We start from the raw sequence: 55734 nt of genomic DNA on the forward strand, positions 1-55734 counted from the left end.
GTATTTGTGGCGCCAAGTGCCGGGTGCCACCACGCAAGAGGGCACGGCGCCGTAAATATACGGCCCCGCACCGCAGCCGGAACCGCAGCCCGCGCACCCCGGTCAAGCCCGCCGGTAGCTGTCCGTGGGGCCGCCCCAGCCGCCCTCGGGGCCGTCGTAGTCGATGTACAGGGCCGAGCCGTCGGGCTTCACCTGCAGGTGGCCGGGGCCGCGGTTGCCGTCCTTGCCGCCCTCGCAGGTGAGGGTCACGTTCGCCGTCTCCCGGCCGTTCTTCTCGGGCCCCGGCGCGACCGTGCCCGTACAGGACAGCTTCGCGCCCTTGGCGGTGAGTTTGTCGCCGGTGACGGTGAGGGTGTCCAGCGTGTCGTCCCCGGGGGTGCCGATCGACTTCCAGGAGCCGGCGGCCCGCGCAACGAGCGAGCCCTTCGCCGGAGCATCCTTCGCCGGAACGTCCTTCGCCGGAGCGCTCTTCGCCGGTGCCTCGGCAGGCTTCGCCTTCTCCGCCTTCGAACCCCCGTCCCCGCCACACCCGGCGACCAGAACGACGGCGGCGGCCGCAGCCGAAGTCACAGCCGTCATCCACGCTGCCTTACGCACGACATTCCCTTCCGCACTTCACCATGAGCACGCCAACGTAACAGGCGGCCCCACACACACGGCCGCCCCCGTCAACCCCCTGGCCAGCGCCCCGCAACCCGGTACCGTAAACAGAATGACCACACCGCGGGAGACAGGCAGGAGCGGCAGCGACGCACGCAGCGACGCGAACGGCGCCGCACGCGGCGGGCCGCGGACGCTGGCCGAGGAGCTGCGGACGCGGCCCGACGAGGCGCTCGCCCGCCTGCTGCGCGCCCGGCCCGATCTGCTGCACCCCGTCCCCGGCGACCTCACCCTCCTCGCGACCCGCGCCGGCACCCGCGCCTCCGTCCTGCGCGCCCTGGAGCGCCTGGACCGCTTCGCGCAGCAGACGGCGGAGGCCCTCGCCGTAGCCCCGGACCCCTGCCCGTACAGCACGCTCAGCGCCCTCATGACGGGCGACGCCCCCGGCGACCCCCGCGTCGCGGAAGCCCTGCCCGGCGCCGTCGCCACGCTCCGCGACCAGGCCCTCGTGTGGGGCACCGAGGACCGGCTGCGCCTGGTCCGTACCGCCCGCGAGCTGCTCGCGCCGAGCGCCGCGCACCCCTCCCCCACCGGCCTCGGCCCGACCGTCGCGGAGGCCACGGCCGGCATGTCGCCGGGCCGCCTGCAGCAGATCATCACCGCGGCGGGCCTGCCGGGCACGCACGACCCGGTGTCGGCGGTCGCGGCGCTGACCGCCCTCTTCGAGGACCGCGTCCGCATGGCGGAGCTGCTGGCGCAGGCGCCCCGGGAGGCCACCGCCGTCCTCGACCGCCTCCTGTGGGGCCCGCCGTACGGCACGGTCACCGCCGACCCCGCCCCGCACCTGCGCTGGCTCCTCGACCGCGGTCTGCTGCTGCCCGCCGCGACCGGCAGCGTCGTGCTCCCCCGCGAGGTCGCCCTGCACCTGCGCGCCGGCCGCGCGCACCGCGCCCCCGAGCCCACCGCGCCCGAGCTCGCCCCGGCCACCCCGCACTCCGCGCACACCGTGGACGCGACCGCCGCCGGGCAGGCCTTCGCCGCCCTGTCCGCCGTGGAGGAGCTGCTGACGTCCTGGGAGTCGGACGGCCCGCTCGTGCTGCGCGCGGGCGGCCTGAGCGCCCGCGACCTCAAGCGCGCCGCGGCTCTCCTCGACACCACGGAGGCCGCGGCCGCGTTCTGGATCGAGCTGGCGTACGCGGCGGGGCTGCTCGCCTCCGACGGCGAGGTCGACGAGCGGTACGCGCCCACCCCCGCGTACGACGACTGGCTGCACCTGCCCGCCGAGCAGCGCTGGGCCCGCCTGGCCGGAGCCTGGCTCGCCGCCACCCGCACCGCGGGCCTGGCCGGCGGCCGGGACGCGAAGTCGCGCCTGCTCAACGCCCTCGGCCCGGACCTGGACCGCGCCCCGGCCCCCGAGGTCCGCCACCGCGTCCTCACTCTCCTGGCCTCGCTCCCGCCCGGCACGTCGGTGGCGCCGGAGACCCTGCTGGCCCGCCTGCACTGGGAGCGGCCGCCGCGCACGCCGGCCGAGCCGGGCACGGAGGACCTGCGCACCCGCCTGGCCCGCTGGGCGCTCGCCGAGGCCGAGCTGCTCGGCGTCACCAACCGCGGCGCGCTGTCGGGCCCGGGCCGGGCCCTCCTGGGCAGCCCGGAAGAAGATGCGGCCAGCGGCCCTGCCGGGACCCCTACCGGGGCCGCGCCCCACCGCCCCCTCACCGACGCCGAAGCCGGCGCCCGCACCGTCCGCGCGGCCGCCGCTCTCGCCCCTCTCCTGCCCGAGCCGCTCGACCACATCCTGCTGCAGGCCGACCTGACGGCCGTCGCCCCCGGCCCGCTGAAGCGGCCTCTCGCCCGGATGCTGTCGGTCCTCGCGGACGTCGAGTCCAAGGGCGGCGCCACGGTCTACCGCTTCACGCCCGCCTCCGTGCGCCGCGCGCTGGACGCCGGGCAGACCGCGGCCGACCTCAAGGCGTTCCTCACCGAGCACTCCCGTACGCCCGTGCCCCAGCCGCTGGCCTACCTGGTGGACGACGTGGCCCGCCGCCACGGCCACCTGCGGGTCGGCGCGGCCTCCTCGTACCTGCGCTGCGACGACGAGGCGGTGCTCGCGGAGATCCTCGCCGACCGCCGTTCCGCCCCGCTGCGCCTGCGCCGTCTCGCCCCCACCGTGCTGGCCGCGCAGGTCGCGCCGGACGCCCTCCTGGAGGGCCTGCGGGACATGGGGTACGCCCCGGCGGCCGAGTCCGCGGAGGGCGACGTCGTCGTCACGCGCGCCGACGCGCGCCGCACTCCGCCGCGCACCGCACCCGCCCCCGTCCCGGAGGGCCCGCCGGCCCCCGACGAGACGCTGCTCGGCGCCGCCGTACGGGCGATCCGGGCCGGTGACATGGCCGCGACGGCCGAGCGCAAGCCGCCCGCCGCCACCGCCGCGCCCGCCCCGGCCGAGGGCGGCCTGCCCCGTACGACGTCCGCGGAGACCCTCGCCACGATGCAGGCCGCGGTCCTCACGGGGTCGGCCGTGTGGATCGGCTACGTGAACGCTGAAGGCGCGGCGAGCCAGCGCGTGATCGCGCCGGTACGGGTCGAGGGCGGTTTCGTGACCGGCTACGACCACACGGCGGACGAGGTGCGCACGTACCCGCTGCACCGGATCACGGGCGTGGCGGAACTGGCGGACGAACACGTCTGAGCAGGGCGGCCGGGCCTCAGCCCGGTCCGGCTCCCGCTCCGCGCACCCCCTCCGCCCCCGCCCACCCGGTAAACTAAGGAGTTTCGCGCGAAGGGCCGGCCGGGCCCGGTCGTGCGACCGGCCCGGTAGTGGAGGTACGAGTGTCCTGCTTGATCGTCCAGAGCGACAAGACGCTGCTCCTGGAGGTGGACCACGAGCAGGCGGACGCCTGCCGCCGCGCCATCGCCCCCTTCGCCGAGCTGGAGCGGGCCCCGGAGCACATCCACACCTACCGGGTGACGCCGCTGGGCCTGTGGAACGCCCGGGCGGCGGGCCACGACGCCGAGCAGGTCGTCGACGCGCTCGTCACGTACTCCCGCTATCCCGTGCCGCACGCCCTCCTCGTCGACATCGCCGAGACGATGGACCGCTACGGGCGGCTGAAGCTGGTCAAGCACCCGACGCACGGGCTGGTCCTGGAGTCCACGGACCGCCCCGTCCTGGAGGAGATCCTCCGGTCGAAGAAGATCCAGCCGCTCGTCGGCGCCCGGATCGACCCCGACACGGTCGCCGTGCACCCCTCCGAGCGCGGGCAGATCAAGCAGACGCTGCTCAAGCTGGGCTGGCCGGCGGAGGACCTCGCGGGCTACGTGGACGGCGAGGCCCACCCGATCGAGCTGCGGGAGGACGGCTGGGCGCTGCGGCCGTACCAGCAGCAGGCCGTCGACGGCTTCTGGCACGGCGGGTCGGGCGTGGTCGTGCTGCCGTGCGGCGCGGGCAAGACGCTCGTCGGCGCGGGGGCGATGGCCAAGGCCAAGGCGACGACGCTGATCCTCGTCACGAACACCGTCTCGGCCCGCCAGTGGAAGCACGAGCTGGTCAAGCGCACGTCGCTGACCGAGGACGAGATCGGCGAGTACAGCGGCACGAAGAAGGAGATCCGGCCGGTCACCATCGCCACGTACCAGGTCCTCACGACCAAGCGGAAGGGCATCTACCCGCACCTGGAGCTGTTCGACTCCCGCGACTGGGGCCTGGTCGTCTACGACGAGGTGCACCTGCTGCCGGCGCCGGTCTTCAAGTTCACGGCGGACCTGCAGGCGCGCCGCCGCCTGGGCCTGACGGCGACGCTCGTGCGCGAGGACGGCCGGGAGTCGGACGTCTTCTCGCTCATCGGGCCGAAGCGCTTCGACGCGCCGTGGAAGGAGATCGAGGCGCAGGGCTACATCGCGCCCGCGGACTGCGTGGAGGTGCGCGTCAACCTCACCGACTCCGAGCGGCTCGCCTACGCGACGGCCGAGGCGGAGGAGAAGTACCGCTTCTGCGCGACGACCGCGACCAAGCGGCGCGTCACCGAGGCGCTCGTCGCCCGGCACAAGGGCGAGCAGACGCTGGTCATCGGGCAGTACATCGACCAGCTCGACGAGCTGGGCGAGCACCTCGACGCGCCCGTGATCAAGGGCGAGACGAGCAACGCCCAGCGCGAGAAGCTCTTCGACGCCTTCCGCGAGGGCGAGTTGTCCGTCCTCGTCGTCTCGAAGGTCGCGAACTTCTCCATCGACCTTCCGGAGGCGACGGTCGCCATCCAGGTCTCGGGCACCTTCGGCTCCCGGCAGGAGGAGGCGCAGCGCCTCGGCCGGGTGCTGCGCCCGAAGGCGGACGGGCACGAGGCGCGCTTCTATTCGGTGGTCGCCCGGGACACCATCGACCAGGACTTCGCGGCGCACCGGCAGCGGTTCCTGGCGGAGCAGGGGTACGCGTACCGGATCGTGGACGCGGACGCGCTGCTCGCGGAGGAGGAGGCGTAAGCCGTACGGGCTCAGGCCTTACAGGCTCACGCCGTACGGGCTCAGGCCTTACAGGCTCACGCCTTGCGGGCGTCGGCGTACTGGCCGAGGACAACGACGCTGACGGCCGCGCCGGCGAAGGCCTTGATCGCGCGCAGGGCGTGGGCGAAGGGGGTTTCGGTCGTGGCGGCGGAGTCCGGGTTCCCGGTTGCGGTGTTCATGTCTCCATGATGGTTTCCCGGACCGCCCCGGACATCGGCCTGCCGGTGTAAAAGCGCAGGTCCGCGCGTACGACTCGAGAATCATGGCGTCCCCTACGGGAGAAGGACGCCGACCCTGACAACGGCCCGGGGGGCGCGGGAAAATCACTCGCGCGCCCCCGGGCCGCTGGCTACACTCTCCCCTTCCCGCCCGCCTCCCGCAGCGTTCACCGCCGTCCGGGAGCGCGGCCGCCGACCGGACGGAAACCGGCGGCTTCCGATCGTTTCGTTCCGCCGTACGTCTGGAGGCTCTTCCGTGTCCGCGCCCGTAACGCCCGTGAACGACGACGACCCGCTGGCGCGGGAGCGCGCCCATCTCGCCTCCTCCCGCGCCGCCCTGCGCGCCATGCGGGAGGACGTCCAGGCGCTCGACATCAAGGACGTGACGGCGAACTGGGTCAACGCCGCCGTCCTGCAGCGCCAGATCGAGGACCGCATCACGGCGCTGGCCGACCTCGCGCACACGCCGCTGTTCTTCGGGCGGCTGGACTACGCGCACGCGCCGGGGGCGGATCAGGCCGAAGGGGCCGAGGGCGAGCGTTTCTACATCGGCCGGCGGCACGTCCACGACGCCGACGGCGACCCGATGGTGATCGACTGGCGTGCGCCCGTCTCGCAGCCGTTCTACCGCGCGTCCAAGAAGGAGCCGATGGACGTGCGGACGCGCCGCCGCTTCGGCTACACCGGCGGCGACCTCACCGCGTACGAGGACGAGGACCTGACCGACACGGCGGGCGCCGATCAGGCGAGCAAGCTGCTGCAGGCGGAGATCGAGCGCCCGCGCGTGGGCCCGATGCGGGACATCGTGGCGACGATCCAGCCCGAGCAGGACGAGATCGTGCGCGCCGGCATCGGCGGCACGGTGTGCGTGCAGGGCGCTCCCGGTACGGGGAAGACGGCGGTGGGCCTGCACCGTGTGGCGTACCTGCTCTACGCCCACCGCGAGCGGCTCGCGCGTACGGGCACGCTCGTCATCGGCCCGAACCGGTCCTTCCTGCACTACATCGAGCAAGTGCTGCCCGCGCTGGGCGAGTTGAACGTGGCGCAGGCGACGGTGGACGACCTGGTCGCGCACGTGGAGGTGCGGGGCACCGATTCCGCGACCGCCGCGCGGATCAAGGGCGACGCCCGCATGGCGGAGGTGCTGCGGCGCGCGGTGCGCTCGGGGGTGACGATGCCCCAGGAGGCCGTGGTCGTGGTGCGCGGCTCGCGGCGCTGGCGGGTGCCGGCGTACGAGGTCGAGGAGATCGTCCGCGAGCTGCTGGAGCGCGACATCCGTTACGGCGCCGCGCGCGAGGCCCTGCCGCAGCGGATCGCGCACGCCGTGCTGGTGCGCATGGAGCAGGCCGGGGAGGCGCCGGACGACCGGGTGCAGGACGCGGTCGCGCGGAACGCCGCCGTGAAGGCGGCGGTCAAGGCCGTCTGGCCCGCGGTCGACCCGGTGAAGCTGGTGCTGCGGCTGCTGTCCGACGCGGAGTTCCTGGCGGAGCACGCGGACGGCGTGCTGACGGCGGAGGAGCAGGCGGAGATCCTCTGGGCGAAGCCGGCGCGCGGCGTGAAGTCGGCGAAGTGGTCGGCGGCGGACGCCGTGCTGATCGACGAGGCGGCGGACCTGGTGGCGCGCACGCCGTCGCTCGGCCACGTCGTGCTCGACGAGGCGCAGGACCTCTCGCCCATGCAGTACCGCGCGGTCGGCCGCCGCTGCACGACCGGCTCGGCGACGATCCTGGGCGACCTCGCGCAGGGCACGACGCCGTGGGCGACGGCGAGCTGGGAGGAGGCGCTCGCGCACCTCGGCAAGCCGGAGGCGGCCGTCGAGGAGCTCACGCAGGGCTTCCGCGTGCCGCGCGAGGTGATCGCCTACGCGTCCCGGCTGCTGCCCGCCATCGCGCCGGGCCTGGCCGAGGCCACGTCGGTCCGCGAGGCGGCCGGCGACTTCTCCGTGCGCGCGGTGGCGGCCGGGGAGCTGGACGCGGCGGTCGTGGCGGCGTGCCGGGAGTCGCTGACGCGCGAGGGCTCGACCGGCCTGATCGCGGCGGACGCGCGGATCGGCGCGCTGGGCGCGCTGCTGACGGAGGCGGGCCTGCCGTACCTGGCGCCGGGCGAGGAGACGACGGCGGAGGCCCGGCTGACCCTCGTGCCGGCGTCCCTGGCGAAGGGCCTGGAGTACGACTACGTGGTGCTGGACGAGCCGGCGGCGGTCGTGGCCGGCGAGCCGGACGAGCGGACGGGGCTGCGGCGGCTGTACGTGGCGCTGACGCGAGCGGTGTCGGGGCTGACGGTGCTGCACGCGGAGCCGCTGCCGGGGCAGCTGGGGTAGCTGGGGTAGCCGCCCCGGGAGCGGTCAGCTTCCTTCCCGGAGCCCCTTGAGCAGGGCGTCCAGCAGCCCGGGGAAGCGCTGGTCGAGGTCGGCCCGCCGCAGCCGCACGAAGCGGTTGCGGCCGGCGACGCGCGTCGCGGTCACGCCCGCCTCGCGCAGCACCTTCATGTGGTGCGACACCGTGGACTTGTGCAGGTGGTCGAGGCCGAGCCCCTCCAGGGCGCAGCTGACCTCCCGGCCCTCCATGTAGATCGACAACAGCTGCAGGCGCACCGGGTCGCCGAGCGCGTGCAGCACCTTCACCAGCTGGATGTCCTCGGTCGCGGGCTGCGGCAACCACTCGTCCGGCATCGCTCTTCCCTCCTCACCCCCCACGGCAACTGTTTGACAATTATCCACCCATCCCCAATTGTTTGACGAGCATCCAACGATGCGGATCGAAGGGGGAACCTGTGCGTCTGCGACTGCTCCTACTCGCCCTCGGCACCTTCGCCGTGGGCACCGACACCATGGTCATGGCCGGCATCCTCGGCCGCGTCGCCGACGACCTCGGCGTCTCCGTCCTCGCGGCCGGGCAGGTGGTGACGGTCTTCGCGCTCTCGTACGCGCTGCTGGCCCCGCTCCTCGCCGCCGTGACCGCCCGCTGGCCGCGCCGCCGCCTGCTGCTCACGGCACTCGCCGTCTTCACCGCCGCGAACGCCCTGAGCGCGCTCGCCCCGGACTATCCGACGCTTCTCGCGACCCGGGTCCTGGCCGCCGCGGGAGCCGCGCTCTACAGCCCGAACGCCAGCGCGGCCGCCACCACCCTCGTCCCGCCGGAGCGGCGCGGCCGGGCCATCGCGACCGTCCTCGGCGGAATGACCGTGGCCACGGCGCTGGGCGTGCCGCTCGGCACCTACGTGGGCCGGGCCGACTGGCGGCTGACCATGTGGCTGGTCACCGCGCTGGGCGCCGCGGCCCTGCTGGGCCTCGCCGCCTTCCTCCGCGAACTGCCCGGCCCGGCCCGGGCGGTGAGCCTGCGGGAGCGGCTGGTGCCGCTGCGCGACAAGCGGGTGCTGGGGGCCGTCGCGACGACCTTCGCGTTCTTCGTGGCCTTCCAGTCCGTCTACATCTACCTCGGCACGGCCGTCCGCCCGGCGACCGGCGGCGACGCGGACCGGCTCAGCACGGTCCTGCTGGCGACCGGCATCGCCTCCGTCGCGGGCAGCTGGCTCGGCGGCCACGTCGTGGACCGCTGGGGCGTGCGCAAGGTCCTGCTGACCGGCAGCGTGGTCTCGGTCGTGTTCTTCGCGGCGCTGCCGTGGCTGGGCCGGACGATGACGGGGGCGCTCGTCTACGCGGCGGCGGTGCCGCTCGCGGGCTGGGCGATCTCGGTGGCCCAGCCCCACCGCCTGGCCACCCTGCGCCCCGCGGACGCCCCGCTGCTGCTCTCCCTCAACAGCAGCGCGCTGTACCTGGGCATGGCCGCGGGCGGCGGAACGGGCAGCCTGCTGATGGCGCTCCTGGGCGAGCGCTGGTTCCCGCTGGGGGCGTCGGCGCTGGGACTGGTGGCGATGGCACTGGCGGCGGGCACGACCCGCCCCGCGGCGACGGTCCGGACCGGCAGCGGGCTGCCGGACGGGACGGCATCGCCGGCCCCGGAGCCGGTCAGGAGCGAGGCCGGGTGAACCAGTCCGCCGCCTCCTTCTTCAGGCACCCCACCAGCACGAGGGCTCCCATGGCCAGCCCGGGCCCGCCCGTGAGCTGCCCCGTCGCCAGGGCCAGCAGGGCGTTGAGCAGGACGAGCCCGCCGACGACCGCTCCGGTGATCCGTACGCCGTTGCCGCCGCTGCGGAACTTCGCCGCGACGACGAACGCGACCACGCTGAGCACGAGGCCGACCGAGCCGGTGGCGACCAGCTGGGCCGCGGACGCCCCTCCGGCCCCGGCGGCCCCGCTGCCGGCCACGCCCAGCATGAGCACCCCGCCCAGCACGTTCAGCCCGCCGAGGACGTAGAGCCCGATGCGCGCCGTCCTGACCCCGCGGGGCATCTCCATCGCCACGGGGGCCTGCGGGTACGGGTACGGCGCGTACGGCTGCTGCGGCCGGGCGTACGGATTGCTGGATTCCGGCATGGTCACGGTGCGTCTCCCCGAGGGTCGTGCGATGTCACGCAGAGACCGAGCCCGGCCCTGAACGGCCGCACCCGCCCCCGCGAGAGCAGCATGACCCGCGAAAGCCCCCACAGACATTGCCGGACCCCGGCAATCTTTACACCCTCTTGACGCAGCGGATGGTTGCCCATGAGAGCGATCGGCCGGGCGTCCGCAGACGGGGTACGGCGGACTCCACCCCGGAGCCCGCACCCCGGCGGGACCGCGCGTGCCGTACGTCCGGACGGCGGAGCCGGCTACGCGTCCAGGGCTGAGCGCCACGTTCTGACCGACCCCGCGTCCACCGGGCCCGACCAGCCGTCCGGGCGGGCCGCGCCGCCGATGTGGAAGGCGGAGATGCCGCCGCCGCGCAGCACCGGCAGGTGCTTGAGCTGGAGGCCGCCGCCGACCATGATCTGCGGCTCGTAGCCGGGCTCGTCCGAGCGGCCCGCCTCCGCGAGGAGCGTCGCGAGGCCGTCGTCGACGCCGGACGGGGAGCCCGCCGTCAGGAAGGTGTCCAGGCCGGGCAGGTCGGCGAGCTGCTTGCGCAGGGCGTCCCGGTCCGCGGCCCGGTCGATGGCGCGGTGGAAGGTCCAGCGCGCCCGCGGGCCGATCGCGTCGGCGAGCGCGGCGACGGCCGTGAGGTCGGCCCGGCCGTCGTCGGTGAGGAAGCCGAGGACGAACTCGGAGGCGCCCTCCGCGACCAGCGCCCGGGCGGTGTCGCACAGGGCGGCCAGCGCGGCCGCGTCACCCGCGGAGAAGCCGTCGGTGGCGCGCAGCATGACCCGTACGGGGATGGTGACGGCGTCCCGGACGGCGGTGAAGGTCTCCAGCGGCGGCGTGAGCCCGTCCGCGGCCATGTCGGCGACCAGTTCGAGGCGGTCCGCTCCGCCGTCCTGCGCCGCCTTCGCGTCCCGCGAGTCGAGCGCGATCACCTCAAGAATTGGTCTAGACATATTGCACAGCCTGCCATACCCGCGCCCCGCCCCGAAAGCCGTGTTCCACAATTGGCCTATGACAGCCCCGAGCGAGCACCCGTCCGGCCCCGCCCTCCGCGCCCGCTGGCAGGAGACCGTCGGCCGCGCCCGCCACGCCGGCGCGGCGGAGGACGCCCCGGACCCGGGACCGTACGCCGACGACCTGCTGCGCCGCTGGGCGGAGCCGCAGCGCCGCTACCACACGGTCGACCACCTCGTGGCGGTCCTGGACCGGGTCGACGAGCTCGCCGCGCACGCCGACGACGCCGACGCCGTCCGCCTCGCGGCCTGGTTCCACGACGCCGTCTACCGCCCGGACCGCTCCGAGAACGAGGAGCGCAGCGCGCACCTCGCCGAGCGCGCCCTGCCCGAGCTGGGCGTCGGCGCCGCCCGTACGGCCGAGGTCGCCCGGCTGGTACGGCTCACCGTCGGCCACAACCCGGCGGCCGGTGACCGCGACGGCGAAGTGCTCTCCGACGCGGACCTGGCCGTGCTGGCGGGCACCCCCGAGGAGTACGCCGCCTACGCCGCCGCGATCCGGGAGGAGTACGGCTTCGTGCCGGACGCGGCCTTCCGCGAGGGCCGCTCGGCGGTGCTGCGGCAGCTCCTGGAGCTCCCGCGCCTCTTCCGCACGCCGCTCGGCTACGACCGCTGGGAAGCGGTGGCGCGCCGCAACGTCACCACCGAGCTCGGCCTGCTGACCGGCTGAGAACCGGCTGAGGACCAAAGCCCCGCCCCCTACGGCCGCTCGTGCTTAGGCCGCCGCAGCCCCGCGCCCACCAGCAGCCGCACCAGCTCCTTGCTGCTCGCCTCCACCGCACCGAGCCGCACGGCCTCCCCGTAGGACGTCGACGGCACGTCGTAGTGATCGCGGTCGAACGCGCGCGCGGGCGCGCCGAGCCGCGCCGCGAAGGCGTGCAGCTCCGCGAAGGACACGTCACTGATCAGGTGGGACCACATGCGGCCGTGCCCGGGCCAGACGGGCGGGTCGATGTACAGCGTCATCCGCGGCGCCTCACCGGAGCGCGTCGCCGAGCGAACCGACCGGGGCGACCAGGACCGTCTGCTTGGTGCACGCCCAGTGCGGATCGGGGCCCAGCTCCGGCTCGACCTCCAGCGCGTGCAGGTCACCGCCGTCGGAGCAGACCGGGCACAGCGGCCAGCGGCCGTGCCGCTCCAGCAGGGCGTCCTGCACGTCCTGGGCTATGAGCCCGACCACGAACCCCGCGCCCTCCGGCCACTGCTCGACCCACCACCGCCGCTGCGCCACCGCGTCCTCGACGAGCGAGACGACGTCGGCCTCCGCCACGTCACCCGCGACGAGGTCGGCGAGGATCAGGGCACGCGCCGTGTGCAGCGCTTGTTCGAGCTCCATACGGTCCATTGTCCCGGACGGTGACGGTTGACGGCTCACCACCCTGAAAATACCTTTCAAAAGGTGAGCAGCAAAGTGAAAGAAACTACCGGAGCCGGTGGTGCGGGCGGTACGGGCCGCGCCACGGGTGGCGAGCGGCCCGTCCCCGCTCCGGCGGGACCGTCGGCGGGACCGCCCACCGCGCCTCCCGCCCCCGGCGCCCTCGCCGCCAAGGTCCGCACCCTCGCCCCCTCCATGACCCGCTCGATGCAGCGCGTCGCCGAAGCCGTCGCCGGGGACCCCGCGGGCTCCGCCGCGCTCACGGTCACCGGCCTGGCCGAGCGGACGGGCACCAGCGAGGCCACCGTCGTGGGCACCGCCCGCCTGCTCGGCTACCCCGGCTACCGCGACCTGCGGCTCGCCCTCGCCGCGCTCGCCGCCGAGCAGGCGCCCGGCCGCGCGCCCGCCGTCACCGCCGACATCGCGGTCGACGACCCGCTGCCCGCCGTCGTCGCCAAGCTCGCCCAGGAGGAGGCCCAGTGCCTGGCGGACACGGCCGCCGCCCTCGACACCGCCCAGCTGGAGGCCGCCGTCGCCGCGCTCGCCGGCGCCCGGCGCATCGACGTCTACGGCATCGGCGCGTCCCACCTGGTCAGCCAGGACCTCGTCCAGAAGCTGCTGCGCATCGGCCTGATCGCCCACGCGCCCGCCGACCCCCACCTCGCCGTCACCAACGCCGTCCAGCTGCGCGCGGGCGACGTCGCCGTCGCCATCACCCACTCGGGCCGGACCACCGACGTCATCGAGCCGCTGCGGGTCGCCTTCGAGCACGGCGCGACGACGCTCGCGATCACCGGCCGCCCGGAGGGCGAGATCGCCCAGTACGCGGACCACGTGCTCACCACCGCCTCCGCCCGGGAGAGCGAGCTGCGCCCGGCGGCCATGTCGAGCCGCACCAGCCAGCTCCTCGTCGTGGACTGCCTGTTCATAGGCGTCGCCCAGCGGACGTACGAGACCGCGGCGCCGGCCCTGTCGGCCTCGTACGAAGCGCTCGCCCACCGACACGCCCCGCGCTCCCCGCGCTGACCGAAGCCGGCCCGCCCGGCCCGCACGGAAAGAGCCGTCCGCCCATGGCCCCTTCAGCGTCGTCATCCGCATCAGCCGCGCCGTCCGGCCCCTCCAGCCCCTCCGCCCCCTCCGGCGCACCGCAAGCACCCCGCGCCCTCCGCGACGAACTCGCCGCGCTCACCACCGAGGCGTTCCGGCCCGAGCTCGCCGACATCGACCGGCTGCCCACCCTCGACATCGCGCGGATCATGAACGGCGAGGACGCCGGCGTGGCCGCCGCCGTCGCCGGGCGGCTGCCCGAGATCGCCGCGGCCGTCGACGCGACGGCCGCCCGGATGGCCCGCGGCGGGCGGCTCGTCTACGCGGGCGCGGGCACCGCCGGCCGCCTCGGAGTGCTCGACGCGAGCGAGTGCCCGCCCACCTTCAACACCGACCCCTCGCAGGTCACGGGCGTGATCGCGGGCGGCGCCGCGGCGCTCGTCACCGCCGTCGAGGGTGCCGAGGACAGCAGGGAGCTGGCCGCGGGCGATCTGGCCGCACTCGGCATCGGCCCGGCCGACACCGTCGTCGGCGTCTCCGCCTCCGGCCGCACCCCGTACGCCGTCGGGGCCGTCGAACACGCCCGCGCGGCCGGGGCGCTGACCATCGGCCTGGCCTGCAACGCCGGTTCGGAGCTGGGCCGGGCCGCCGAGCACGCCATCGAGGTCGTCACCGGGCCCGAGCTGCTCACGGGCTCCACCCGGCTGAAGGCCGGCACCGCCCAGAAGCTCGTCCTCAACATGCTCTCGACGATCACCATGATCCGGCTCGGCAAGACGTACGGGAACCTGATGGTGGACGTGCGGGCCTCCAACGACAAGCTGCGCGCCCGCTCCCGGCACATCGTCGCCCTCGCCACCGGCGCCTCGGAGCGGGAGATAGAGGACGCCCTGACGGAGACCGGCGGCGAGGTGAAGAACGCGATCCTCGTGGTCCTGGGCGGCGTCGACGGCCGCACGGCCACCCGTCTGCTCACCGAGTCCGGCGGCCACCTGCGCACGGCGCTCCGCGCGGCGGGGGGCTAGCGCCGTGGCCCCGGTCGACGACCCGCCGGGGGCGCGGGAGGGGGGCCGCGACACCACCGCGGCCGCCCTCCTCCCCCTCCTCGGCGGCGCCGGCAACCTCACGTCCGTCACGAACTGCATGACGCGCCTGCGCGTAACCGTCCTGGACCCCTCGGCCGTCCGCCGCACCGAACTGCGCGCCCTGCCGGGGGTCCTGGGCGTGGTGGAGGACGGCCCGGCGCTGCAGATCGTCCTCGGTCCGGGCGCGGTGGCCAAGGTCGCGCCGGAGCTCGCGCGGCACCTGGAGCCCGTCACCGCACAGGCGCTGGCCGAGCGCGGCGCGGCCATCCGGGCCGGGCACAGGGCCCGCAACGCGACGCCGGTGAAGCGGTTCCTGCGCCGGATCGCGCAGATCTTCGTGCCGCTGATCCCGGCCCTGATCGGCTGCGGCGTCGTGGCGGGCCTGGCCGGCCTGCTCGCCAACCTGCACCGGCTGCCCGCGCTCGCCGCCGCCCTGGCGGCCTGCGCGTCGGGCTTCATGTCGCTCATCGCCGTCTTCGTCGGCTACAACACGGCCAAGGAGTTCGGCGGCACCCCGGTCCTGGGCGGGGCCGTCGCGGCGGTCATCGTCTTCCCGGGCGTGGAGCGGGTGAGCGCGTTCGGCGAGCGGCTCCACCCCGGCCAGGGCGGGGTGCTCGGGGCGCTGGCCGCGGCCCTGCTCGCCGCGCACGTCGAACGCTGGTGCCGGGCCCGGGTCCCCGAGGCCCTGGACGTGCTGCTCACCCCGGCGGTGACGGTCCTGGTGGCGGGCCTGGCCACGCTCTACGGGCTGATGTACGCGGCGGGCGCGGCCGCCGGCGCCGTCGGCGGCTTCACCGACCGGCTGCTGGCGAACGGCGGCGCGGCGGCCGGTTTCGTCCTGGGCGGCCTGTTCCTGCCCCTGGTGATGCTGGGCCTGCACCAGGCCCTCATCCCCGTCCACGCGACGCTCATCGAGCAGCAGGGCCACACGGTCCTCCTGCCGATCCTCGCGATGGCGGGCGCGGGCCAGGTGGGCGCGGCCCTCGCGGTCTACGCGCGGCTGCCGCGCAACGGCTCGGTGCGCAGGACGGTCCGCTCCGCCCTCCCGGCCGCCCTCCTGGGCATCGGCGAGCCCCTGATCTACGGCGTCTCGCTCCCCCTGGGCCGTCCGTTCGTCACGGCGTGTGCGGGCGGGGCGTTCGGCGGGGGCTTCGTGGGGCTGCTGGGCCAGCTCGGCGACCCGGTCGGCTCGACCGCGATCGGCCCGTCGGGCTGGGCCCTCTTCCCGCTGCTGAGCGGCAGCCACGGCCTCGTCCGGGCGGTGGCCGTCTACGGGGCGGGGCTGCTGACCGGCTACGCGGCGGGGTTCGTGCTGACGTACGCGTTCGGGCTGAGCCGTGCGTCGCTGCGCGAGCTGAACGCCGAACGGGGCGCCCCGGGCGCCTGAAACGGCCCGAGGGCGGCACCCCCTCTTCAGGGGGCGCCGCCCTCGGACACGTACTGCTCGGTGCTGCTCAGTGCTGGTGGTCAATACCACTCAGCACTGCTCAGGACAGCTGATCCGGTGCGGATCAGAAGTCCATGTCACCGCCCGGCATGCCGCCCGGAGCGGCCGCGGCGGCCTTCTCCGGCTTGTCGGCGATGACGGCCTCGGTGGTCAGGAACAGCGCGGCGATGGACGCGGCGTTCTGCAGCGCGGAGCGCGTGACCTTGGCCGGGTCGATGATGCCCTCGGCGATCATGTCGACGTACTCGCCGGTCGCGGCGTTCAGACCGTGGCCCGGGGTCAGGTTGCGCACCTTCTCCACGATGACGCCGCCCTCGAGGCCGGCGTTGACCGAGATCTGCTTGAGCGGGGCCTCCAGGGCCAGCTTGACGGCGGCGGCACCGGTGGCCTCGTCGCCCTCGAGCTCCAGCTTCTCGAAGACCGCGGAGGCCTGCAGCAGGGCCACGCCACCACCGGCGACGATGCCCTCCTCGACGGCGGCCTTGGCGTTGCGGACGGCGTCCTCGATGCGGTGCTTGCGCTCCTTGAGCTCCACCTCGGTGGCGGCACCGGCCTTGATGACGGCCACGCCGCCGGCCAGCTTCGCCAGACGCTCCTGCAGCTTCTCGCGGTCGTAGTCGGAGTCGCTGTTCTCGATCTCGGCGCGGATCTGGTTGACGCGGCCCTGGACCTGCTCGCTGTCACCGGCACCGTCGACGATGGTCGTCTCGTCCTTGGTGATGACGACCTTGCGGGCGCGGCCGAGCAGGTCGAGACCGGCGTTCTCCAGCTTGAGGCCGACCTCCTCGGAGATGACCGTGCCGCCCGTGAGGATGGCGATGTCGCCGAGCATGGCCTTGCGGCGGTCGCCGAAGCCCGGGGCCTTGACGGCGACGGACTTGAAGGTGCCGCGGATCTTGTTGACGACCAGGGTCGACAGGGCCTCGCCCTCGACGTCCTCGGCGATGATCAGCAGCGGCTTGCCGGACTGCATGACCTTCTCGAGGAGCGGCAGCAGGTCCTTGACCGAGCCGACCTTCGAGTTGACGATCAGGATGTACGGGTCCTCGAGGGAGGCCTCCATACGCTCCATGTCGGTGGCGAAGTACGCCGAGATGTAGCCCTTGTCGAAGCGCATACCCTCGGTGAGCTCCAGCTCCAGACCGAAGGTCTGGGACTCCTCGACGGTGATGACGCCTTCCTTGCCGACCTTGTCCATGGCCTCGGCGATGAGCTCGCCGATCTGGGTGTCGGCGGCGGAGATGGAGGCGGTGGAGGCGATCTGCTCCTTGGTCTCCACGTCCTTGGCCTGCTCGAGCAGGGCGGCGGAGACGGCCTCGACGGCCTTCTCGATGCCGCGCTTCAGGGCCATCGGGTTGGCGCCGGCGGCCACGTTGCGCAGACCCTCGCGGACGAGCGCCTGGGCGAGGACGGTCGCGGTCGTCGTGCCGTCACCGGCGACGTCGTCCGTCTTCTTCGCGACCTCCTTGACCAGCTCGGCGCCGATCTTCTCGTACGGGTCCTCGAGCTCGATCTCCTTGGCGATGGAGACACCATCGTTGGTGATCGTGGGGGCGCCCCACTTCTTCTCGAGGACGACGTTCCGGCCCTTGGGGCCGAGGGTGACCTTGACGGCGTCGGCGAGCTGGTTCATCCCGCGCTCGAGACCGCGCCGTGCCTCCTCGTCGAACGCGATGATCTTGGCCATGTGAAGTGGTCCTCCCAGGACGGGGTGGAGACTGCTCCGGACCGCGCTGGCGCCCGCGACGGACGGCCTGCGTGCCCGGGCGGTTCCTTGCCCCGCCCGGACCGCCGACCTCACCGACGGTCCAAATCTGTCACTCTCACTCGGAGAGTGCTAAGCCCAATGATTAGCACTCGACCAGGGAGAGTGCAAGCGCCTCGGGGAGACGGTCACGCCCACGGGGACCGGGAAGCCGGGAAACCGCGGCGGCAGGGAGCCCCGGGCAGCAGCCGTACCCACTCCGCCCGCCCCGCACACGCGCGAGGGGCCCGCACCTCGATGAGGTGCGGACCCCTCCGCAAACCGAGCGAGCCGGTGGTCGATGCGCCGCGTCAGACCGCCTGCAGCTTCACCATGTCCGCCTGCGGCCCCTTCTGGCCCTGCGAGATCTCGAACTCGACCCGCTGACCCTCCTCGAGGGTGCGGTAGCCGTCCATCTGAATCGCGCTGTAGTGGACGAACACATCCGCACCACCGTCGACCGCGATGAAGCCGTAGCCCTTCTCCGCGTTGAACCACTTGACGGTGCCCTGAGCCATGCCTAACTCCCCTATTACTGGCCCTTGCACAGGACCGCACTTCGCGGACCCGGGTCAGACCTCACCCCTGGCAGCCCAGTGGGTGTGCGCCGGAACGCGTCGACCGCGGCTGAATGTATCTGCACGGATGCCGTCTGCAACAGGTCACTCGGACGAGAATTCCGGGCGTGGCCGATCGAGAAAATCGCCCGAACTCCGGGTATTTCGGGGCAAGTCGGGCCGGGAAAAACACAACCAACCCGGCATTTCGTGCACACACTTCGCGCACAACTTGACGGGTTCTCATATGCGTTCGGCACTGACGCCGGGCGGGGATCGCCCCAACTGTATCGCGCTCAACAGCCGGAATCGCCCCGTCCGCTACTGCGGCCGGGGCGATTCCGGGAAGGAGGTGCGGCAATAACGGAGGAACCCTGTGAAACCTCAGCCGCCGGCGACGGCCGGGATCACGGAGACGGAGGAGCCGTCGGGGGTGGGCGTCTGCAGCCCCTGTTCGAAGCGGACGTCGTCGTCGTTGACGTAGACGTTCACGAACCGGCGCAGCTTGCCGTTGTCGTCGAGGACGCGGGCGGCGATGCCGGTGTGGCGGCCCTCAAGATCAGCGATGACCTCGGAGAGGGTCGCACCCTGGGCGGACACTTCGGCCTTACCGCCGGTGTAGGTGCGCAGGATGGTAGGAATACGAACGGTAACGCTCACGGGAAAGCCTCCAGAGAGTTGTGGGCAGTCGTGCCGCTGGGGCGGCACGGGTGGGCACAACCGGCCCGCAGATGTCAGACGGCAGCAAGCCCCGCGGCGCGGAACGCCTCCAACGACGGCCGGATCGTCGCGGTCGGCCCCGCCGCAACGGCGTCGAGCGTCTTGAGCCCGTCTCCGGTGTTGAGCACGACGGTCGTGAGCGACGGATCGAGCAGACCGCTCTCGATCAGCTTCCGCGTCACCCCGACCGTCACCCCACCCGCCGTCTCCGCGAAGATCCCCTCCGTCCGCGCGAGCAACCGGATCGCCTCGACGATCTCCTCGTCCGTGACGTCCTCCACCGCCCCGCCCGTCCGCCGCGCGATGTCCAGCACGTACGGCCCGTCCGCCGGGTTGCCGATGGCGAGCGACTTGGCGATCGTGTCCGGCTTTACCGGCCGCACCACGTCGTGCCCCTCCTTGTACGCGCGGGAGACCGGCGAGCACCCTTCCGCCTGCGCCCCGAAGATCTTGTACGGCCGGTCCTCGACCAGCCCGAGGGCGATGAGCTCCTTCAGCCCCTTGTCGATCTTCGTGAGCTGGGAGCCGGAGGCGATCGGCACCACGATCTGGTCCGGCAGCCGCCACCCGAGCTGCTCGCAGATCTCGTAGGCGAGCGTCTTGGAGCCCTCGCCGTAGTACGGCCGGAGGTTGACGTTGACGAAGCCCCAGCCCTCGCCCAGCGGATCGCCGATCAGCTCGCTGCAGAAGCGGTTGACGTCGTCGTACGTGCCTTCGATGCCGACGAGGTCGCCGCCGTACACCGCGGCCATGACGACCTTCCCGGCCTCCAGGTCGTGCGGGATGAACACGCAGGACTTGAAGCCGGCCCGGGCGGCCGCGGCCCCGACGGCCCCGGCGAGGTTGCCGGTCGACGAGCAGGACAGCGTCGTGAAGCCGAAGGCGCGGGCGGCCTCGACGGCGATCGCGACCACCCGGTCCTTGAAGGAGTGCGTCGGGTTGCCGGAGTCGTCCTTGACGTACAGGCCGCCGGTCACGCCGAGTCCGCGGGCGAGGTTGTCCGCCTGGACGAGCTTGGTGAAGCCGGGGTTGAGATTCGGCTTGGCGGCGACGCCGGCGGGTACGGGCAGCAGCGGGGCGTACCGCCAGATGTTCGCGGGGCCGGCCTCGATCCGCTGCCGCAGGGCCTCGGGGTCGCCTGCCGGCAGGTCGTAGGCGACTTCGAGCGGGCCGAAGCACAGGGCGCAGGCGAAGACGGGTCCGAGGGGGAAGCGCTCCCCGCACTCGCGGCAGGACAGCGCGGCGGCGGGTCCGAGGTCCACAGAAGTGGTAGAGGGTTCAACAGACTGCACAGCCATGGAGGCGAGGCCCTTTCTCCTCATCTTCCTCGCGGCGGACGTCGCCGCGAGACGGAATTGGCACCTTCCCCGCCGGGAGCCTCGCGTCGGATGACCGAGACCGGCTGGAGGGTTGCCGGGGCTTCAACGGGCCGTGTCCCTCTGCCCCTCTGGATGAGCGGTATGGCGCTGGGCGGGGCCCAGGCGTTTGTGGCACGCGGCGACCCCGACATACGACGGCGGTCCGCGTTGTTCAAGACTGTAACGGAAGCGACGGTCCGTTGAGAGGGCCGTCCGCACCGCGAGATGCGTCACAACGAGGAGTCGTACACGTGCTGGAAGAGGTGGAGCGCTGGCTGGCCGAGCGGTCCTGGTCCGCTGCTGATCGTCCGCTCGACGTGCTTCTGGCTGCCAAACGGGAATCCGGTACCACGGTGAGCGTCGTCCTCCCCGCGCTGAACGAGGAGGCGACGGTGGGCGCGATCGTGGCGGTGATCCGCCGCGAGCTGATGTCGGACGCGGTGCCGCTGGTGGACGAGCTGGTGGTCGTGGACTCCGGCTCCACCGACCGCACGTCCGAGGTGGCCGCGGCGGCCGGGGCCCGGGTGGTGCACCGCGACGAGCTGCTGCCCGCCCTGCCCGCCCTGCCCGGCAAGGGCGAGGTCCTCTGGCGCTCGCTGCTGGCGACGACCGGCGACATCGTGTGCTTCGTGGACGCCGACCTGCGCGAGTTCTCGGCGGGCTTCGTCTCGGGGATCGTGGGCCCGCTGCTGACCGATCCGGGCGTGCAGTTCGTCAAGGCGATGTACGACCGGCCGCTGGGCGCCGAGTTCGACGTGCCCGGCTCCGCCGGGACCGCCGGGCAGGGCGGCCGGGTCACCGAGCTCGTGGCCCGGCCCCTGCTGAACCTGCACTGGCCGCAGCTGGCCGGCTTCGTCCAGCCGCTGGGCGGCGAGTACGCGGCCCGCCGGTCGCTGCTCGAACAACTGCCGTTCCCCGTCGGCTACGGCGTGGAACTGGGCCTTCTGGTGGACGCGCTGCACACGGTGGGGCTGGACGCCCTGGCCCAGGTGGACGTGGGCGTGCGCAAGCACCGCCACCAGGACGGGCAGGCGCTCGGCCGGATGGCCGCCGCGATCTACCGCACCGCCCAGCTCCGGCTGGCCCGCGGGCACCTGGTGCGGCCTGCGCTCACGCAGTTCGAACGGACCCCGGAAGGCTTCGCTCCGAGGACGTACGCGGTGGACACGGAGGAGCGGCCGCCGATGGCCGGAATACCCGAGTACGCGAAGCGGCACGCCGCGTAAGCGTACGTTTGAGCGGTTCCCCCCGGGGCAAGGCTGGCCACATGGTCGCTGAGCACGTGCCCCCCACATCGATCGCCGACACATCGATCACCGACGCATCGATCACCGGCGCTCCGGCCGCCGGCGCTCCGATCGTGGTCGCCTCCAACCGCGGCCCGGTCTCGTACCGGCGCGGACCGGACGGCGGCCTCGTGGCCGGGCGGGGCGGCGGCGGGCTGGTCTCCGGGCTCAGCTCGATAGAGCGCGGGGCCGGGGCCGTGTGGGTGTGCGCGGCGCTCGGCGAGGGCGACCGCGAGGCGGCCCGCGCCGCCGGCCGCAGACTCGACCCGGGCGACACCGGCGGGCACCGCGTGCGGATGCTGGACATCCCGGCCGGGACGTTCGCCGACGCGTACAACGGCATCGCCAATTCGGTGCTGTGGTTCCTGCACCACATGCTCTACCAGACGCCCCTGGAGCCCGTGTTCGACAAGGCGTTCCGGGAGCAGTGGACCGCCTACGAGGCGTACAACTCCGCCTTCGCCGACGCCGTCGCCGAGGAGGCCGCGGAGGGCGCCGCGGTGCTCGTGCAGGACTACCACCTCTCGCTCGTGCCGGGCCTGCTCCGGGCGCGCCGCCCCGACCTGCGCATCGGCCACTTCTCGCACACCCCGTGGGCCCCGCCGGACTACTTCCGGGTGCTGCCGGACGACGTGGCCGGGCAGCTGCTGCGCGGCCTGCTCGGGGGCGACCGGGCCGCCTTCCTGACCCCGCGCTGGGCGGAGGCCTTCGCCGCGTGCTGCGCGGACGTGCTGGGCGCGGAGGTCGCCCGGGACGGCGAGGGGCGGGCGGCGGAGGTGCGGTTCGAGGGCCGGGTGACGCGGCTGGGCGTGCACGGCCTCGGCGCCGACGGGGACTTCCTGCGCGAGCGGGCGCACCGGCCGGACGTCGAGGAGCGCATGGCGGCGCTGCGGGCGCAGATCGGCCCGGAGCGCAGGGCGATCGTGCGCGTGGACCGCACGGAGCTGTCGAAGAACATCGTGCGGGGCCTGCACGCCTACCGGCGGCTGCTGGAGGACCGCCCGCAGTGGCGCGGCAGGGTGGTGCACGTCGCGTTCGCCTATCCGTCGCGGCAGGACCTCGCGGTCTACCGCGACTACACCGCCGAAGTGGAGCGGGTCGCCCGCGAGATCAACTCCGCGTTCGGCACGGAGGGCTGGGAGCCGGTCGCCCTGCACGTGAAGGACGATTTCGCGCGCTCGCTGGCCGCGTACCGGCTCGCGGACGTGGCCCTGGTGAACCCGATCCGCGACGGGATGAACCTGGTGGCCAAGGAGGTGCCGGTGGTCTCCGACCACGGCTGCGCGCTGGTGCTGTCGCGGGAGGCGGGCGCGGCGGCCGAGCTGGGCGACGAGGCGATCCTGGTCAACCCCTACGACGTGGAGGCCACGGCCCGCGCGCTGCACCTGGCGCTGCTGATGGATCCCGGGGAGCGGGCGGAGCGCACGAAGCGGCTGGCCGCGGCGGCCACGGCACTGCCGCCGGCGCGGTGGTTCACGGACCAACTGCGGGCGCTGTAGTGCTGTGGGGACGTAGGGCTGTCGTGCCGTAGCGCTGCAGGGCCCTAGCGCTGCAGCCTCCCCGGGCCTCCCGGCTTTTGCGCACCGGCCCCCCGGTTTCCGCGCCGGAGCCCGGAGCGCGCTCCCCCGGCCGCGGTCCGAGCGGCCGGCGCTTCGGCGCCCCGGGCTGCCCGCATCCGGGCATGGGTAGCCACGATCCATGTCAAATGTCCCGCGCTGGGCCGTACTTGCCGCGGCGTGCGCCGCTGTCGTGGCCGCGGTCGGCGGCTGCTCCTCGGACTCCTCCAAGACCACCGACGCCAAGAAGCCGGCATCCTCCACCCCGCCGGGAGGCGCCTCGTCGCCCGGGGGCGGGCCCTCCGGCGCGTCCTCGGGCGGGCCCTCCGGCAGCCCTTCCGGCGACTCTTCCGGTGCACCGGCGGGCAAACCGTCCGGTACGCCGCCGGGCAAGCCCTCCGGTACGGCGCCTGCCGGTACGCCGTCCGGCACGCCGCCCTCCGGCTCTCCCGCTCCCGCGGACGGCTCGATACCCGTCGGCCCCGGGCCGCAGCCGTCCTACACCGTCCAGAAGCAGCCCGCCGCCGGCAGCTGCCACTACCGCTTCACCCCGGCCAAGGAGCCCCTCCCCGATCCCGCGTGCACGCCCGGCGCGACCAACCCGAAGGTCACCCAGGCCACGCTCAAGACGACGATCTGCCGCAGCGGCTACACCGCCGGCATCCGCCCGCCCACGAACATCACCAGCCGCGAGAAGACCGCCAACGCCGCCTCGTACGGCTACACCGGGTCGCTGCGCGACGCCGAGTACGACCACCTGATCAGCCTGCAGCTGGGCGGCGATCCCAACGACGCGCGCAACCTGTGGGTGGAGCCGCCCTCGCCCGGCCACAAGGAGGGCAAGGGGCCCAACAACCCCAAGGACGTGGTGGAGACCAAGCTGAAGAACGCCATCTGCAACGGCAGGACCGAGCTGGTCAAGGCGCAGCGGGCCATCGTGCGCGACTGGACGACGGCGCTGGACGCCGTCGGCGTCACGGACAAGGGGGCGAAGGGCGAGACGGCGAGCGACCCGGACGACAACGCCTGACCGGCGCGGGCGGCACGAGCACCAGAAGGGGTCAGGCGCCGCCGAGGTGCCCGGCCAGGGCGGTCAGCAGCTCCACGACGCCCTCCGGCCCGTCGACCACGAGGTCCGCGCGGTCGGCGAGCTCGGTGACCTCGGCGCTCCCGCTGCACACCAGCAACCCCGGCAGCCCCTCGGAGCGCAGTTTCTCCACTGCGGCGAAGGCCGCGAGGTCGCCGAGGTCGTCACCCGCATAGAGGACCGAGCGCGCGCCGCTCTCGCGCACGTACGAGGCGAGGGCGGCGCCCTTGTCGACGCCCGGCGGGCGCAGCTCCAGGACCAGCCGGCCGGGCTCGACGATCAGCCCGTGCCGCGCGGCGAGCTCCTCCAGGGGCTCCCGCAGGGCGTCGAACGCGTCCTGCGGGTGGGGTGCCCGCCGGGTGTGCACGGCGACGGCCCGGCCCTTGTCCTCGATCCAGGTGCCCCGGCCGGCGCCCGAGCCGGCCAGGATCCCCGGCAGCTCGGCGCGGGCGGCCGCGACACCCGGGGGCGGGGCGTCGGCGGTCACGGCGCCGGTCGCGGCGTCCCAGCGCTCGGCGCCGTAGTGGCCGAGGACCACGAGCCGCTCCAGGCCCGCGGCCCCGGCGAAGCCGCCGTGGCGGACGGCGACGGCGGCCGGGCGGCCGGTGATCACGGCGACGGAGCCGAGCCGCGGGGCGAGCCGCGCCAGCGCGGGCACGGCGCCGGGGTGCGCCCGGGCCTGCTCGGGGTCGGGCACGATCGCGGCGAGCGTGCCGTCGAAGTCGAGCGCGACGAGCGCGCGTTGCGGCGCGGCCAGCAGGGCGGCGAGTCCGTCGCGGCCGGCGGCGGTGGAGGGAACGGGAAGGGGTTGGCTGCCCATGGGGTCAACCTACTGGGCGGGGCCCGTCCGCTACCGGCGTTCGCGCCGGGCGTCCCGGATGCGTCGCAGCCGGTTGACGGTGACGGGGTCGTGGGCGAGGGCGCGCGGGTCGTCCAGGAGGGCGCCCAGCAGCTGGTAGTAGCGGGTCGGGGTCATTCCGAGCCGCTCGCGCACGGCCCGCTCCTTGGCGCCGGGCCCGGAGAAGGCCCGGCGCTCCAGGGCGAGCACGGCGAGGTCGAGCTCGGAGAGGCCCCGCTCGGGGGCCCCCTCCTCGGAGGTCGTCTCCTCCTCGGAGGTCGTCCCCTCCTCGGAGGTCTCCTTCCCGGAGGTCTCCTCTTCGGAGGTCTCCTTCCCGGAAGGCCCGCCGTGCTGTTCGTCGCTCACGCCGTCAGCCTACTTAGCGGTGCCGGCCAGCTCCATGGCGTCGGCCTCGCGCTTGATCTCGCCCAGGACGCTCGCCGGGTCGCCGCCCTTGAGGACGACCGAGCCGATCTTCTCCTTGAGCGCCTTGCTGACCTTCGCCCACGAGGTCTTGTCGACCGGGTAGAAGACGGCGTTGTCGATCTGCTCCAGGAACGGCTTCAGGTGTTCCTTGCTGTTGTCCGAGCGCATCTTCTCGGAGGCGCTGGTGGTCACCGGCAGCAGGTCGTACTGGCCGGTGAAGGTCAGGACGTTCTTGGTGCTGTAGACGAAGTCGAGGAAGCGGCCGGCCTCCTCGCGGTGGCCGCCCGCCTTGAACGCCATGATCCAGTCGGCGACGCCCATGGTCGCCTTGGCCTTGCCGGACTTGCCCGGCAGCGGGGCCAGCCCGTACTTGATGCCCTTGGCCTCGGCCTGCTTCATCAGCGTCGGGTGGCCGTTGAGCATGCCGACCTGGCCGTTGCAGAACGCGTCGAAGACGTCCTGGCGGTTGGTGCGGGAGGGGTCGCCGGAGCCGGCGAGGCCCTTGCCGACGAGCTCGTCGCGCAGCCAGGTGAAGGTGGCGATGTTCTCGTCGGAGTTGATCGTGTACGTGCCGTCGTGGTCCGTGTAGCCGCTGCCGCCGCTGAGCATCCACAGCAGGGTCTCGGCGGGCGCCTCCTCGGGGCCGAGCGGCAGCCCGTAGGGGATCTTGACCCCGGCGGACTGCAGCTTCTTGGCCGCGGCCTGCAGCTCGTCCCAGCTCTCGGGGGCCTTGGCTATGCCGGCCTTGGCGAAGAGGGTCTTGTTGTAGAAGAGCATGCGGGTGCTGGAGACGAACGGCAGGCCGTACTGCACGCGGCCCACCTCGCCCGCGCGGGCGATCGAGGCGATGATGTCGGCCTGGGTGGGGATCGTCAGCAGCTGGTCGGCGCTGTAGAGCTTGCCGGCGGCGGCGAAGTCGGCGTAGGCGCCGATCTGCGCGACGTCCGGGGCCTTGCCCGCGGCGACCATCTCGGCGACCTTCTTGTCGACCTCGGTCCAGCTGAGGACCGTGGCCTCGACCTTGACGCCCTTGTTCTTCTCCTCGAAGGCGCGGGCGAGGGCGTCCCAGTACTTCTGGGAGCTGTTCGCCGCCTTGTCGCCGTAGTCGGCCGCGACGACGCGCAGCGTCTTGCTGCCCGAACCGCCGTCGCTGCCGCACGCCGTCAGTGCGGGCGCCAACGCCGCCGTGGCGGCACCCGCCGCCGTCAGACCCAAGAACCGCCGCCGCTGCACTACTGCTTCCCACCTTCGGGGTTTGTGTTGGAGACCGTGAGTTTCCCCCGCGGGCCACCATACGTTCCAGCCGGTTCCGGTTTCGCTTCGGTATCGCTCTTCCCGCGGCGGACTGCGGCTGCTATGCACGGAGATCACCGGTGGAAGGAGACGAACGCGCATGTCCGAGCCCTCTCTCACCTCTCTCACCTCTCTGGAGATCACTGCGCAGCCGGAGTGCTGGCGGCGGGCGGCGGAGGCCGCGGGGGCCGCGGCGGGGCTTCCGCGGCCCGGGGAACGGGTGGCCGTGACCGGCTGCGGCACGTCCTGGTTCATGGCGCAGGCGTACGCGGCGCTGCGGGAGGCGTCCGGGCAGGGCGAGACGGACGCGTTCCCCGCGTCGGAGTTCCCGGTGTCGCGTACGTACGACCGGCTCGTGGTGATCACGCGGTCGGGGACGACGACGGAGGTCCTCGGCCTGATCGCGGAGGTGCGCGAGCGGTGGGAGGTGCTCGCGCTGACGGCCGACCCGGCGTCGCCGGTGGTGGCGGCGGCCGGCGAGGCGGTCGTGCTGAACTGGGCGGACGAGGAGTCGGTCGTACAGACGCGGTTCGCGACGACGGCGCTGGCGTTCCTGCGGGCGGGGCTGGAGGCGGGCGGGCGGCTGCCGGAGGGCGTGCGGGGGGTCGCGGACGCGGCGGCGGGCGCGGAGACGGCGCTGAGCGAGCCGCTGCCGCGGGCGGTGCTGGAGGCGGAGCAGTGGACGTTCCTGGGCGCGGGGTGGGCGTACGGGCTCGCGCAGGAGGCGGCGCTGAAGATGCGCGAGGCGGCGGGGGCGTGGACGGAGGCGTACCCGGCCATGGAGTACCGCCACGGCCCGGTGGCGATCACCGGGCCGGGCCGGGCGGCGTGGATCCTGGGCCCCGCGCCGGCGGGCCTGGAGGCGGACGTCTCCCGCACGGGGGGCGTCCTCGTGTCGGACGGCGGCCGCCTGGACCCGATGGCGGACCTGATCCGCGCGCAACGGCTGGCGGTCGCGGTCGCGGAGTCCCGCGGCCTGAACCCGGACAGGCCGAGGGGTCTGACGCGCAGCGTGATCTTGAAGGGGTGACCCGGCCACCCCACCGCGCAGGGCGCGCCCTCCCGCCGCGGCGGATTCACGGGGGCGCCCCCGTACGCCTGACGTGCCGCTGCCGTACCCAACCAGCCCGAGGCAGGCACGGCACCGCCGGACACGGCCGTGGGGGCTGAGCACCGCCGCGGCGGATTCATGGGTGCGGACACCCATCCCCCCGCAGCCCGCCGCCACGGCGCGCAACCACCGGCAAGGCACCCGGCGGTGCCCCAACCGGCCGCGCCCCCCGCGCCCGCGGGTCCCCGCAGGGAAACACCCACCCACGGGTGAGTGGACTAGACCTTTCGGCGCCGGACACGCGACACTGTTCCCGTGAGACACGTCATCGCGCTCGACGTCGGCGGCACCGCCATCAAGGCCGCCCTGATCGGCCCGGACCACGAGCTGCTGCACGAAGCCCGCCGCCCCACGGGCCGCGAGCAGGGCCCCGAGGCCGTGGTCGCCGGCATCCTGGACTTCGCCGCCGAGCTCGCGGCCACCGGCGAGGCCGCCTGCGGCGAGCCCGCGGCCGCGGCCGGCATCGCCGTGCCCGGCATCGTGGACGCCGGCACCGGCACCGCCGTCTACTCCGCCAACCTCGGCTGGCGCGACGTCCCCCTGCGCGACCTGCTCCGCGGCCGCCTCGGCGGCACCCCCGTGGCCCTCGGCCACGACGTCCGCGCGGGCGGCCTCGCCGAGGGCCGCCTCGGCGCGGGCGACGGCGCGGACCGCTTCCTGTTCGTCGCCCTCGGCACCGGCATCGCCGGAGCCATCGGCATCGACGGCCGCATCGAGGCCGGCGCCCACGGCTGCGCGGGCGAGATCGGCCACATCGCCGTCCGCCCCGGCCCCGCGGGGAAGCCGTGCGGCTGCGGCGGCCGCGGCTGCCTGGAGACCGTCGCCTCGGCCGCCGCGGTCAGCCGCGCCTGGGCGGAGGCGTCCGGCGCCCCGGAGGCCGACGCCGCCGACTGCGCCCGCGCCGTCGAGGCCGGCGACCCCCGCGCCCGCGCCGTCTGGCAGGAGGCCGTCGACGCCCTCGCCGACGGCCTCGTCATCGCCCACACCCTGCTCGACCCCCGCACGCTGATCGTCGGCGGCGGCCTCGCCGAGGCCGGCGAGACCCTCTTCGCGCCGCTGCGCACGGCGGTCGCGGAGCGCATGACGTTCCAGCAGCGGCCCCGCGTCATCCCGGCGGCCCTCGGCGACGCCGCCGGCTGCCTGGGCGCGGGCCTGCTCGCCTGGGACCTGCTCACTCCCCACCTCACGGAGGTTTCCGCCTGATGGTCGAACGTACGGTTCTCGCCGGTGCCCGCGTGGTGCTGCCGACCGGTGTGGTCGAGGACGGGCGGGTGACGGTCGAGGGCCGGCGGATCGCCGCGAACGAGAGCGGCGAGCGCCCGGCGCTCGACTTCTCCGGCAAGGGCCACTGGATCGTCCCCGGCTTCGTGGACATGCACGTCCACGGCGGCGGCGGAGCCTCCTTCTCCTCGGGCGACCCCGAAGAGGCCCTCACGGCCATCCGCACGCACCGCGCCCACGGCACGACCACGATGCTCGCCTCCACCGTCACCGGTGACCTGGACGACCTCGCCCGGCAGGCGGCCGTCCTCTCCGAGCTGACCGAGCAGGGCGACCTGGCGGGCATCCACTTCGAGGGCCCGTTCATCTCCCCGCACCGCTGCGGCGCCCACCAGCCGGAGCTGCTGCGCGACCCGCACCCGGCGGACGTCCGCAAGCTCGTCGACGCCGCCCGCGGCGCGGCCCGCATGATGACGCTGGCCCCGGAGCTGGCGGGCGGCCTGGAGTCGGTCCGGCTCCTCGCCGAGCACGGCGTGATCGCGGCGGTCGGCCACACGGACTCCTCGTACGAGGCGACCCTGGAGGCCGTCGAGGCGGGCGCGACGGTCGCCACCCACCTCTTCAACGCGATGCCGTCCCTCCTCCACCGCGCGCCCGGCCCGATCGCCGCCCTCCTGGAGGACGAGCGGGTCACCGTGGAGCTCATCAACGACGGCACGCACCTGCACCCCGCCGTCCTGGAGCTGGCCTTCGCCCGCGCCGGCGCGGACCGCGTCGCGTTCATCACCGACGCCATGGGCGCGGCCGGCATGAGCGACGGCATGTACCCGCTCGGCCCGATGAGCGTCGAGGTCAAGGACGGCGTGGCCCGTATCGCCGACGGCCCCACGGCGGGCTCCATCGCGGGCTCGACGCTGACGCTGGACACGGCGTTCAAGCGCGCGGTGACGATCGACCGGCTGACGGCCGGCCAGGCGGTGCGCGCCCTGTCGGCGACCCCGGCCCGCATGCTGGGCGTCGCCGACCGGGTCGGCTCGCTGGAGCCCGGCAAGGACGCGGATCTGGTCGTTCTCGACGCCTCGTACGACCTGGTGGGCGTCATGCGCAAGGGCGAATGGGTGGTACGGCCGCAAGTGCGCTGATTCCTCCCGCGCTTGACAGACGGTCGCACGCCGGCCGGAACAGCGGCGGCAGTCCCGAGGTCTGGGCCTGCCGCCGCTGTTTTGGCATGATCGCTCGCGGTCAACGGCTCACGGTTCACGGTTCAAGGCGCAAGGCTGACGGCACAAGGCGCAGCGTTCACGGCGCGAGGCACACGGCACAAGGCACAAGGCACGAGGCACAAGGTTCACGGCTCATGGTTCACGGCTCGCCTGGCAAGGGATCGGTCAAGGGAGGGGAACGCCGGTGATCCTCACGGTCACACTCAACGCAGCGCTCGATCTGACCTATCGCGTACCGCGGCTGCAGCCGCACGCGTCGCACCATGTCACGGCCGCCACCGAACGGGCCGGCGGCAAGGGCATCAACGTGGCCCGCGTCCTGGCCGCCCTCGGCCACACCACCGTGGTCACGGGCTTCGCCGGCGGCGCGACGGGCGAAACCCTGCGCCGGCTCCTCGCGGAAACCGTCCCCGGCGACGGCGGTCACCTCGCCGACCACCTCGTGCCCATCATCGGCACCACCCGCCGCACGGTCGCCGTCGTGGACGCCGCCACCGGCGACACCACCCAGCTCAACGAGGCCGGCCCGGACGTCACCGCCGAGGAGTGGGCCAGCTTCACCGACACGTACGCGCGCCTCCTGCGCGAGGCCCGCGCCGTCGCCCTGTGCGGCAGCCTTCCGCCGGGCGTGCCCGTGGGGGCGTACGCCCACCTCGTCCGGCAGGCGCGCGCCGCCCGCGTCCCGGTCCTGCTGGACACCAGCGGCGAACCGCTGCGCCGCGGCATCGCCGCCCGCCCCGACCTGGTCACCCCCAACACCGCCGAACTCGCCGCCCTCACCGGCTCCACGGAGCCGCTGCGCGCGGCCCTCGACGCCCGCCGCCGCGGCGCGCACGCCGTCGCCGCGACCCTCGGCCCCGAGGGCGTCCTCGCCGTCACCCCCGACGGCACCTGGCGCGCGGCCCCGCCCCGCCGCCTCACCGGCAACCCCACGGGCGCCGGCGACTCGGCCGCGGCCGGCCTCCTGTCGGCCTGGCTGGACGGCCTGCCCTGGCCGGACCGCCTGGCACGCGCGGTCGCCCTGGCCGCGGCCACGGTGAAGGCGCCCACGGCGGGCGCATTCGACGCCGGAACCTATACGGACCTGCTGCCGCAGGTGAAGGTCACGGCTGCCTGACGTCCCACTCCTCCCCCGGCGGAAAGGCACGGCACATGCCCCTCGTACGCACCGCAGACCTCGTCACCGGAGCCCGCGCCGCGGGCGAAGCCGTCCTCGCCTTCAACGTCATCACCGTGGAACACGCGGAAGCCATCGCCGCGGGAGCGGAAGCCGCGGGCCGCCCGGCGATCCTCCAGATCTCCGAGAACGCGGTGAAGTTCCACGGCGGCCGCGTGGGACCCATCGCGGCGGCGACGGCGGCGGTCGCGGCCGCCTCGCCGGCCCGCCTGTCCCTCCACCTGGACCACGTGGAGGACGAGGCGCTCCTGCGCCGGGCACACGCCCACGGCTTCACCTCGGTCATGTTCGACGCCTCGAAGCTCCCGTACGGAGACAACGTCAAAGCGACGGCCGAGGCGGTCCGTTGGGGGCACGAGCGCGGCATCTGGGTCGAGGCGGAACTGGGCCGCGTCGGCGGAAAGGCGGGCGACGCGCACACGCCTGGCGTACGGACGGACCCGGCCGAGGCGGCCGCCTACGTGGCCGATACCGGCGTCAACGCCCTGGCCGTGGCCGTGGGCAGCACCCACGCCATGACGGACCGCACGGCGGCCCTGGACCACGCCCTGATCACAGCCCTACGGGACGCCGTCCCCGTCCCCCTGGTCCTCCACGGCTCGTCGGGCGTCCCGGACGCGGAGCTCCGCCGCGCGGTCGCGGCGGGAATGACGAAGATCAACGTGGGCACGGCCCTGAACAAGGCCTTCACCGGCGCGGTACGGGCCTTCCTGGAGGCCCACCCCTCCACGGTCGACCCGCGCAGCTACCTGACCCCTGCGCGGGCCGCCATGACGCAAACGGTGGCGGGGTTCCTCCGGGCGGTCAGCCGCCGTTGGTGAGCCACAGCTGGTCGAGGTGGGATTCGCAGCCGCTGCCGCTGCCGCAGTACAGCTTGATGGTGTTCTTGCCCTGGTTCAGGTCGACGCGGGTCCAGCTGTGCTGCCAGTTGGTGGGCCACTCACCCGGCTTCACGTCCCCCCAGATCTTCATGCGCATCGGCAGACTGTTGGTCTTGCCGTTGACGTCGACGGCGAGGTTGGCGTCCTGGCCGGGCACGCCGTAGTTGATGTACAGCCGGTAGGCGCCGGTCGAGGGGACCTCGACCTCCCACTCCACGCCCGAGCCCGACTGGTTCGCGATCACCGCGTAGGCCCCGTTCGCGGACTTGGTGCCCTTGACCACCGTGTCCGTGGACGCGCCGCCCAGCAGCTTCAGCGTCGACGCGTCGCGCTTGAGCTGTCCGGCCGCCGACTGGTTGCTGGGCTCGGTCTTCTTCTGCGGCTCCTTGGACGGCTTCTTGTCCTCGTCCTTGGGGTCCTTCTGCTCGCCCCCGGCCGCCGCCTGGTTGCTGCTCTGGTCGTCGCTCGTGCCGCTGTTCGTCAGCATCGCCGCCGTGATGCCGCCCGCCACCACCGCGACCACGGCTATCGCCGCGACCAGCAGGCCCGTCCGCTTCGGGCGGGAGCCGCCGCCGTGGCCCGCGCGGCCCGGGGCCGCCGGCTGGCGGGGGACGCCGCCGGGCAGGGTCTCCGGGGCCGCGTAGTGCGGGGAGGGCTGCGACGCGTGCGGCGGCTGCGGCTGGCGCGGGCCGTACTGGCGCGAACCGACCGTCCGCACCTGGTTGTACGAAGTGCGGGGAACTCCCGGCTGCGGCGCGGCCGGTGCGGTGTCGTTCGACCCGCCGCCCTCCGAGCGGTACAGGTGCGCGAACGGGTCTTCGCTCTCCGGCGTACCCGTGCCGTTATTACCGGCGGTCATCCCCTGTCACTCCCAACCCATGGGCCCATCGCCCACTGGCCAAATCTTTGCGTTCGATTTCACGGTAGGCGGCGGTGCCGCGTTTCGGCGAAGACTACCGCGACGCGGCGACACCTCGCCGTGGGCTGCCTCAGCCCGACCTCAACCCGCCCGCCGACCTGCCTTGGCGCGCGACCGCTTTTCGACGTACATGCGCTGGTCGGCGGAGTGCAGCACCTCGTCGGCGGACATACCGCAGCCCGCCCAGCCGATGCCGAAGCTCGCGCCTACCCGGACCGCGCGCCCGTCAACCCTGATCGGCGGAAGGATCGCGCTGCGCAGCCGGACGGCGAGATCCTCCGCGTCGGCCTGGGTGAGGCCGTCGGCGAGGACGACGAATTCGTCACCGCCGAGCCGGGCGACGGTGTCGCCCTCGCGGACGCCGTTGCTGAGGCGCCGGGCGACCTCTATGAGGACGGCGTCGCCGGTGTGGTGGCCGAAACGGTCGTTGATGGCCTTGAAGCCGTCGAGGTCGCAGAAGAGCACGGCCAGGCCCTTGGTCCCGTCGTCCGGGCCGTCCTCGGGCGGGGCCACGGCGTGGACGTGCCCGGGATAAGCGCCGTCGTGGGTGCCGCAGCCGGGCTCGTCCGGGGCGTAGTCGGGCCCGCAGTCGGGCGCGTGGTCGGGGCCGCCGTCGGCGCCGAAGCCGTGGGCGTAGGAGCCCTCCTGCCCGTACGCGGCACCGGCCGGCCCCTCGACGCCCTCCACCTCCGCGAAGCCGTCGAGACAGCCGTACGGGGCCGCCACGGCCGCCGGGTGCGGCTCGCTGCCGGGGACCCGGCCGCACAGCCGGCTGCTGAGCCGGGCGCGCAGCTCGGCGCTGTTGGGCAGGCCGGTGAGCGAGTCGTGGCTGGCGCGGTGGGCCAGCTGCAGCTCGTGCCGCTTGCGCTCCTCGATGTCCTCGACGTGGGTGAGCAGGAAGCGCGGCCCGTCGGCGGCGTCGGCCACGACCGAGTTGCGCAGCGACACCCACACGTACGTGCCGTCGCGGCGCGCGAGCCGCAGCTCGGCCCGGCCGCCCTCGGCCGAGGTGCGCAGGAGGGTGCCGATGTCCTCCGGGTGGACGAGGTCGGAGAACGAATAGCGGCGCATCTGCGACGCCGAGCGGCCGAGCAGGCGGCACAGGGCGTCGTTGGTGCGGTGCAGGCGGCCGTGCTGGTCGCCGCCCATCTCGGCGATGGCCATGCCGCTGGGCGCGTACTCGAAGGCCTGGCGGAAGCTTTCCTCACTGGCGCGCAGGGCCTGCTGCTCGCGCTCCAGGCGGACGAGGGCGCGCTGCATGTTGGCCCGCAGGCGGGCGTTGCTGATCGCGATGGCGGCCTGGAAGGCGTACATCTGCAGCGCCTCGCGGCCCCAGGCGCCGGGGCGGCGGCCGTTGCGCGGCTTGTCGACGGAGATGACGCCGAGGAGCTCGCCGCCCGCCGCCCCCGCCGTGTACATGGGGGCGAAGAGGCGGTCCATGGGATGCCACTCGTCCGGGAAGCGGGGGGCGGGGCCGGCGGTGTGCCACTGGGGCACGTCGTCGTTGTCGAGGACCCAGCCCTCGGTGTACGGGATGAAGCGCAGCGCGCCCCACTGGTCGGCCATGGCCAGCCGCCGCTCCCACGAGACGCGCGAGCCGACCCGCCCGGCCATCAGCGCCTCGGCACCGGCGCTGCCGGCGACGGCGGCGACGACGAGGTCACCGTCGGGCCGCACGAGATTGACGGCGGAGAGCTCGTACCCCAGCCCGGTGACGATGCCGTCCGCGACGGTCTGCAAGGTGTCCGCGAGACTTCGCGCCGTGTTCAGATCGGCCACCACCTGATGCAGCCCGCGCAACGTGGCGAGGCGGACATACGGCTCCGACTCGGTCTCCATCTTCGCTCTCCCCCGAGACCTCGACAGCAACTCCAGGCTTCTTGTCGTCCGTTTACCACGGCCACTGAATCACAGCGAGCTGACCACTCGGTACACAGGGTCAACAATTTGGGCGCTCTGTGACTCATGTCACAATGCGTGATGAGGTCCCGCTACTGGCGGGGAAAGAAGTCCTTATGCTTCGTGAACGCAAATCCGGAACGGTGCGGACACCCGTCCGGACGCCGTTCCGAACCCATGCGGACAACTTCCGGAAGGGTTCCGGCACCCTTTCGACCTAGGACCCGACTGGTCCTGCAGCCCGATGCGGGGGCGCGGTGGGCGGACTAGCGTGCACAGCGTGTTGCAGACGACTCAGCCCTACGAGACCGCCATACCCCATCCTGAAGGGGTGAGCGCCGATGAGTTCCGTGCCGCCCTCGCCCGCCTCGCCGCCGGCGTGGTGCTGGTGACCGCGCACGACCCGGAGCACGGTCCGCGCGGCGAGGACGTCGGAATGACGGCGACCGCATTCCTCTCCGTATCGCTCGAACCGCCGCTCGTCATGGTGAGCGTTCGCAACGATTCCCGCATGGACGACCTTCTGGAGCGGCAGCCGCTGTGGGCGGTGTCCGTCCTCTCCGAAAGCCAGCGGCACATCGCCGGCCGCTTCGCGATGAAGGGCAGGATCAGCGACCGGCTCCTCTTCGAGGACATCCCCCACGCGCCGGGGGCGGCCACCGGGGCGCCCGTCGTGCGCGGCGCGCTGTCGGCGCTGGAGTGCCGGACGGAGCAGCGGGTGCCGGCCGGGGACCACACGCTGGTGATCGGCAGGGTGCTGACGGCGACGGCGCCGAGCACGGAGAGCGGGCCGCTGATGTACTTCAAGGGGAAGTACCGGCACCTGGGGTGAGCCGCGGGAGCCGCGAACGCCTTCCGGCCTGCGGCCGACTTCCCGGGCGACTTGCCCCCGTGTCTTTCCCGGGTGACGTGCCCGGGTGACTTACCCGGGTGACTTGCTGCCCGGGTCTTACGACCAGTCCTTGCCGGCGCGCCCGCGTTTGGTCTCGGCGCGCTGCTTCTTCTGCCGCAGCCGCCGCTCGTTGATGCCGCGCGGGATCTTCGTGGGACGGCGCGGCATCGGCGGCGGCGCCGTCGCCTCGGCGAGCAGCGAGGCGAGGCGTACGGCGGCGGTCTCGCGGTTGCGCCACTGCGAGCGGTGCTCGGAGGCCCGTACGGTCAGGACACCGCCGACGAGCCGGCCCGCGAGCCTGGCCAGGGCGCGCTCCTTCCACACCTCCGGCAGGGCTTCGGTGCGCGCGAGGTCGAAGCGCAGCTCGACCTGGCTGTCACTGGTGTTGACGTGCTGGCCGCCGGGGCCGGAGGAACGCGAGAAACGCCACTGGAGCTCGGCCTCCGGCAGGGAGACCGAACCGCGGATGACGTAGGGGCCGGACATGCCCCCTATGATCCCGCGCCGGCGGGGACACGTCACGCCGTTTTGCGCCGGGGGCGGAGAGTGCGTCAGGTGCGTGACGCGCCAGGCGGGCGCCTCACGCGTCAGGGCTGTGCAAAGAAGGTAAAGCCCGGTGGAACCCCGGGGCCCCCGGGCAGCGTTAAGAAGGGTGACGGTGACCCGCGTGCCGCGGTGCGCTGCAAACCGACGCAGACCTGACCAGAAAGGGACAATTCCCATGGCTGTAAGCCTGTCCAAGGGCGGCAACGTCTCCCTCACCAAGGAGGCCCCGGGCCTGACGGCCGTCACGGTCGGCCTCGGCTGGGACGTCCGCACCACCACCGGCACGGACTTCGACCTCGACGCGAGCGCGATCGCCGTCAACCCCGCGGGCAAGGTCTACTCGGACGCCCACTTCGTCTTCTTCAACAACAAGTCGACGCCGGACCAGTCCATCGTCCACACCGGTGACAACGTCACGGGCGCCGGCGAGGGCGACGACGAGCAGATCAACGTCAACCTGGCCGCCCTCCCGGCCGACGTCGACAAGATCGTCTTCCCCGTCTCCATCTACGACGCGGTGGCCCGCAGCCAGAACTTCGGCCAGGTCCGCAACGCCTACATCCGCATCGTCAACCAGGCCGGCGGCGCCGAGCTCGCCCGCTACGACCTGAGCGAGGACGCCGCCACCGAGACCGCCATGGTCTTCGGCGAGCTCTACCGCAACGGCGCGGACTGGAAGTTCCGCGCGGTCGGCCAGGGCTACGCCTCGGGCCTCCAGGGCATCGCCCAGGACTTCGGCGTCAACGTCTGAGGTCCGCCGGTTCACGGACGGAAACCGGAACCCGCTCGGCTCCGGCCCGCTGCTCACTCAGCGGACCGGAGCCTTCCGGCGTGAGGCCCGGGGGTCGGCCTCACATCTGTGGCACCCTCCCGGCCGGGGGCCGGCGGAGGGTGGGCCGGCTCAGCCCACAGGGCTCGCCGGAGCGGACAGCGAAGCCTCCTCCGTAGCCTGCGCACCGCCCGCGGACCGCCCCCGCCGGCGCTCGGCGGCGTCGACGGCCGTGCCCGCCAGGGCAGTGACCAGCGCCCCGAGGGCGAAGACGAGCCCCACCCAGCTCGGCGACAGATAGCCGTGGCCCGCGCTGATGGCCAGTCCCGCGACCCACGGTCCCACAGCGTTGCCGATGTTGAAGGCGGAGATGTTGCTCGCGCTCGCCAGCGTCGCGGCGCCCTTGGCCTCGTTGAGGACCCGGGTCTGCAGGCCCGGGTTGATGAGGAAGCCGGCCACGCCGAACACGACGATCGTCACGGTCATGAGGACCTTGTTGTGCGCCGTCGCGGAGAACAGCGCAAGGCTGGCCGCCAGCAGCACCATCCCCATCCACAGCGTCCGCATGAGATTCCTGTCGGCGAGCCTTCCGCCCAGCGCACTGCCGCAGAAGGTGCCCACGCCGAAGAGGACGAGCAGGACGGGGACGACGCCCGAGGAGAAGCCGGTGATGTCGGTGAGCAGGGGCGCGATGTAGGAGTAGCAGCCGAACAGGGCGCCCTGGCTGAGGGCGGTCGTGGCCAGGCCCAGCCACACCCTGCCGCTGCGGAAAGCGGCAAGCTCCTTGCGGATGCTGGTCTCTTCGGCGGACTTGTGCGAGGGCACCAGGGTGATGACGCCGATGAGGCCGATCAGGGCGAGCCCGTTGACGACCCAGAACGGTGACCTCCATCCCCAGTGCTGTCCCAGGAAGGCGCCGAGCGGCACGCCGGCGATCGTCGAGATGGTGAGCCCGCCGAACATGATGGCGATGGCGCTCGCCCGCTTGGAGGGCGGCACGAGGTCCGCGGCCACCACGGCGCCTATGCCGAAGAAGGCGCTCTGGACCACGGCGGTGACCACCCGGGCGACCAGGAGCACGTTGTAGCTCTGCGCCGTGGCCGCCATGGTCTGGCCGACGAGGAAGACGATGAGGATCACCACGAGCGTGGCCTTCTTGGGCAGCCGTGCGGAGACCAGCGCCACGGCCGGCGCACCGACAGCGGCGCCCACGGCGAACGCGGAGATCAGGACGCCCGCGGCGGGGATGGAGACGCCGAACGCCTCGGCCATCTCCGGCAGGAGCCCGGCGATCATGAATTCGGTAGTGCCTAGGCCGAAGATCGTCAGACCCAGGACAAACAGGGCAATGGGCACGGGAACGCTCCAAGGGCGGAGTGGGGCTCTGCAGAGGATGCGAGGGCTGCGGCCGGCCCCGGCCCGTCACGGGCCTCCGGGGCACCCGAACGCGCACAAAACCTCGGCGGAGTGAGACACCGAGCGGCGGCGACAGCCGGAGTGATGGACTCAGACGCTAGCCATGCTGGATCGATCAGTCCAGTAAGCAGGAAGGGCGTATCGCTCAACTCACCGTAAATCACCGGCACATGGCAACACTTCAGCCATGCACTGTCTGAAAACACCGCCATCGCAAGGAATTTTCTTGACCGTTCGTTCCAGGGTTCATACGGTCGAGCCATGACGAGACAGCGCAGCTTCGCGACGGACGAGGCCCTGCTCAAGATCATGCAGCTGTTCTGGACGAAGGGGTACGAAGCAACCTCGATCGCAGACCTGTGCGAGGTCACCGGTCTGGGGCGCGGCTCGCTCTACGCCGCCTTCGGCAGCAAGCAGGAGGTGTACGAGCGGTCCCTGCGTCACTACGTCGACGTCACCAACCGCCACCTCCGCGATCAGCTCGCGAAGCGGGTGCCGATCCGGCAGGCCGTGCGCGACCTGCTGCTGGAGCGCGTCGAGGGCTCGCTGACCGACCAGGAGCGCCCCGGCTGCCTCCTCGTGGGGGCGATCGTCGAGCGTGCCGCACGGGACCAGGGCGCGGCCCGCATCGCACGGGACGCCATCAACGCCACCCGGGCCGCCTTCGCGTCCGCGCTGCACTCCGCCCGGGCCGCGGGAGAGATCCCGTACGAGACCGACGTGGACGCCGTCGCGGCGTTCCTCACCATGACCGTGCAGGGCCTGCGCGTCATGAGCATCTCGGTGCCCGCCCGGGAGCTGCTCGTCTCGATCATCGACACGGCACTCGTCGCACTGCCCGGGTAATTCGCCGTTCGCCGCAGGGTGCCTTTGCCACGGGGGACCGTGAGCCGTACGAACAGCCGCGTTCCGAACTGCTCAAGGAAGGAATTGCACATGCCTGCCAGCGACTCCAAAGGCTGCATCATCCGCCGTTCCGAGTTCGCGTTCTCATCCTTCGACTGGGGACGAGTGGCCGAGCCGGTGGGACCCGCCATGGGAGCGGAGCTCGTCAAGCTCAATGTCGTGGAGGTCGCCCCGAACGCGGTGTGGCGCCTGGGCTGGGCCTTCGAGGAGGAGAACACCGTGGTCGTCCTCGAAGGCTCCGGCCACGGCGACGTGACCGGTGAACGGTTCGCACTGGAGCGGAAGTCCTCCCTCTACTCGCCCACCGGCCGCACGCTCGAACTCACCGCCGGCGAAGCGGGCATGACGGCCTACGTGTGGCGCACCAAGCTCCAGGGCGGCGAGAAGCTGGGCACCGCGCCCAAGATCTCGGGCGCCCTGAGCGACGACGACGTGCAGTTGCGCGGGTTCTCCGGCCTCGGCGAGGGCCCTGCCGAGGGACAGGGCGCGGTCATGAACTTCGTCTTCTGGCCGGGAACCGGCAGCGCCCGCCTGTGCCTGCACTGCGGCATGCAGGAGCCCGGGCAGACGTTCAACGTTCACATCCACCCGGAGAGCGAAGAGGCGTTCATCGCCGTCGAGGGCCTCGGCCAGCTCTACATGGACGACCAGTGGAACGACGTCACCGCCGGGGACGTGCTCTTCGCACCTCCCGGCGTACCGCACGGCGCCCGGAAGCCGGCCACCGACGAGCAGGGCGAACAGGGCGCGACCTTCATCACCTGCGGCGGGCCCACCCCGTTCGACCCCGCCCTCTACCGTGCCGCCGGCGTGTCCGCCGACGTCAAGTGACCACCAGGACAGGAGAACTCACATGAAGCTCCCGCAGAGGCCGGGGCCCGCCCCCCGCACCCGTGGTCCGGTCCCGCACGGGCAGCTGGACCAGATCGCGCCGACACCGCTGCAGGAAGAACTCTGGCAGCGCATGCGGTCGCTCAGCGGGGTGTACCTGGCACCCACGCACGTCCCCTATCCCGAGGCCCGCGCCATCCACCTCGCGCCCGAATTCGGCACCGGCCCCGACGACGCCTTCATCCGCAGCAGCCGTGAATTCGCCCACCAGCACCCCCCTCAGGACGGCAGCCTGCACCTCACGCTCCCCGGCGAGCTGAAGAAGTCGGTCACGGAGGCGGGCTGGGGGGTTCCGCACCCGGTCCAGAACACCCAGCTCGTCTTCGGCCCCCGCGACCGGGACGAGCTGGAGGTGATCTGGCAGGTGCTGCTCTCCTCGTACGACTACGCCCGGGGCCGCTGAGTCCGCCGCCCCGAAGCCCTTCTCTTGTCCACGAGAGCCTCGCAGCTTCACGCGCTCCACCAACTTCACGAGCTTTACGAGCGTCACGAACGTGTTGTCAGACCTTGAGGAAGGAATCAGCAAATGACGGTGAAAACGGCCGTGGTGACGGGCGCCAGTAAGGGGATCGGCCTCGCTGTGACCCGCTTCCTGGAGGAGGACGGCTTCCGTGTCGTCGGAGCCGCCCGCACCATCACCCCTGAGCTGAAGGAAACGGCCTCGCTCGCCGTCTCCGTCGACCTGGCCACCCCGGAGGGGCCGGCGGAGCTGATCCGGCAGGCGCACACGGCCTTCGGCTCCGTGGACGTCCTCGTCAACAACGTCGGCGCGTTCTCGCCCCGGACCAGCGGGTTCGCGGCGATCGACGACGCGGAGTGGCAGCAGACCTTCGAGCTCAACTTCTTCGGCGTCGTCCGCGCCGTGCGCGCCGCGCTGCCGCACCTGATCGAGAGCCAGGGCGCGATCATCAACGTGTCGTCGGCGCGGGCCCGCGGCCCCCAGCCGCCCACCGTGGACTACGGCGCCGCCAAGGCCGCGCTGACCAACCTGAGCAAGGCGCTGTCGATGGAGCTCGGCCCGAAGGGCGTCCGGGTGAACACCGTGTCGCCCGGCCCCACCCGCACCCCCGCCTGGACCGACGCCGACGGCTTCGGCGCGGGCCTGGCCGCTTCGGCGGGCAAGTCGCTCGACGAGTTCCTCGAGGGCTTCCCCGCCATGGCGGGCCTGACCACCGGACGCCTGACCGAGCCGGAGGAGGTGGCCGAGGTGGTGCGCATGCTCGCGTCCGGCCGCACCCGGGCGGTCAACGGCGCCGACTTCACGGTCGACGGCGGGCAGCTCAAGACCGTCTGACACCCGAGCGCGAGGGGCCCGGCTCTGACCGACAGGGCCGGGCCCCTCCCTCTTTCCGCACCCGGAAAACATCTCGAAAAATAAATCTTCGCGCCGGTTTATTGCGAGTACACACACCGCCGGCGGCTTTACCATGCGCACTTCCCGATAGATGTAATCTGAATGCGATCCCGATCACAAGGCATTGATCGCCACCCTGGGGCTGTGGTGACATGGAGCCAGAGCGATCGGGGGGACGTCTTTTTCGGAGCATCCGCCGTGACCATGAATTCGGCACGCCCGAAAAGACGCCGAAACACCACCCCTGGAACGCTATCCATGCAGACAACAGGGGGAATTCAGCGATCATGCCCGTTATCACCGTCGACTGGTGGCGCGGAAACGACCACGACGACCGGCGCGAACTGATCGAAGAAGTATCGGCCACCGTTTCCCGGATCGCCGGCTGCCCGCTCGAAGCGGTCACGGTCGTGATCCGCGACGTCGACCCGAGCTACTGGGGCAAGGGCGGAAAGCCGGCCTCCGAACTCTGAGGCCCACCGGGGCCGGCCCGTTCGCCTTCATCGCGTCTGCGCACGTACGCGCGCATCTTCCGGCGAGCATTTTCGGACCCGCATCTCCGGTGCCATATCTTCGGGCACCGTTTACTGGGCACATTCTCCCGGATACGCAGGACACGCACACCGCCGCGCGCGCACGAAATCGCGTAAACGAAAACCGTGTCGGCGCTTTATGCGGCCAACCATACCACCCGTTGACCAGGCGCTTTCCCCACCGGCGCCGAAATCACGAACAAGGTTCGGTGATGCAGTCATGTGCAGAATCTTCGGACATTTTGCCGCCGAGGCGACACCCCACGAATTGAAGACGGTCGCCGCCCTCCAGCGGCACGGCGGCCCGGACGCCCAGACCCGGGCGGAGGGCGCCGGATGGGCACTGGGAAACAACCGGCTGGCAATCATGGACCTCGACGGCGGCGACCAGCCGTACCGGCTGGGGGACCACATCATCGCGGTCTTCAACGGCGAGATCTACAACCACGCCGAGCTGCGCCGGAAGCTGACCGCGAAGGGCCACACCTTCACCGACACCTGCGACGGATCGATCATTCCCGCCCTCTACGCCGAATACGGGCGGGAGTTCGTGGAACACCTCGACGGCATGTACTCGATCGCCGTCGTCGACCTCCGTGGTGAACCCACGATGCTGCTGGTCACCGACGAAGCCGGCATGAAGCCGCTCTACTACCACTGGGACGCGTCGGCGCGGCACCTGTACTTCTCGTCCGAGCTGCCGGCCCTGCTGTCCTTCCGCAACGTCCCGGCGCGCCCGTGGGAGCCCGGGCTGGACGCCTACCTGGCGACCAAGACCCCCTTCGGGGAACAGACGATGTTCGACGGGATCGGCGTTCTGCCTCCGGCCGCCATCGCGTCCGTCACGCGCAGCGGCGGCCTGCGCATCACGCGCCGCCCCCTGCGGGACGCACCGTTCGCCCATGGTGACGCGGCCGAGGCCGCGGGCCACGTCCTGGCGAGCCTGCGCGAGGAGGTCCACCGCCTCACCCTCGCCGACGTCCCCGTCTCCACCATCACCAGCGGCGGGCTCGACTCCAGCCTGATGACGGCGCTCGCGGCCGGCAAGGTGAGCGATCTCCACACCTTCAACATCGCCTACCGGGGCACCTGGCCGTCGGACGAACGCGCCTTCGCCCGCGAGGTCGCCGAGCGCTACGGCACGCAGTACCACCAAGTGGAGATCGACCCCGCGTCGTTCCCGTCCCTGCTCCCGGACGTGGTCTGGCACTTGGGCCAGCCCAACGCCGACCCGATCACGCTCAGCACCTACGCCCTGTTCGCGGCCGTCCGCGACGCCGGGTTCAAGGTCGCCATCACCGGTGACGCCGCGGACGAGCTCTTCGGCGGCTACGACCGCATCAAGGCGGCGGTCAACGCCCCGTACGGCACGGACTGGGTTCCGGACTACGTCGAGGCGCTGGCGGCAGTGCCGCGCTCCCTGCGGGAATCGCTCTACTCGCCCGACTACCGGACCTTCACCGACGCCCACGGCTCGTCGTCCGACGCGATCGCCGAGAGCCTGCGCGCGTCGGGCACGGACACCATGACCACGCTGACCGAGTTCGAGATCGGCGTCCGGCTGCCCGCCTACCACCTGCGCCGCGTGGACCACCTGAGCATGTCGGCCTCGGTGGAGGTACGGCTCCCGTTCTGCCAGCCGAGCGTCGTGCGCTACGCACGCTCGCTCCCCGCCGAGTTCAAGATCTCCGGGGCCAAGGGCAAGAAGATCCTCTACGAGGCCGCGGCCGGGCTGCTGCCCGACTCCGTGCTCAACCGCCCCAAGCAGCCGTTCACCCTGCCCGTGACCGCCATGCTCCGGCCCGGGGCGCCGCTGATGGAATTCGCCCGGGACATCCTCGCGCCCGAAACGGTCCGCCGGCGCGGCCAGTTGGACCCGCACCGGATCGATGCGCTCTTCCGTACCCAGGCGACCGCTCCGAACGACCCCACGGCCATGGCGATCTGGTCCCTGATGGTGCACGAGCTCTGGCTGCAGCAGTTCTGCGGACCCGCCGCCCGGGCCGCGGCGCTCCCGGTCGAGAGCCCCCGGTGATCGGCCACATAGCGCAGGCGGAGGGCGCCCCGACTCCGACCATCGTCCTGGACGGCACCCGGCTGCCCCGCGACGGAGCGCGGCTGCGCCCCGTACTGACCGTCATCCGCAAGTGGCTGGAGAGCATCGGCCAGGGACACGTCCTCAAGATCGCACTGGTGTCCCCCTCCGCACACCCCCTGTTCGACCTGGACTACCAGTTCGTACAGGCGCTGCCCGGCGGTCCCGACCGGTTCGACTTCCGGGGAAGCTGCGGCCACTCGATCCTGGCTTCCGTGATCTCCGCCGAGGAGCGCAACTGGCTGCCCCGGCTCTCCCCCGGCGGCCGGGTCCGGGTCAAGGTCCTCAACAACGGCGACCACGTGGTCTGCGAAGTGGACGAGGCGCGCCGCCGGAGCGGCAGCTTCACCGTGCACTTCCTCCAGGACACCGAGGTGCGGCTGCGCGACCTGCTGCTCACCGGCCGGCCCACGGACCAGCTGGTCACCCCCTTCGGCGTCCACGAGGCGTCCCTGGTGTCCATGGGAAACCCGTACGTCTTCGTCGATGCCCGCCGTTTGGGCCTTGAGGACGAGCCGGCTCTCTTCGCCGCCGGTGACGACGTCTACGAGCGCATGCTCAGCATCCGCGAAGCGGCCGCCGACCTGCTGAACTGGCCCAGGACGGGCACGTTCCCGAAGATCGCCGCACTGGGCTGCTACGCCCCCGGACGGTTGTCCGTCCGGGCCGTGTCCGTGCCCAAGTGGCACCCCAGCGTGGCCCTGACCGGCACGATCTGCCTGACGGCCGCCACCGGCATCGCCGGCACGGTACCCGCCCGCCTCGCCCGGGACGCAGGGCTGGCACGGGACTTCCTCGAGATCGGGACCGTCTCCGGCGGCACGGCCGCCAAGGCGTCCATCACCCCCGCCGCCGGCGCCGCGGACGGCACCGACGACGTCCTGCACTGGGTCAGCGTCAGCCGGAAGCTCGCCCGGCTCACCGCACCCACCGACATCGTCCCCCTGCGGGACTACCACTACCAGGAGGACCCGGCATGCCTGCCACTGACCGTCTGAGCCCCACCCCGTCCCGGGAGCACCTCGCCGGACACTACGAGCCCCTGCTGGAAGTCCTCCGCGCCACCGCCTCCGCTGCCGACGACGCCGCGGAACTGCCCGAGGACGTCCTCACCGCGCTGCGCTCCTCGGGCATCCTGGGCGCCGCGATCCCCACGGAGCACGGTGGACTCGGCGGCGACGCCGTCCTCACCAACCGGCTGGTCGAGCTCGTCGCGACGGCCGACCCCTCCCTGGCCATCATCCTCTTCCAGCACTACGCGGTCAGCGCACGGATCGGCGAATGGGGCTCCCCCGCGCAGCAGGACCGCTACCTGCCGCTGCTGGCGAGCGGCGAATGGCTCGCCGCATCGGCGTGGAGCGAGAGCGGGGCCGGTGCGGACAAGCGCAACCTGTCGACCACGGCGGAACGCCACGACGACGGGTGGCGGCTGAACGGGGCCAAGACCTTCACCACGGGTGCCGGCCTCGCCAGGATCTACCTCGTGCTCGCCCAGTCCTCCCGCCCGGACGACACGCACACCACGTACGGCAGCGACGGCCAGACCTTCTTCCTGGTCGAGGCCGACACCCCCGGACTCGTCGCCGACACGGGCATGGACCTGGTGGGCATGCGCGCCTCGGCCACGGGCTTCGTGGAACTGAACGACTGCAGGGTCGGAGAGGACGCCGTTCTCGGGCCGGTCGGGAAGGCGGCCTCCATCATCGCCGGAGTCCGCGAGTCGGGCGCGACGCTGGGGGCGGTGTCCGCCGGCATCGCCGCCTCCGCCTACCGGCTGGCCCGTGCCCACGCCGAGCGCCGGGGCTCGGCCGGCCATCAGGCCGTGCGTCACCGCCTGGTCGACCTCGCCGCACGTGCCGAAGCCGCCGGGGCCATCGTGGAGCGGGCGGGCCGCAAGGACGGCGCCGAGCCCGGCACAACCACCCTGTACAGCAAGCTGATCGCCTCCACGATCGCGGAAGAGGTGTGCCAGGAAGCCCTGCGGCTGCTCGGCAGCGCCGGTTTCCTGCGCGGCCACCAGCTCAACAAGCTGGCCCGCGACGCCCGGGCCGTCGGCCACATGGGGCCGACCAACGACCTGTGCAGGGACCTGGTGAGCGCCGGGTGGTCCGCGTGAAACGGACGGACAAGAACGTGACCGCAGCGGCAGCGCCCACGACCGGCACGGGGCCCCGGCCGGGAACGGCATTCGACCTGCTCGTCACCAACGCCCGCGTCGTCACTCCCCAGGGCGTGACGGCCGGCGGCGTCGCCGTCCTGGACGGCCGCATCGCGAAGATCAACGAGGCGGGGGAAGCCCTTCCCGCACGCCGCACGATCGACGCCGAAGGACGCTACCTCCTGCCCGGAATCATCGACTCCCACGTGCACTTCCGGACCCCCGGACTGCTCTACAAGGAGGACTGGGAGCACGGCAGCCGAGCCGCGGCGGCCGGCGGTGTGACGACGGTCATCGACATGCCGAACACGCAGCCGCCGCTGACCGAGCCCGAGGCAGCGGCCGGAAAATCGGCCCTGATCGAGGGCAGGTCCCTGGTGGACTACCGGTTCCACTTCGGTGTGACCGAGACCAGCGTGGACAACCTGCGCCGGCTCACTCCGCGCCAGGCCACGTCCGTGAAGGTCTTCATGACCGGGCACCACACGGCCCCGCATGTCATCCGGGACCCCGAGGTGCTGGAGCGCATCTTCGCGATCGCCGCCGAGCGCGGGCTGCGGGTGGTCCTGCACGCGGAGGACGACGCCGTCTTCTCCCTCCTCGACGGGCTCAAGGGCGATCCCGCCGAGTACCGCGACTACGAACCGTCGCGTCCCCGCAGCGGTGGGATCGTGGCCGCGGCCCGCGTTATCGAACTGGTCCGCAAGCACGGCACGTCCGTCCATGTGGTGCACGTATCCTCCGCCGAGGAGTCCGAGCTGCTGCGCGCCGCGCACCACGCCGGCCTGCCCGTCACTCACGAAGTGACCGCCCACCACCTGTCGTTCTCCTCCGACGACACCGAGAGGCTCGGTGCGCGGATCCGCCTCAGCCCGGCCATCCGCTCGGTGCGGGACCAGCAGGGGCTGTGGCAGGCGCTCGCCGACGACGCCGTCGCCACGATCGGCAGTGACCACGCCCCGCACACCGTGGAGGAGAAGACGCGATCCGTCCAGGACTCCCCGCCCGGACTGCCCGGTGTGCAGGAGCTCCTCACCGCGGTGTTCACCGGCATGCGCCGGCGGTTCCCGGACATGCCGCTGGACGAGGTCATGACCCGTATCGCACGGTTCGCCTCCCGGCGGCCGGCGGAGCTGTTCGGCATCGCCGGGCGCAAAGGAAGCATCGCACCCGGGCTGGACGCGGACTTCACGCTCTTCGACCCGGACGCGGTGTGGATGATGTCGGCCGGCCACGTCCGGTCCAAGTGCGGCTGGTCGGCGTACGAGGGCTGGACCTTCACCGGACGGCCCGACGTCACCGTGCGCCGGGGAGAGATCATCTTCGACAACCGCGGAGACGGCCCCGTCTTCGGCGCCCCGACAGGTGAGTGGCTGGACGCCGCGCCGGCCACGACGTGAGGAGTGGACGCCCCCCATGCCCATCGATCCCCGTGACTTCACCCGGGCCATGGCCCGGGTGCCCGGTCCCGTGACCGTGGTCACCACCGTCAGCCCCTCCGGGGAGCGCCGGGGGTTCACCGCGAGCTCCTTCAGCTCGCTCTCCCTGGACCCGCCGCTGATACTGGTCTGCCTGGACAAGAATGCGAGCACGCATGAGGTGTTCGTGGACACGGACCGGTTCCTGGTCAACGTCCTCGCGCAGGACCAGTCCGGCGTCGCCCTGCGCTTCGCCGCCTCGGGCACCGACCGTTTCGCCGCGGGCGACATGGTGCCCTGCGAGTTCGGGCTGCCCGGCCTGGCGGAAGCCACGGCCCGGCTGGCCTGCTCGACGCACGAGGTCCTCGACGGCGGCGACCACAGCATCCTGGTCGGCCGTGTCGAGACGGCGCACTCCGGCGACAGCGCCCCGCTGGTCTACTGCGACCGCTCCTTCGCCCGGCCCGCCCCCGCCGAACCGGCGCTGGCCGCCACCCGGTGACCACCGGGGCGGAAGGCCCCTCATGGCTCTGCTGTCCGCAGGCCATGAGGGCCCGGCCGGGCTGGGAGGCCGCTCAAGGTGGGTAGAACCAAGGCGAGCAGCTCGCCCATACCACACGACCGGCCGATTGCGCATACTCCGTAACCACCTGCTGAGCAGCGGAGTTGGGGTTCGTCGGGGCGGGTACGTGTTACCCAAGGAGGGGAACCCGTGGAGACAGGACTCACGCACCATGGACGACGGCGACTCACTCGAACGCATTCTCGCAGCGGCGATCAGGGACAGGGACCGCGAGCCCGAGCTCTGCCCGGGGTGCGGGCAGCCCTTGCGGGTCGTCGTCGTGGCGGAGAATCCCGGCGACGCGACGTCCCCGGTGATCGTGCGCGGCGTCTGCCCCGCGTGCCCCAGGGAGCTGGGCGCGGCGGCCCCCTGAAACACCTCGCGCTGGCCTGCCCCAACTGCCAGAACATGATGCAGCACATGGGCAACGGCGTGTACAAGTGCTGGAGCTGCGGATACACCAGCACAGGGTGAAGCGCGGGGGTGTGCCCACGGATGCGGGCGCGGCCGGATGCGGAGATGCTGGTCGGGTCAGCGTTCCGTGAGGAGGACGGCCATGTCCATGCTCGACAAGCTCAAGGGCCTGCTCAAGGGCCATGAGGACACCACCCGGCAGGGTGTCGAGAAGGCGGGCGACGCATTCGACGCCCGGACGGGGGACAAGTACCGGAGCCAGGTCGACACCGCCCAGCAGAAGATCAACGAGCAGCTGGGGGCACAGGAGCAGCGGCCCGAGGAGCGGCCGCCGTCCTGAGCCGGGACCGGTGACGGCCGGCGGTCACCACAGGCGGTCCACCTCGCCCGGGTACAGCCCGATGCGGCTCCGCTCGAAGGCGCCCGCGGCGCCCCGGCCCCGTGCCGTGAAGAAGGCGCCCATCGTGACCTTGTCGAAGCCCGGCTGATCGCTCGGGAACGGGTCGCGGGGCGTGCCGCCGATCAGCACCGTCCCCGGCAGGACCTGCCAGCCTGCGCTCTCGTAGAAGCCCCGCAGGGGACGGTCGCAGGTGAACAGCCCCACGTCCGCGCCGCTCGCGGCGATCGCCTCACGGGCGGCGGCCACCAGCTGCCGCCCGTATCCCCTGCCCCGATGTGCCGTGTCCGTGACGACGGCGCTGAGGCCGGACGCCCGGTACGACCGGCCCCCGTGAATGATCTCCTTGGACAGGATGTCCAGGGCCGCCCGTACGCCGCCGTCCGGCGCGACGAGCAGCATCGCCAAGGGCCGCAGGGCCGGGTCGTGGGGGCCGCCGCCGGGCCACGCCTGCTCCTGCAGCGCCTGGACCTGGGCCCGGAGCCCGGACGGCGTCTCCGGCTCCGGCATCGTGAGGATCCGCACGCGCCCCTCCCTCTGCTCCCGGCTCGTTCTACCGGCTCGTTCTACTGGCTCGGCGGCATCCCCGCAGGCTAGCCCAGCGCCGCCGCGCCCGCCCGGGCGAACTTCTCGTCCAGGTCCCCGCTCGGCGCCCCGGCCACGCCGATGCCGGCCACCGGCGCGCCCTTGACCTGGACGGGCGTGCCGCCCGGCAGGAACAGCGTGCCGGGGATGTCCTTGAGGTTCGGGACACTCTTGAGGCGCCCCACGAGCTCCGAGGTGGGGGCGTTCCAGGAGACGGCCGTGAAGCCCTTCCGGACGGCCGACTCGTACGACTGCGGGCCCGCGCCGTCGCCGCGCAGGGTCACCAGCGTGTTGCCGTTGCGGTCGACCACCGCGACGGACACCTTCTGGCCCTCCTGCTTCGCCGCGGCCAGCGCGGCCTGGGCGGCGCGCGTCGCCGCGTCCACGGACAGGTGCGCGGACTGGGTCACCCCGCTGCCGGCCACGGACACCGGAGCCCGGCGCTCCGCCGCGGGCGAGGCCGTCGCCGAGACGGCCCCGAACGTGCCGGCCGCGACGACGGCGGCTCCGGCCGCGCCCACGAGCACCCGGCTGCGGACGGAGAGCTTCCGCAGCGCGGACTGTGCGGACTCGACGGACTCGGCGGACTCCGCGGACTCGGCGGGCTTCGCAGACTTCATTTCGGCTCCTCAACAGGCCAGTGATCTTCCTCGGCTTTCCTTGCGCTCTCCATCCTTCGCGCCACCCGCGCCGCGGGCATCGGCGTCCCGGCTGCCCCCGGGGTCAACCGATCGGCTGATGCGGGAGCCCGCTGCGCGGGTTAGGAACAAGAGGTGACCCTTCCCGACGACGGCCCCGACGCCGGCACTGACGCCGGCACTGACGCCGGCCCTGAAGCCAGTCCTGACGACAGCCCCGGCAACGGCGCCGAGGCCCGCACCGACCCCGGCGCCCGCCGCCTCGCCCTCGTCATGCACGCCGCCTTCTTCCTGCTCCTCTCCGCCTCCTTCGCGCGCTTCCTCATCCGTCACCCCGGAGAGCCCCGCACCCGTGGATCGTCGCCCTCAGCGTGCTGCTGGCCCTGCTCTACGTGCTGAGCCCGGCCTTCGCCCGCCCCGGGCCGCAGCTGCTGTGGCTGACCGCGGTCGTTGCGGCGTGGGTGGTCCTCGTCGTGCTCGCGCCGAGCTTCGCGTGGTGCTCGGTGCCCCTGCTCTACACCGGCCTGCGCACCCTCCCGGCCCGCGCCGCCGTCCTCCTGGTCGCCTTCCTCACCGGTCTGGTGGTCGTGGCCCAGCTCCGGCTGTCGCACGGCTTCGACCCCACCCTCGTGCTCGCCCCGCCCGCCGTGGCCGCGGTCGCCACCGCCGTCTTCCTCCACATGCAGCGCCAGACGGAGCGGCAGCGCGCCCTGATCGGCGACCTGGTCCGCACGCGGCGCGAACTGGCCGCCACCGAGCGGCGCGAGGGGGCGCTGGCCGAGCGGCAGCGGCTGTCGATGGAGATCCACGACACCCTGGCCCAGGGGCTGTCCAGCCAGCGCATGCTGCTGCAGGCCGCGGACCGCACCTGGGACGCGGACCCGCAGGCCGCCCGGCGCCACACCCGTACCGCCGCCGAGATCGCCGCCCGCGGCCTGGCCGAGGCCCGCCGCTTCGTCGACGACCTGGCCGCTCCGCAGTTCGACGGCGGCGCACGGCTGGAGGACGCGCTGCGAGCGCTGGCCGCCTCGGAGACGGCCGAGGGGACGGGGGTGCCCGTGCTCTTCCACCTCGACGGGACGCCGGTCGCGCTCCCGGACGGGGTGCGGGCCGCGCTGCTGCGGATCGCCCAGGGCGCCCTGGCGAACGTCCGCGAGCACGCCGGCGCGGCGACGGCCGCCCTCACCCTGAGCTACCTGGGCGACCAGGTCGTCCTCGACGTCGCCGACGACGGGCGGGGGTTCGCGCCGGGCTCGCCGCCCGCGCCCCCGTCAGCGGCTGAACAGCTCGAACGCCACGCCCTGCCGCCCCCCGAACCGCGCCGCGACGCCCCGCATGCCGCCCTCCAGGAACGTCCGGCAGTACGTCTCCGGATCCTCCTTCGTCAGCGCTTCGATGTACGTGCGGTGGCAGAGGAGCGAGGCGACGGCCCGCTCCAGGCCGCTGCTCGCGTCGACGGCGTGGGTGGGCTGCGGGGAGCCGGCCACCGCCACGTAGCGCACGCCGTCCCAGGGCACGAGGCCCTCCTCGGCGAGGTCGGGGAAGATCCAGCGGTTGCCGGCGTCGGCGACGGCGTCGAGGACGGCCCGGCCGACGTTGCGGTGGTCGGGCGTGTTCCAGTACGTGCCGCCCCAGGTGTCGTGGTGGTTGAGCGTCAGGACGAGCTCGGGGCGGTGGCGGCGGATCGCGGCGGCGAAGTCGCGGCGCAGGGCCGTGCCGTACTCGATGACGCCGTCGGGGTGGCCGAGGAACTCGACGGTCGCCACCCCCACGGCCGCGGCGCTCGCCCGCTGCTCGCGCTCGCGCAGCGGCCCGGCCTCGGCGGGGGAGAGGGTGTCGATCCCGGCCTCGCCGGAGCTGGCCAGCAGATAGACGCACTCGCGGCCCTCGTCCAGCCAGGTGGCGATGGCGGCGGAGGCGCCGTACTCGAGGTCGTCGGGGTGGGCGACGATCGCGAGGGCGCGCCGCCAGTCGGTGGGCATCTCCTTGAGCTGACGGGCGGGCTGCTCCGCCCCGGGCAGGGCCTCCGCCGCCTCCGCCGCCCCCGCCGCGGCCGTCGCATCCGTCACGTCCGTCGCATCCGCCATCACGGTCTCCCTCAGCCTGTCGGATCCGCCCCGGGGCGCGCCGCGCGCCGTCGGCAGGGCGTTCGATGCAGCCTACGTCGCGGTTCTTCGCGACACGCGGGAACCCGGCGCTCCCGCGGTCCGACTACCTGATCCGGGACCGCACCGGCGGGCCCGTTGCGAACCGGAACTTCCTGGAGTTGTCTGATGCGCCCTCGTGCGTGGTGCGGTGTCCTGGCCGCTGTGGCCCTGTCGGCGACGGCCTGCGGCGGCGGTGGCGGTGGCGGCGGTGAGGCGGAGAAGACCGACGGCGCCGGGGCCGGCGCCCGGTCCGGCTTCCCGGTGAGCGTCACGGACTGCATGGGCGCGAAGACCACCTTCGACGCGGCGCCGAAGAAGATCGTCACCAGCAACGCCGCGGGCCTGGAGCTGCTCATGTGGCTGGGCGCGGGCGACAAGGCGGCCGGCACGGGCTTCCCGCCCGGCAACGGCGCCATGCCGGGGCAGTACGCGGACCGGGCGGCGAAGGTGCCCGTGCTGGGGAAGACGGTGATCCCCAAGGAGAAGCTGCTCGGCTCGGGCGCGGACCTCTACGTCGACGCGTTCTCGTCCATGAAGAACATGGGCAAGGCGGGCGACGCGCCGACGGCCGAGGAGTTCAAGGCCGCCGGCATCAAGCACGTCTTCCTGAAGTCGACGGCCTGCGCGGCGATGAACAAGACCCCGCGGACGGACCTCTCGGGCGTCGAGGCCGACATCGAGGAGCTCGGCAAGGTCACCGGCACCTCCGCGCGCGCCGCCGAGCTCGTCCAGGAGATGCGGAAGAAGACGGGCGCCGTGCGCGACGCCCTCAAGGACGTCCCCGCGGAGAAGCGGCCCTCGTACTTCTTCTTCGACTACGACGCGGGCACCAAGCAGCCCATGGCCGTCTGCAACCGGCAGGTCGCCAACGCCGTGATCGGCATGGCCGGCGGCCGCAACGTCTTCGACGGCTGCGACGGCGACTTCAAGCCGGTGGGCTGGGAGGACGTCGTCGCCAAGAACCCCGACTGGATCCAGCTCGGCGTCCGCAACCGCGGCAGCGAGGAGGCGAACGCCAAGGCCTTCGACGAGGCCGCCGAGTTCCTGCGGACCTTCCCCGCCACGAAGGACCTCACGGCGGTGAAGGAGGGGCGCTTCCTGCGCATCGGCTCCGAGCGGACCACGATCGGCGGCGTGCGCAGCGCGGACACCGTCCGCGAGATCGCGCACACCCTGCACCCGGACCGGGTCAAGTAGATGGCGGCGCTCACCACGGCGGCCGCGGAGGGGGCGCAGGAGCGCGAGCCCGGGGCGCGGGCGCCGTGGGTGGCGGCCGCGCTGGGCGCCGCGCTGCTGGTCGCGCTGACGGCCTCGGTGTGCCTGGGCTCCTCGGACGTGCCGCTCGCCGACGTGTGGTCCTCGGTGGTGCGCGGGGTCACCGGCCGGCAGCCGGTGCCGGGCACCCAGGACCTGATCGTGTGGCGGCTGCGGGTGCCGCGGGCGCTGCTGGCGGCCGTGGTGGGCGCGGGACTGGGCCTGGTGGGCACCGCCGTGCAGGCCCTCGTCCGCAATCCGCTCGCGGACCCGTACCTGCTGGGCATCTCCAGCGGGGCCTCGCTCGGTGCGGTCGCGGCGATCGTGCTGGGGGCGGGCGCGGGCGGGCTGCTGGGGCTCGGCCTCTCGGCGGCGGCGTTCGCCGGCGCGCTCGCGTCGTTCGCGCTGGTGTGGGCGATGGCGCGGCGCGGCGGCGGGTTCTCGCCGCTGCGGCTGGTGCTGGCGGGCGTCGGCATCGGCCAGTTCCTGTCCGGCTTCACGCACTACCTGGTGCTGCAGGCCGGCGACGACCAGCAGACGCACGGCGTGCTGTTCTGGCTGATGGGCTCCCTCGGCGGCGCGCAGTGGTCCACGCTCGGCGTGCCGGCCGCGGCCGTGCTCCTCGGCCTCGCCGCGCTCCTCGCCCGGGCCCGCGCGCTGGATGCGGTGCTGATGGGCGACGAGACCGCGGCGGGGCTGGGCGTGGACGTGACGCGGCTGCGGCGTGAGCTGTTCGTGGTGACGAGCGTGCTCACCGGAGTGCTGGTGTCGGTCTCGGGCGCGATCGGCTTCGTGGGGCTGATGGTGCCGCACGTGTGCCGGATGGTCGTGGGCGGCGCGCACCGCGTCCTGCTGCCGGTGGCCGCGCTGTTCGGCGCCGTCCTGCTGGTGGTGGTCGACCTGGTGGCCCGTACGGCCCTGCCGGACCAGGAGCTGCCGGTGGGTGTCGTCACGGCGCTCGTCGGTGCGCCGGCGCTGCTGTACCTGCTGGACAGGCGCCTGGTGGAGAGGGGTTGACGACAGTGGACGGGACAGGCGGGACGCACAGGACAGGCGGGACGGACCGGCCGGGCAGGACGGACCGGCCGGGCAGGACGGAAGGGACGGGCGGAACGGGTGGGACGAGCGGCATGAGGATCGCGATCGAGGACCTGGAGGTGTCCCTGTCCGGGCGGACGGTCGTCTCCGGGGTGCACCTCGTCGCGGAGGAGGGCGAGATCGCCGGTCTGGTCGGGCCGAACGGCAGCGGCAAGTCGACGGTCCTGCGCACCGTCTACCGCTATCTGCGCCCGCACGCGGGTTGGGTGCTGGTCGGCGGCACGGACATCGCGTCGCTGACCGCGGCCGAGTCGGCCCGGCGGGTGGCCGCGCTCCCGCAGGAGCGCGGCAGCGACTTCGAGCTCTCGGTACGGGCGGTGGTGGCCATGGGCCGCACCCCGTACAAGCGGGCGTTCGCGGGCGAGGACCGCGCCGACGCGGAGATCGTGGCGGCGGCGCTGGCGGGCGTCGGGCTCGCGGGGGCGGAGAAGCGGCGCTTCTCGGCGCTGTCGGGCGGCGAGCGCCAGCGGGTGCTGCTGGCCCGGGCGCTGGCCCAGGACCCGCAGGTGCTGGTCCTGGACGAGCCGACGAACCACCTGGACGTCCTGCACCAGGTCGAACTCCTGGCGCTGCTGCGGGCGCAGCGCCGCACGACGCTGCTGTCCCTGCACGACCTGAACGCGGCGG

At 73.1% G+C, this 55734-nt stretch carries 54 protein-coding genes, 1 pseudogene and 1 riboswitch; of the genes and pseudogenes, 34 read left to right on the plus strand and 21 right to left on the minus strand.

Going from position 1 to position 55734, the window contains the following annotated elements; all coding sequences use genetic code 11:
* Positions 1-102: 102 nt before the first annotated feature.
* Positions 103-579, minus strand: coding sequence for a hypothetical protein (locus ACSNOH_RS09055; RefSeq protein ID WP_436720713.1), 477 nt, complete (start codon positions 577-579; stop codon positions 103-105).
* Between the two features lie 133 nt (positions 580-712).
* Between ACSNOH_RS09055 and ACSNOH_RS09060 the strand changes: the two genes are divergently transcribed.
* Together ACSNOH_RS09060 and ACSNOH_RS09065 are read left to right on the plus strand one after the other, a co-directional pair.
* On the plus strand, positions 713-3289 hold the full coding sequence (locus ACSNOH_RS09060) for a helicase-associated domain-containing protein (RefSeq protein WP_436720714.1): 2577 nt from the start codon (positions 713-715) through the stop codon (positions 3287-3289).
* 140 nt (positions 3290-3429) lie between these two features.
* Positions 3430-5076 carry a DNA repair helicase XPB gene (locus tag ACSNOH_RS09065; protein WP_436720715.1) on the plus strand — a complete coding sequence of 549 codons (1647 nt, stop codon included), beginning with the start codon at positions 3430-3432 and terminating at the stop codon, positions 5074-5076.
* A gap of 56 nt (positions 5077-5132) precedes the next feature.
* On the opposite strand, the gene ACSNOH_RS09070 is transcribed toward ACSNOH_RS09065, so the two are convergent.
* Positions 5133-5276 (minus strand): hypothetical protein, encoded by a 144-nt coding sequence (locus ACSNOH_RS09070; RefSeq protein ID WP_436720716.1) that lies wholly within the window; start codon positions 5274-5276, stop codon positions 5133-5135.
* A gap of 295 nt (positions 5277-5571) precedes the next feature.
* Between ACSNOH_RS09070 and ACSNOH_RS09075 the strand changes: the two genes are divergently transcribed.
* Entirely contained in the window at positions 5572-7635 is a 2064-nt protein-coding gene (locus ACSNOH_RS09075) for a HelD family protein (RefSeq protein WP_436720717.1), read from the plus strand.
* A gap of 24 nt (positions 7636-7659) precedes the next feature.
* On the opposite strand, the gene ACSNOH_RS09080 is transcribed toward ACSNOH_RS09075, so the two are convergent.
* Positions 7660-7986, minus strand: a complete 327-nt coding sequence (locus tag ACSNOH_RS09080) for an ArsR/SmtB family transcription factor (protein WP_436720718.1) — start codon at positions 7984-7986, stop codon at positions 7660-7662.
* A 101-nt stretch (positions 7987-8087) separates the two neighbouring features.
* Here ACSNOH_RS09080 and ACSNOH_RS09085 point away from each other — a divergent pair, with 101 nt between their 5' ends.
* Positions 8088-9302, plus strand: a complete 1215-nt coding sequence (locus tag ACSNOH_RS09085) for an MFS transporter (protein WP_436720719.1) — start codon at positions 8088-8090, stop codon at positions 9300-9302.
* Here ACSNOH_RS09085 and ACSNOH_RS09090 read toward each other — a convergent pair.
* Together ACSNOH_RS09090 and ACSNOH_RS09095 are read right to left on the minus strand one after the other, a co-directional pair.
* The gene (locus tag ACSNOH_RS09090) at positions 9283-9756 is read right to left on the minus strand and encodes a hypothetical protein (RefSeq protein WP_436720720.1); all 474 of its coding nucleotides are present in this window, start codon (positions 9754-9756) and stop codon (positions 9283-9285) included. The genes ACSNOH_RS09085 and ACSNOH_RS09090 overlap by 20 nt on opposite strands.
* Positions 9757-10025: 269 nt before the next feature.
* Positions 10026-10724 (minus strand): copper homeostasis protein CutC, encoded by a 699-nt coding sequence (locus tag ACSNOH_RS09095; protein ID WP_436720721.1) that lies wholly within the window; start codon positions 10722-10724, stop codon positions 10026-10028.
* 58 nt (positions 10725-10782) lie between these two features.
* Between ACSNOH_RS09095 and ACSNOH_RS09100 the strand changes: the two genes are divergently transcribed.
* Positions 10783-11454: an HD domain-containing protein gene (locus ACSNOH_RS09100; protein WP_436720722.1), complete on the plus strand. Its 672-nt coding sequence runs from the start codon at positions 10783-10785 to the stop codon at positions 11452-11454.
* Positions 11455-11483: 29 nt separating this feature from the next.
* Here ACSNOH_RS09100 and ACSNOH_RS09105 read toward each other — a convergent pair whose 3' ends face one another.
* Together ACSNOH_RS09105 and ACSNOH_RS09110 are read right to left on the minus strand one after the other, a co-directional pair.
* On the minus strand, positions 11484-11750 hold the full coding sequence (locus tag ACSNOH_RS09105) for a DUF4031 domain-containing protein (protein WP_436720723.1): 267 nt from the start codon (positions 11748-11750) through the stop codon (positions 11484-11486).
* Between the two features lie 10 nt (positions 11751-11760).
* Positions 11761-12129, minus strand: coding sequence for a hypothetical protein (locus tag ACSNOH_RS09110; protein WP_436720724.1), 369 nt, complete (start codon positions 12127-12129; stop codon positions 11761-11763).
* A gap of 54 nt (positions 12130-12183) precedes the next feature.
* On the opposite strand from ACSNOH_RS09110, the gene ACSNOH_RS09115 reads away from it, so the two are divergent.
* The 3 genes from ACSNOH_RS09115 to ACSNOH_RS09125 are packed head-to-tail and all read left to right on the plus strand — an operon-like array spanning position 12184 to position 15678.
* Entirely contained in the window at positions 12184-13185 is a 1002-nt protein-coding gene (locus tag ACSNOH_RS09115) for a MurR/RpiR family transcriptional regulator (RefSeq protein WP_436720725.1), read from the plus strand.
* 44 nt (positions 13186-13229) lie between these two features.
* Positions 13230-14231, plus strand: a complete 1002-nt coding sequence (gene murQ / locus ACSNOH_RS09120) for an N-acetylmuramic acid 6-phosphate etherase (protein ID WP_436720726.1) — start codon at positions 13230-13232, stop codon at positions 14229-14231.
* Positions 14232-14235: 4 nt separating this feature from the next.
* On the plus strand, positions 14236-15678 hold the full coding sequence (locus ACSNOH_RS09125; RefSeq protein WP_436720727.1) for a PTS transporter subunit EIIC: 1443 nt from the start codon (positions 14236-14238) through the stop codon (positions 15676-15678).
* Positions 15679-15802: 124 nt separating this feature from the next.
* Here ACSNOH_RS09125 and groL read toward each other — a convergent pair whose 3' ends face one another.
* The 4 genes from groL to thrC all read right to left on the minus strand — a co-directional run bounded on the left by groL (position 15803) and on the right by thrC (position 20057).
* Positions 15803-17425 carry a chaperonin GroEL gene (gene groL, locus ACSNOH_RS09130; protein WP_436720728.1) on the minus strand — a complete coding sequence of 541 codons (1623 nt, stop codon included), beginning with the start codon at positions 17423-17425 and terminating at the stop codon, positions 15803-15805.
* A gap of 368 nt (positions 17426-17793) precedes the next feature.
* On the minus strand, positions 17794-18000 hold the full coding sequence (locus ACSNOH_RS09135) for a cold-shock protein (RefSeq protein ID WP_436720729.1): 207 nt from the start codon (positions 17998-18000) through the stop codon (positions 17794-17796).
* Positions 18001-18423: 423 nt separating this feature from the next.
* Positions 18424-18699, minus strand: coding sequence for a MoaD/ThiS family protein (locus ACSNOH_RS09140; protein ID WP_436720730.1), 276 nt, complete (start codon positions 18697-18699; stop codon positions 18424-18426).
* Between the two features lie 74 nt (positions 18700-18773).
* Positions 18774-20057, minus strand: coding sequence for a threonine synthase (gene thrC, locus ACSNOH_RS09145; RefSeq protein WP_436720731.1), 1284 nt, complete (start codon positions 20055-20057; stop codon positions 18774-18776).
* 17 nt (positions 20058-20074) lie between these two features.
* A riboswitch (SAM riboswitch) is annotated at positions 20075-20217 on the minus strand.
* 151 nt (positions 20218-20368) lie between these two features.
* Between thrC and ACSNOH_RS09150 the strand changes: the two genes are divergently transcribed.
* The 3 genes from ACSNOH_RS09150 to ACSNOH_RS09160 all read left to right on the plus strand — a co-directional run bounded on the left by ACSNOH_RS09150 (position 20369) and on the right by ACSNOH_RS09160 (position 23989).
* The gene (locus ACSNOH_RS09150; RefSeq protein WP_436720732.1) at positions 20369-21343 is read left to right on the plus strand and encodes a glucosyl-3-phosphoglycerate synthase; all 975 of its coding nucleotides are present in this window, start codon (positions 20369-20371) and stop codon (positions 21341-21343) included.
* A gap of 41 nt (positions 21344-21384) precedes the next feature.
* Positions 21385-22902 carry an alpha,alpha-trehalose-phosphate synthase (UDP-forming) gene (locus ACSNOH_RS09155; protein ID WP_436720733.1) on the plus strand — a complete coding sequence of 506 codons (1518 nt, stop codon included), beginning with the start codon at positions 21385-21387 and terminating at the stop codon, positions 22900-22902.
* A gap of 199 nt (positions 22903-23101) precedes the next feature.
* A complete protein-coding gene (locus tag ACSNOH_RS09160; protein WP_436720734.1) occupies positions 23102-23989 on the plus strand; it encodes a hypothetical protein in 888 nt (295 codons plus the stop codon).
* A 31-nt stretch (positions 23990-24020) separates the two neighbouring features.
* Here ACSNOH_RS09160 and otsB read toward each other — a convergent pair whose 3' ends face one another.
* The 3 genes from otsB to ACSNOH_RS09175 are packed head-to-tail and all read right to left on the minus strand — an operon-like array spanning position 24021 to position 26543.
* Complete coding sequence (gene otsB, locus ACSNOH_RS09165) at positions 24021-24866, minus strand: trehalose-phosphatase (protein ID WP_436720735.1); 846 nt, start codon at positions 24864-24866, stop codon at positions 24021-24023.
* A gap of 30 nt (positions 24867-24896) precedes the next feature.
* Positions 24897-25250, minus strand: a complete 354-nt coding sequence (locus ACSNOH_RS09170) for a DUF3263 domain-containing protein (protein WP_436720736.1) — start codon at positions 25248-25250, stop codon at positions 24897-24899.
* Positions 25251-25259: 9 nt separating this feature from the next.
* A complete protein-coding gene (locus ACSNOH_RS09175; RefSeq protein ID WP_436720737.1) occupies positions 25260-26543 on the minus strand; it encodes an ABC transporter substrate-binding protein in 1284 nt (427 codons plus the stop codon).
* Positions 26544-26703: 160 nt separating this feature from the next.
* Between ACSNOH_RS09175 and ACSNOH_RS09180 the strand changes: the two genes are divergently transcribed.
* The 5 genes from ACSNOH_RS09180 (at position 26704) to ACSNOH_RS09200 (ending at position 32156) form a co-directional block, all read left to right on the plus strand.
* Positions 26704-27633, plus strand: coding sequence for an SIS domain-containing protein (locus tag ACSNOH_RS09180; protein ID WP_436720738.1), 930 nt, complete (start codon positions 26704-26706; stop codon positions 27631-27633).
* Positions 27634-27969: 336 nt separating this feature from the next.
* Positions 27970-28917: an ROK family protein gene (locus tag ACSNOH_RS09185; RefSeq protein WP_436720739.1), complete on the plus strand. Its 948-nt coding sequence runs from the start codon at positions 27970-27972 to the stop codon at positions 28915-28917.
* The gene (nagA, locus tag ACSNOH_RS09190; protein ID WP_436720740.1) at positions 28917-30077 is read left to right on the plus strand and encodes an N-acetylglucosamine-6-phosphate deacetylase; all 1161 of its coding nucleotides are present in this window, start codon (positions 28917-28919) and stop codon (positions 30075-30077) included. Before ACSNOH_RS09185 ends, nagA begins: the two co-directional genes overlap by 1 nt.
* 265 nt (positions 30078-30342) lie before the next feature.
* Complete coding sequence (locus ACSNOH_RS09195) at positions 30343-31275, plus strand: 1-phosphofructokinase family hexose kinase (RefSeq protein ID WP_436720741.1); 933 nt, start codon at positions 30343-30345, stop codon at positions 31273-31275.
* Positions 31276-31310: 35 nt separating this feature from the next.
* Complete coding sequence (locus ACSNOH_RS09200; protein WP_436720742.1) at positions 31311-32156, plus strand: class II fructose-bisphosphate aldolase; 846 nt, start codon at positions 31311-31313, stop codon at positions 32154-32156.
* Here ACSNOH_RS09200 and ACSNOH_RS09205 read toward each other — a convergent pair.
* A complete protein-coding gene (locus ACSNOH_RS09205) occupies positions 32140-33075 on the minus strand; it encodes a carbohydrate-binding protein (protein ID WP_436720743.1) in 936 nt (311 codons plus the stop codon). The two genes, ACSNOH_RS09200 and ACSNOH_RS09205, sit on opposite strands and share 17 nt — an antisense overlap.
* Before the next feature lie 141 nt (positions 33076-33216).
* Entirely contained in the window at positions 33217-34974 is a 1758-nt protein-coding gene (cdgB, locus tag ACSNOH_RS09210) for a diguanylate cyclase CdgB (protein ID WP_436720744.1), read from the minus strand.
* A 340-nt stretch (positions 34975-35314) separates the two neighbouring features.
* Here cdgB and ACSNOH_RS09215 point away from each other — a divergent pair, with 340 nt between their 5' ends.
* Complete coding sequence (locus ACSNOH_RS09215) at positions 35315-35866, plus strand: flavin reductase family protein (RefSeq protein WP_436720745.1); 552 nt, start codon at positions 35315-35317, stop codon at positions 35864-35866.
* Between the two features lie 117 nt (positions 35867-35983).
* Here the strand turns inward: ACSNOH_RS09215 and arfB are convergent, their stop codons facing one another.
* The gene (gene arfB, locus ACSNOH_RS09220; protein ID WP_436720766.1) at positions 35984-36421 is read right to left on the minus strand and encodes an alternative ribosome rescue aminoacyl-tRNA hydrolase ArfB; all 438 of its coding nucleotides are present in this window, start codon (positions 36419-36421) and stop codon (positions 35984-35986) included.
* 226 nt (positions 36422-36647) lie between these two features.
* Here arfB and ACSNOH_RS09225 point away from each other — a divergent pair, with 226 nt between their 5' ends.
* Positions 36648-37223, plus strand: a complete 576-nt coding sequence (locus tag ACSNOH_RS09225; protein WP_436720746.1) for a TerD family protein — start codon at positions 36648-36650, stop codon at positions 37221-37223.
* A gap of 150 nt (positions 37224-37373) precedes the next feature.
* Here the strand turns inward: ACSNOH_RS09225 and ACSNOH_RS09230 are convergent, their stop codons facing one another.
* Positions 37374-38597 (minus strand): Cmx/CmrA family chloramphenicol efflux MFS transporter, encoded by a 1224-nt coding sequence (locus ACSNOH_RS09230; RefSeq protein WP_436720747.1) that lies wholly within the window; start codon positions 38595-38597, stop codon positions 37374-37376.
* Positions 38598-38918: 321 nt separating this feature from the next.
* Between ACSNOH_RS09230 and ACSNOH_RS09235 the strand changes: the two genes are divergently transcribed.
* The 12 genes from ACSNOH_RS09235 to ACSNOH_RS09290 all read left to right on the plus strand — a co-directional run bounded on the left by ACSNOH_RS09235 (position 38919) and on the right by ACSNOH_RS09290 (position 49328).
* A complete protein-coding gene (locus ACSNOH_RS09235) occupies positions 38919-39503 on the plus strand; it encodes a TetR/AcrR family transcriptional regulator (protein WP_436720748.1) in 585 nt (194 codons plus the stop codon).
* A 90-nt stretch (positions 39504-39593) separates the two neighbouring features.
* Complete coding sequence (locus ACSNOH_RS09240; RefSeq protein ID WP_436720749.1) at positions 39594-40394, plus strand: cupin domain-containing protein; 801 nt, start codon at positions 39594-39596, stop codon at positions 40392-40394.
* A gap of 22 nt (positions 40395-40416) precedes the next feature.
* Positions 40417-40857: a luciferase domain-containing protein gene (locus ACSNOH_RS09245; protein ID WP_436720750.1), complete on the plus strand. Its 441-nt coding sequence runs from the start codon at positions 40417-40419 to the stop codon at positions 40855-40857.
* Positions 40858-40980: 123 nt separating this feature from the next.
* Positions 40981-41748: an oxidoreductase gene (locus ACSNOH_RS09250; RefSeq protein WP_436720751.1), complete on the plus strand. Its 768-nt coding sequence runs from the start codon at positions 40981-40983 to the stop codon at positions 41746-41748.
* Between the two features lie 347 nt (positions 41749-42095).
* Positions 42096-42281 carry a tautomerase family protein gene (locus tag ACSNOH_RS09255; protein ID WP_398382613.1) on the plus strand — a complete coding sequence of 62 codons (186 nt, stop codon included), beginning with the start codon at positions 42096-42098 and terminating at the stop codon, positions 42279-42281.
* Between the two features lie 280 nt (positions 42282-42561).
* Positions 42562-44376, plus strand: a complete 1815-nt coding sequence (asnB, locus tag ACSNOH_RS09260) for an asparagine synthase (glutamine-hydrolyzing) (RefSeq protein WP_436720752.1) — start codon at positions 42562-42564, stop codon at positions 44374-44376.
* The gene (locus ACSNOH_RS09265; RefSeq protein ID WP_436720753.1) at positions 44373-45434 is read left to right on the plus strand and encodes a PrpF domain-containing protein; all 1062 of its coding nucleotides are present in this window, start codon (positions 44373-44375) and stop codon (positions 45432-45434) included. The genes asnB and ACSNOH_RS09265 overlap by 4 nt, the downstream gene beginning before the upstream one ends.
* Complete coding sequence (locus tag ACSNOH_RS09270) at positions 45413-46552, plus strand: acyl-CoA dehydrogenase family protein (RefSeq protein WP_436720754.1); 1140 nt, start codon at positions 45413-45415, stop codon at positions 46550-46552. Before ACSNOH_RS09265 ends, ACSNOH_RS09270 begins: the two co-directional genes overlap by 22 nt.
* Before the next feature lie 17 nt (positions 46553-46569).
* Positions 46570-47994: a dihydroorotase gene (locus tag ACSNOH_RS09275; protein ID WP_436720756.1), complete on the plus strand. Its 1425-nt coding sequence runs from the start codon at positions 46570-46572 to the stop codon at positions 47992-47994.
* Positions 47995-48010: 16 nt separating this feature from the next.
* Positions 48011-48514 (plus strand): flavin reductase family protein, encoded by a 504-nt coding sequence (locus ACSNOH_RS09280; RefSeq protein ID WP_436720757.1) that lies wholly within the window; start codon positions 48011-48013, stop codon positions 48512-48514.
* A gap of 232 nt (positions 48515-48746) precedes the next feature.
* A complete protein-coding gene (locus ACSNOH_RS09285) occupies positions 48747-48947 on the plus strand; it encodes a hypothetical protein (protein WP_436720759.1) in 201 nt (66 codons plus the stop codon).
* 183 nt (positions 48948-49130) lie between these two features.
* The gene (locus ACSNOH_RS09290) at positions 49131-49328 is read left to right on the plus strand and encodes an antitoxin (protein ID WP_436720760.1); all 198 of its coding nucleotides are present in this window, start codon (positions 49131-49133) and stop codon (positions 49326-49328) included.
* Between the two features lie 24 nt (positions 49329-49352).
* Here the strand turns inward: ACSNOH_RS09290 and ACSNOH_RS09295 are convergent, their stop codons facing one another.
* The gene (locus ACSNOH_RS09295) at positions 49353-49910 is read right to left on the minus strand and encodes a GNAT family N-acetyltransferase (RefSeq protein WP_436720761.1); all 558 of its coding nucleotides are present in this window, start codon (positions 49908-49910) and stop codon (positions 49353-49355) included.
* Between the two features lie 68 nt (positions 49911-49978).
* Positions 49979-50524, minus strand: a complete 546-nt coding sequence (locus tag ACSNOH_RS09300; RefSeq protein WP_436720767.1) for a GlcG/HbpS family heme-binding protein — start codon at positions 50522-50524, stop codon at positions 49979-49981.
* Positions 50525-50881: 357 nt separating this feature from the next.
* Here ACSNOH_RS09300 and ACSNOH_RS09305 point away from each other — a divergent pair.
* Positions 50882-51930: pseudogene (locus tag ACSNOH_RS09305) on the plus strand (sensor histidine kinase); the annotation flags it as partial.
* Here ACSNOH_RS09305 and ACSNOH_RS09310 read toward each other — a convergent pair.
* Complete coding sequence (locus ACSNOH_RS09310; RefSeq protein WP_436720768.1) at positions 51880-52590, minus strand: PIG-L deacetylase family protein; 711 nt, start codon at positions 52588-52590, stop codon at positions 51880-51882. The pseudogene ACSNOH_RS09305 and the gene ACSNOH_RS09310 sit on opposite strands and share 51 nt — an antisense overlap.
* A gap of 291 nt (positions 52591-52881) precedes the next feature.
* On the opposite strand from ACSNOH_RS09310, the gene ACSNOH_RS09315 reads away from it, so the two are divergent.
* From ACSNOH_RS09315 to ACSNOH_RS09325, 3 genes are all read left to right on the plus strand, one after another.
* Positions 52882-53952 (plus strand): ABC transporter substrate-binding protein, encoded by a 1071-nt coding sequence (locus tag ACSNOH_RS09315; RefSeq protein WP_436720762.1) that lies wholly within the window; start codon positions 52882-52884, stop codon positions 53950-53952.
* Positions 53953-55026, plus strand: a complete 1074-nt coding sequence (locus tag ACSNOH_RS09320) for a FecCD family ABC transporter permease (RefSeq protein WP_436720763.1) — start codon at positions 53953-53955, stop codon at positions 55024-55026.
* A gap of 113 nt (positions 55027-55139) precedes the next feature.
* A partial coding sequence (locus tag ACSNOH_RS09325; protein WP_436720764.1) for an ABC transporter ATP-binding protein occupies positions 55140-55734 on the plus strand: 595 nt, incomplete at its 3' end.

It is taken from the genome of Streptomyces sp. URMC 127, from assembly GCF_051386535.1.
In the GTDB taxonomy this organism is placed as follows: domain Bacteria; phylum Actinomycetota; class Actinomycetes; order Streptomycetales; family Streptomycetaceae; genus Streptomyces.

What these genes read in the sequence shown, in the direction of transcription:
- ACSNOH_RS09110 (WP_436720724.1), bottom strand. Translation starts at nt 12,129, where the DNA reads ATGGACCGTATGGAGCTCGAACAAGCGCTGCACACGGCGCGTGCCCTG.
- ACSNOH_RS09055 (WP_436720713.1), bottom strand. Translation starts at nt 579, where the DNA reads ATGACGGCTGTGACTTCGGCTGCGGCCGCCGCCGTCGTTCTGGTCGCC.
- asnB (WP_436720752.1), top strand. Translation starts at nt 42,562, where the DNA reads ATGTGCAGAATCTTCGGACATTTTGCCGCCGAGGCGACACCCCACGAA.
- ACSNOH_RS09245 (WP_436720750.1), top strand. Translation starts at nt 40,417, where the DNA reads ATGAAGCTCCCGCAGAGGCCGGGGCCCGCCCCCCGCACCCGTGGTCCG.
- ACSNOH_RS09250 (WP_436720751.1), top strand. Translation starts at nt 40,981, where the DNA reads ATGACGGTGAAAACGGCCGTGGTGACGGGCGCCAGTAAGGGGATCGGC.
- groL (WP_436720728.1), bottom strand. Translation starts at nt 17,425, where the DNA reads ATGGCCAAGATCATCGCGTTCGACGAGGAGGCACGGCGCGGTCTCGAG.
- ACSNOH_RS09270 (WP_436720754.1), top strand. Translation starts at nt 45,413, where the DNA reads ATGCCTGCCACTGACCGTCTGAGCCCCACCCCGTCCCGGGAGCACCTC.
- otsB (WP_436720735.1), bottom strand. Translation starts at nt 24,866, where the DNA reads ATGGGCAGCCAACCCCTTCCCGTTCCCTCCACCGCCGCCGGCCGCGAC.
- murQ (WP_436720726.1), top strand. Translation starts at nt 13,230, where the DNA reads ATGGCCCCTTCAGCGTCGTCATCCGCATCAGCCGCGCCGTCCGGCCCC.
- ACSNOH_RS09060 (WP_436720714.1), top strand. Translation starts at nt 713, where the DNA reads ATGACCACACCGCGGGAGACAGGCAGGAGCGGCAGCGACGCACGCAGC.
- cdgB (WP_436720744.1), bottom strand. Translation starts at nt 34,974, where the DNA reads ATGGAGACCGAGTCGGAGCCGTATGTCCGCCTCGCCACGTTGCGCGGG.
- ACSNOH_RS09255 (WP_398382613.1), top strand. Translation starts at nt 42,096, where the DNA reads ATGCCCGTTATCACCGTCGACTGGTGGCGCGGAAACGACCACGACGAC.
- ACSNOH_RS09095 (WP_436720721.1), bottom strand. Translation starts at nt 10,724, where the DNA reads ATGTCTAGACCAATTCTTGAGGTGATCGCGCTCGACTCGCGGGACGCG.
- ACSNOH_RS09080 (WP_436720718.1), bottom strand. Translation starts at nt 7,986, where the DNA reads ATGCCGGACGAGTGGTTGCCGCAGCCCGCGACCGAGGACATCCAGCTG.
- ACSNOH_RS09320 (WP_436720763.1), top strand. Translation starts at nt 53,953, where the DNA reads ATGGCGGCGCTCACCACGGCGGCCGCGGAGGGGGCGCAGGAGCGCGAG.
- ACSNOH_RS09155 (WP_436720733.1), top strand. Translation starts at nt 21,385, where the DNA reads ATGGTCGCTGAGCACGTGCCCCCCACATCGATCGCCGACACATCGATC.
- ACSNOH_RS09235 (WP_436720748.1), top strand. Translation starts at nt 38,919, where the DNA reads ATGACGAGACAGCGCAGCTTCGCGACGGACGAGGCCCTGCTCAAGATC.
- ACSNOH_RS09180 (WP_436720738.1), top strand. Translation starts at nt 26,704, where the DNA reads ATGTCCGAGCCCTCTCTCACCTCTCTCACCTCTCTGGAGATCACTGCG.
- ACSNOH_RS09285 (WP_436720759.1), top strand. Translation starts at nt 48,747, where the DNA reads ATGGACGACGGCGACTCACTCGAACGCATTCTCGCAGCGGCGATCAGG.
- ACSNOH_RS09310 (WP_436720768.1), bottom strand. Translation starts at nt 52,590, where the DNA reads ATGCCCACCGACTGGCGGCGCGCCCTCGCGATCGTCGCCCACCCCGAC.
- nagA (WP_436720740.1), top strand. Translation starts at nt 28,917, where the DNA reads ATGGTCGAACGTACGGTTCTCGCCGGTGCCCGCGTGGTGCTGCCGACC.
- ACSNOH_RS09205 (WP_436720743.1), bottom strand. Translation starts at nt 33,075, where the DNA reads ATGACCGCCGGTAATAACGGCACGGGTACGCCGGAGAGCGAAGACCCG.
- ACSNOH_RS09290 (WP_436720760.1), top strand. Translation starts at nt 49,131, where the DNA reads ATGTCCATGCTCGACAAGCTCAAGGGCCTGCTCAAGGGCCATGAGGAC.
- ACSNOH_RS09315 (WP_436720762.1), top strand. Translation starts at nt 52,882, where the DNA reads ATGCGCCCTCGTGCGTGGTGCGGTGTCCTGGCCGCTGTGGCCCTGTCG.
- ACSNOH_RS09160 (WP_436720734.1), top strand. Translation starts at nt 23,102, where the DNA reads ATGTCAAATGTCCCGCGCTGGGCCGTACTTGCCGCGGCGTGCGCCGCT.
- ACSNOH_RS09240 (WP_436720749.1), top strand. Translation starts at nt 39,594, where the DNA reads ATGCCTGCCAGCGACTCCAAAGGCTGCATCATCCGCCGTTCCGAGTTC.
- ACSNOH_RS09100 (WP_436720722.1), top strand. Translation starts at nt 10,783, where the DNA reads ATGACAGCCCCGAGCGAGCACCCGTCCGGCCCCGCCCTCCGCGCCCGC.
- ACSNOH_RS09200 (WP_436720742.1), top strand. Translation starts at nt 31,311, where the DNA reads ATGCCCCTCGTACGCACCGCAGACCTCGTCACCGGAGCCCGCGCCGCG.
- thrC (WP_436720731.1), bottom strand. Translation starts at nt 20,057, where the DNA reads ATGGCTGTGCAGTCTGTTGAACCCTCTACCACTTCTGTGGACCTCGGA.
- ACSNOH_RS09070 (WP_436720716.1), bottom strand. Translation starts at nt 5,276, where the DNA reads ATGAACACCGCAACCGGGAACCCGGACTCCGCCGCCACGACCGAAACC.
- ACSNOH_RS09225 (WP_436720746.1), top strand. Translation starts at nt 36,648, where the DNA reads ATGGCTGTAAGCCTGTCCAAGGGCGGCAACGTCTCCCTCACCAAGGAG.
- ACSNOH_RS09280 (WP_436720757.1), top strand. Translation starts at nt 48,011, where the DNA reads ATGCCCATCGATCCCCGTGACTTCACCCGGGCCATGGCCCGGGTGCCC.
- ACSNOH_RS09105 (WP_436720723.1), bottom strand. Translation starts at nt 11,750, where the DNA reads ATGACGCTGTACATCGACCCGCCCGTCTGGCCCGGGCACGGCCGCATG.
- ACSNOH_RS09135 (WP_436720729.1), bottom strand. Translation starts at nt 18,000, where the DNA reads ATGGCTCAGGGCACCGTCAAGTGGTTCAACGCGGAGAAGGGCTACGGC.